Annotated in this window: 15 protein-coding genes and 1 pseudogene (2 of these 16 cut by a window edge); 5 read left to right on the top strand and 11 right to left on the bottom strand. The window is 41.8% G+C overall.

Annotated elements, in window-relative coordinates; all coding sequences use genetic code 11:
* The 3 genes in view from J8L98_RS10910 to J8L98_RS10920 are tightly spaced (at most 22 nt apart) and all read left to right on the top strand, a layout consistent with a single transcriptional unit that may run on beyond the window.
* Positions 1-929, top strand: partial view of a sulfotransferase domain-containing protein gene (locus tag J8L98_RS10910; RefSeq protein WP_210996432.1) — the 3' portion only. It extends 28 nt beyond the left edge of the window; the window shows 929 of its 957 coding nt (coding positions 29-957); its start codon lies beyond the left edge, outside the window; the stop codon is at positions 927-929.
* Between the two features lie 22 nt (positions 930-951).
* Positions 952-2,202, top strand: a complete 1,251-nt coding sequence (gene hemA / locus J8L98_RS10915) for a 5-aminolevulinate synthase (RefSeq protein ID WP_210996433.1) — start codon at positions 952-954, stop codon at positions 2,200-2,202.
* Positions 2,203-2,382: an MbtH family NRPS accessory protein gene (locus J8L98_RS10920; RefSeq protein ID WP_210996434.1), complete on the top strand. Its 180-nt coding sequence runs from the start codon at positions 2,203-2,205 to the stop codon at positions 2,380-2,382.
* Between the two features lie 126 nt (positions 2,383-2,508).
* On the opposite strand, the pseudogene J8L98_RS24850 reads toward J8L98_RS10920, so the two are convergent.
* A pseudogene (locus J8L98_RS24850) lies at positions 2,509-2,780 on the bottom strand (transposase); the annotation flags it as partial.
* A 496-nt stretch (positions 2,781-3,276) separates the two neighbouring features.
* Here J8L98_RS24850 and J8L98_RS10935 point away from each other — a divergent pair.
* Both J8L98_RS10935 and J8L98_RS10940 read left to right on the top strand, forming a co-directional pair.
* Positions 3,277-3,426 (top strand): hypothetical protein, encoded by a 150-nt coding sequence (locus tag J8L98_RS10935; protein WP_210996435.1) that lies wholly within the window; start codon positions 3,277-3,279, stop codon positions 3,424-3,426.
* A gap of 635 nt (positions 3,427-4,061) precedes the next feature.
* Positions 4,062-5,078: a site-specific integrase gene (locus J8L98_RS10940; RefSeq protein ID WP_210996436.1), complete on the top strand. Its 1,017-nt coding sequence runs from the start codon at positions 4,062-4,064 to the stop codon at positions 5,076-5,078.
* Positions 5,079-5,202: 124 nt separating this feature from the next.
* On the opposite strand, the gene J8L98_RS10945 is transcribed toward J8L98_RS10940, so the two are convergent.
* The 10 genes from J8L98_RS10945 to J8L98_RS10990 all read right to left on the bottom strand — a co-directional run.
* On the bottom strand, positions 5,203-6,456 hold the full coding sequence (locus J8L98_RS10945) for an efflux RND transporter periplasmic adaptor subunit (protein ID WP_210996437.1): 1,254 nt from the start codon (positions 6,454-6,456) through the stop codon (positions 5,203-5,205).
* A gap of 46 nt (positions 6,457-6,502) precedes the next feature.
* Positions 6,503-8,182 (bottom strand): cyclic peptide export ABC transporter, encoded by a 1,680-nt coding sequence (locus tag J8L98_RS10950; protein WP_210996438.1) that lies wholly within the window; start codon positions 8,180-8,182, stop codon positions 6,503-6,505.
* Positions 8,183-8,206: 24 nt separating this feature from the next.
* Entirely contained in the window at positions 8,207-10,648 is a 2,442-nt protein-coding gene (locus J8L98_RS10955; RefSeq protein ID WP_210996439.1) for a penicillin acylase family protein, read from the bottom strand.
* Between the two features lie 151 nt (positions 10,649-10,799).
* Positions 10,800-21,227, bottom strand: a complete 10,428-nt coding sequence (locus J8L98_RS10960) for a non-ribosomal peptide synthetase (protein ID WP_210996440.1) — start codon at positions 21,225-21,227, stop codon at positions 10,800-10,802.
* The gene (locus J8L98_RS25175) at positions 21,224-24,634 is read right to left on the bottom strand and encodes a non-ribosomal peptide synthetase (RefSeq protein WP_210996441.1); all 3,411 of its coding nucleotides are present in this window, start codon (positions 24,632-24,634) and stop codon (positions 21,224-21,226) included. The genes J8L98_RS10960 and J8L98_RS25175 overlap by 4 nt, the downstream gene beginning before the upstream one ends.
* Positions 24,634-28,125: a non-ribosomal peptide synthetase gene (locus J8L98_RS10970; RefSeq protein WP_210996442.1), complete on the bottom strand. Its 3,492-nt coding sequence runs from the start codon at positions 28,123-28,125 to the stop codon at positions 24,634-24,636. Before J8L98_RS10970 ends, J8L98_RS25175 begins: the two co-directional genes overlap by 1 nt.
* A complete protein-coding gene (locus J8L98_RS10975; RefSeq protein WP_210996443.1) occupies positions 28,126-31,557 on the bottom strand; it encodes a non-ribosomal peptide synthetase in 3,432 nt (1,143 codons plus the stop codon).
* An 86-nt stretch (positions 31,558-31,643) separates the two neighbouring features.
* Positions 31,644-34,097 (bottom strand): ABC transporter permease, encoded by a 2,454-nt coding sequence (locus tag J8L98_RS10980; RefSeq protein ID WP_210996444.1) that lies wholly within the window; start codon positions 34,095-34,097, stop codon positions 31,644-31,646.
* The gene (locus J8L98_RS10985) at positions 34,098-34,832 is read right to left on the bottom strand and encodes an ABC transporter ATP-binding protein (protein ID WP_210996445.1); all 735 of its coding nucleotides are present in this window, start codon (positions 34,830-34,832) and stop codon (positions 34,098-34,100) included. It lies immediately after the preceding gene.
* Positions 34,833-34,875: 43 nt separating this feature from the next.
* Positions 34,876-57,671 carry the 3' portion of a non-ribosomal peptide synthase/polyketide synthase gene (locus J8L98_RS10990; protein WP_210996446.1) on the bottom strand. The gene runs 199 nt beyond the window's last position, so only the last 22,796 of its 22,995 coding nucleotides appear in the window; its start codon lies beyond the right edge, outside the window; its stop codon occupies positions 34,876-34,878.

A 57,671-nucleotide genomic window follows, 5' to 3' on the forward strand; every position in this document is an offset into this window, starting at 1 on the left:
AAGCAATAGAGCAAGGTGTTGTTATCGATCAAGCGATGCTTACTGCCAAAAATAAAACGGTTAGAACTTGGTATTCCCTAAGAAGACAGTTTTTACCTTTCTACTTTTTGGCTCCACCAAAGTGGCGCTTGAAGCTTCGAGCAGCATCTAAACAGGAGAGAATGCAGGCCAACTTCTCTCTATTAGGTGCTGTCAGAAGTGGTACAACTTCACTATCTGAATATATTATTCAGCACCCTTGTGTCGCTCTACCACTGACAAAGGAAGTGAAAATAGGTGGACTGTTTAGCAAGCGCCTCGTTGAGGCGCAACTTCCCACAGTTTCACAACAACGTAAAATAGAAGATAAGTATGGGAAGGCAATTACTGGTTATTGTACACCCTCAATGCCGCATATGTTGTTGCCCTACTTGCTCAAATCTTTGAATAAGAATATGAAAGTATTCGTGATGTTGCGTGATCCTGTGGATAGGGCATTTGCCCACTGGCGTTGGGATCAGGAAATATCTCATAGGTTTTTCCAAGACCCTCTTTTTGAACATGTTCCGAACTTCTCCACTTTGATTGAATTGGAAATGCAGGGCATGTTAAATCACGCCAATACACAAACAGTACAGATAAGTGGCGTAGGTGGAGGTTATTTACAGCATAGTAATTACCTCCCTTTTGTGGTCAAGCTTATCGAAACTTTTGGTCGTGAAAATATCATGTTTATTAATTCTTCTGATTTCTTCGAAGATCCCCTCAAAGTCGTTAATGACATATATCAAGTGTTGGAATTACCTGAATATATACCTCAGGTAGTGTCAATTAAAAACGCTGGAAGAAAAGCAAACCTGGACCCGGAAGTTGAGGAAAAGTTAAGAAATTTCTTTCAACCTATCAATGAAAAACTTTTTGATTTAATAGGTGAGAAATACGATTGGTAAATAAGGTAAGGAGACGTTGAATATGTCGTTTTATGACGAGTCACTAAAGCACCAGTTGGAAGAGTTAAAGCAGAACTCAAACTATAGACACTTTATTGAATTGAGCAAAGAGTCTGACCACTTTCCACACGCGATAACTGCTCAAGAACATATCCCAGAGAATGTCATGGTATGCTGTAGTTTAGATTATTTGGGTATGGGTCATCACCCTAAAGTTGTATCCGCTGCAATAGAAACTGTGAAGAAAGCAGGTGTAAGCTCTGGCGGGTCGAGGAATCTAAGTGGTACTTGCTATCAGCATGTTGAGTTAGAAAAAGAGCTGGCCGACTTTCACCAACGTGACTCTGCACTTGTTTTGAATTCTGGTTATCTGGCAAATCAGGTAGCAGTATCAGTATTAGGTAGTCGCTTTGAAGATTGTATTATTTTCTCAGATGAGCTGAATCATGCATCAATCATTGAAGGTGTTAGAGCATCTCGCTCTGATAAAGTGATTTATAAGCACAATGATGTCTCTGACTTAGAGCTTAAATTAAGCGCTGTTGAACATGAGCGACCAAAGATAGTTATTTTTGAATCCATCTATTCAATGGAAGGTGATATAGCCCCTGTACGAGAACTGCTAATTTGTGCAAAGAAGTATGGCGCTTTGACCATCTTAAATGAAGTTCATGCAATCGGAATTTTTGGTGAAGGTGGACGTGGTATAGCCAATGATATTGAGTCACAATATCAACCCGATTTAATCATTGGTAGTTTATCAAAGGGAATTGGTGCTTTTGGTGGCTATTTGACTGGCTCTAAAACACTTGTTGATAGTATTCGAAGCTTCGGATACGGTTTGATTTTTACAAGTTCATTACCGCCATCAGTGTGTGCTGCCGCATTAGCTAGCATTAGGCATATAAGAAGTAGTAATGAAGAGCGAGAAAGGTTGCTTAGTAATGCTGCGTTTCTTACACAGCGATTGAACGAAGAAAACTTGCGTGTCATGCCATCGGATACGCACATTGTCCCTGTGATTGTCGGCAATAGTAAATTATGTAACGCAATTAGCAAGCGTTTGTTGAGTGAGTTTGGTATATATGCCGTGGCAGTTAACTTCCCTACAGTTCCTTGGGGAACTGAGCGGCTTAGGTTAGTGGCAACCGCAAGGCATACCAAAGAAATGATAGAGGAACTAGTCGCTGCATTGAAAATTTGTTTCGCTGAAGCAAGTTTAGGCTATAGTGAAGCGCTACATTCTGAAGATTTACAGTTAGGGGAAGCATAAATGTTTGATGTAGTTATTAATTCTGAACAGCAATACTCTATATGGCCTGCACATAAAGAATTGCCAATAGGCTGGAAAAAGGCTGGAATCAATGGCACTGAAACGGAGTGTCTCGCATACATCAAAGAAAATTGGGTGGATATGCGACCACTTAGTCTACGTCAAGTGTTAGATAGCTAACACAGAGCAATTAATCTTTCGGTACTTTTGGCTTTTTCATTTCAATGAATTAATAGCTAAAAGTACACACACCTTTTGATATATACATTTTTCATTATACCTCAGTAAGCGTGCAGCGAATCACACCTAGAGATTAACCTTCCAGGGCTGTAAGCCGTCAATATCGGCCAGTTCGTTGAGGCAGTGCATCACGTAGTCGAATGGCGTCAGGCCGTTTTCTCTGGCTGTTTCGATTAGGCTTTAGAGGATTGTGCTACTCTAGACGCCGCTTGTGGTGCCAGTTCTTACGGCCTATTGAGAGCGGTTTGATGGCGCGCTCGGCTCGATTGTTGTCTATCATCTAGGTAGCGAATGAGCTTCGGCCACTGCCTTAACGTGTAATGGACTGCTTCACCTAGCTTAAATTTTTTGGTGTTCTAAAACCGCTGTTATGATCATACGTTAGAATCATAACTGAGCGGCTTATCGGCAATCACCGATAAGCCAGATAAGAGCCATTGCCACTGCTCAGCATGTTGCTAAGATATTTCACACCTTCTCGCTTTTATCGTCTTAAGCTCATGTGCGATTTTACATCAGCTTTAAGTATATCCACCGCATTGTGGTGAGATTTTACCTTTTCTGGGAGTAGCTAATACCGGCAACCGGACAATATTTAACTATTACGTAGTGTCATTAAGAGTATTATAAAGCATATAGCGTGCTGTTATTATTCTCTCACTAACTCCTTTATCGAAGAAGCATGATTGCGTACTTTGACTCGTACAATTAAACAACTAATAGAATGTATCTTCAGCCTGAAGCCATGCATTTTTGCGACGAGGTCAAAGAAGGGGGTTATGAAAAGCAAGTTAAAACATCAACAGGAGAAATGATGGCTCCCATAAGAAGGGTGTGCCTTTTAGACTGAATAGCACAACAGACAGAGTAATAGATGTAACTTTACTTGCACATCTTGATAGATTGAATGCACCAACAGCGGGTCAATTTGCTTTACAAATGGTTGAAGGAGTTAATAAAGTCAGCTTTATCACCAGTCAATAATAGGTAAAGGGTTTAGAGACCAATGGTAGTTGTTATAGCCATAATATGCTTAAGTCGAGCGACGGGATAATACAAGGAAGTTACCGCAAAGAGAAATGTAAGGGCGTGGCCATCATTAGGCCCATAATGTATTACCGATTGTTACTTCTTTTGTATCCTATCAGTGAAGGAGGAAGAACATTACTGTGCAGCTACACCAAAATATCCGATAATATATCTTATGTTAAGTTGACTGTTAGTGTGGATTCCAATACAAATACCCTCATTCAATGGCGATTTTTTATATTTTCACTAATGTGAAAGTGAGTTAGTAAAATTTAGTTCTACCATTCAGAATGAACATTTCGAGGAAATGTGCGCGGATATCCCTTCATCGGCTAGGTGTGGTTTAGATGACGCTGACATATGCTTGACGTGAAAACTAGCGTTATTATGAGTAATATAATGTTTGTAACGTGAAATAATCTTGAATTTAACATAAAACAATTACCACCATAAATAAACATTTATGGTGGTAATTGTTTTAACTTCCCGTTATATTTAGTTTGGGTATTAGTTTGCGCGTTACTCCTTCACATTGTTTTTGCTAAGCGCACCTGTCGGTTCATCTCGCTCATTTTCTGTGGAGTTTTATTATGCGTGACCGGTTATCACATTTGTTGAAAATTTCAGCATCAAAAACATCAGGTAGTCAGTTGGCTGTTCAGCAGCAAGTAGTCATGACTGATTTGATAGTCCAAGATGACGATTGCCCTATGTACGCATACATAAACGGGTTAAGTAGTGATACTTCAAAAGCCACAGCACGTAGAGTGTTGATGGCCATATGTAAAAGCATTGGGTTTGAATCAATCTATAATATTGATTGGGCAAAAATTAATAAAAATGATATAAATCAAATGCTTTACATTTGGAAAATGAAAAACCTCTCGCCCGATACCGTGTCGCTGTATTGTTCGGTCATTAAAAGTGTGATGAAAGAAACGTTTCTACTAGAGAAAATTACGACATTGCAATATGAATCAATTAAGAGCATCAAAAAGCCCCAAGGTTCTAGAATTAAGCAACATCATATCCTAGCAATGGAAAATTTTACGCAATTGCTCGGATTAATAGAGAGTTTTGAACAACCAATGATAACAACGGTGCGGGATCAAGCCATTATTCATATTTTGGTTGGGGCTGGGTTACGTCGCTTTGAGGTGGTAGGCTTACGGTGTGAGGATATTGACCATGAGAATAAACGGATTAAATTTATCGGAAAAGGAAACAAAGAGCGAGTTGTAAAGTTGCACGACCTGACCTATCATGCTTTGAATGATTGGCTAAAACTTCACCCTACGGGTATAGGCTCGCTATTTATTCGCCTCACAAAAAGTGGTCGTATTTACTACAAAATGTCCGATATTCAGGGGCTATCTGGACATGCTATCTATGATGTGTGTAAAAAATATGGTTTGCTTAGTGGAGTGAAGCCGACCCCTCCGCATTCTCTACGCCGTTCATATGCGACCTGGCTCTACACGAATGGAGCTGACTTAAAGCACATTTCGTTGTTATTAGGACATGCTTCTATTAAAACAACGGAGCGTTACATTCAAACAACACAGTCACAAATTGATGACACGGTCACTGAAAACTTGTTCAAATGAGCACTATTTTTCTAATATGATGTATTGAAAAAAAATTAAATCAGAAGGTTAAAATCTGATTGGTCATGATAAAAAACAGCTTAACTCCCCCGACATTGAAATATACAACTCGGGGGATAAAGCGTTACCTTGTGATTGTAACTCGTTCTACATCCTGCATAGAGGCGTAGTTTGATGTGACGACTCTCTCGCCCTCTTTTAAACCTTCTAGTACTTCTACAACAGAAGTATTTCTGCGGCCAAGTCTAATTTCGCGCTTAATTGCGTGTTCTCCAGATTCATCCAGAACGAATGCCCAGTTCCCGCCAGTTGTTTTTAGGAACCCGCCATTTGTTAGCAGTAATGACTCACTTTTTTGGCCTAAAGATAGAGCGAGCTGGATTGTTTGACCACGTCTAACCCCCTCTGGAGCTCCACCAACGATGGTTAGATCGACTTCAAACATCCCATTCTTTACTTCCGGGTAGATGCTTTCAATGACCGACTCATACTCTTCTCCATTGAGCTTGAAAGAAGCCGTCTGACCTACTCTTACTCTGTTAATATAGAATTCATCGATCTGGGCAACTATTTTACTGGCTCCCATCTCATCTATTTGTCCAAGCCTTTCACCTTTACTTTTACTTTCACCAATTTCAACCGAAAATGATGTTAAATGACCGGCAACAGGCGCTTTAATTAAAAGGTTACTCAAGCTCTTTGTTGATATTGCTAGATTGCTTTCTAGCTTTCGTATCTGATCTTCTATTTGGACGATCCTTTTTTCCCTAATGGTTTCTTCCAGTTCTTGCTTGGCAAATAGGTTAGCGAGTAGGTCCTTGCGGTATTGAAGTTCATCTAATATCGCTTGGTATTGATGATCAGAAACTAAAGCATCGTCTGCCAGCACTTGATAGCGCTTTTTATCGAGTTTTAGTGTTTTGATACGGTATTTAATATCAATGATTTCTTTTTCTGTCACTAATTTTTTTGTTTCCAAATTATTGGCGATATTACTTAAGTTATTCAACTGTTCGGTAATAGACGTGTTGTTTCTAGAAACATTCAAATATAAATCCGAGTTTTGTAACTTAAGGATCGGTTGACCTTTTTTTATCATAGTACCGTTGTCAACATAGATTTCTTCAACAACACCACCTGCAACGGCATCTAGAAAAACCGTACTGGCAGGCTCGATTTCCCCTCTTACGGGCACTACATCCTCAAAAACTCCTTGTTTAACAGTAGAAATAATGACTTGTTCTTTTTTAACTTTATAAGTGCTAATCGCTGCATCGCTTACACCAACATAAAATAGATATATGGCACAAAGCGACACGGCCGCGATGATGCCATATTTTAAATTGAACTTACTTTTCTTTTCTATTATTCGATCCATAATTTAAATCTATAAAACCTTAATAATCATTGTTGATAGTTATTATCTATGCGTATTTTTTAGTAGATAGGTTATGACTTCTTTCTATTTTAGAAATGCTCCCTTCTTCCATGATGATCAACTGATCACAATAGCTATAATATCTATCGTCGTGAGTAATGGCTACAATTGCTTTACCTTTTTCTTTCAATTCAGGCAATAACTGTTTATAAAATACATCTTTGTAGTGTGGATCTTGGTCTGCAGCCCATTCATCAAATAAATACAGGTCTGTATCGTCTAGGTAGGCCACTATCAGTGCTAATCTTCTCTTTTGCCCATCGGATAAGGAAAGTGTTGAAAAAACGCCATTCTTAAATTCGACTTTACCTTCAAGGTCAAACAGTTTTAGATAGTTATTCACTTTTTCTTCAGCTTCTTTATCTTTAATACCGTATAGGCGTTCAAACAAAAAATAATCTGAGTAAATGGCAGTAATATACTGACGCGCCGAGTTCATATTCTCTAAGTTAATTTGCGTTTCACCAAAATAAACTGAGCCATTACTCGGTAGGTAATGATGCGTAATCAGTTTACTTAGCGTTGACTTGCCAGAGCCATTACCACCAACAATGAAAGTGATCTCACCCTTTTTAATTGAGAAATCAACAGGTCCCAATGCAAAGCTGCTGTTAGCATGTTCATAACATACTCCTTTGAAAGAGATGTCGTGCCAGTTAGCCAGCGCTTGAACATGAGGGTTAGCGTTTTCTAGCGGAATATCTTTGAGTAACTTTTCTACCTTTCTAATTGACACACCCGCTAGGGTTATTTGCGGTAATAGGTTTAACAGCAGACCAATTGGGCCTGCAATATAGAGCAATGCCATGATGACACCAATCAGCTCCTGAGTGGATATTGTGTGATAATTAATAAAAATAAAACTCACCGCACCGATAACAAAAAAGCTGATTAAGTCTCCATAGTTTGCAGCTAGCTTCAGTGCGGTATTTGCCTTTTTATCTAGAGCGACGACATCTTTCTCCCACTTTAACAGCTCTTCATTTAGGAAAGCTTCGCGCTTAGCTTTATTCAGTTTTAGCTCTTTAATGCCAAAAATCAATCCGTGCATGGATTTTTGCAGATTGTCTACACACTTTCTAGAGCGGTCGAAGTATCGTTTGCCAATGAGCACGGGTATTTGATACGTAATTGCACCGAAGAAAATACATTTAATAACAAATACAAAGGCATTGTTGCTTAAGTACAGTAAAAAGGCGAGCATGCCAATCATAGTGACACCACTAATCAGTATGTCAGGGATCACCCGAGCCCCTTGTACAATGCGTGGTACATCCGTTGTTAAGGTGGCGATAAGCCTCGCCTCACCAATGGATTCAACATTATTTAACGGAGCGTTTATAATTCGCTGGTAAACTTTCTGCCGTAAGTTCGATGTAATGTCCATTGAGATCCGAGATAGGATGACTTGGGATAAGCTTCTCGATATGAGTATAAATAGGCTGATACAGAAAAACAGCTGAGCAATGGGATAGTTGCTCACTTCTAAACCAAAAAACATATCAATATCGCTTTCAGCCGATTGTAATAAAGTCGATTCGGCTTCTAATGTAGTGAGCACTAGCGGAATAAGTAACGCATAACTTGCGCCCGCAAGTCCACCTAATAACATAGATAAAAAGACTCTGTTCGGCGCATAATTAGTGAAAATAGAAAATAGTTTCAAGAGGTAACCTTTTGCTTATTTTTATTATTGCTTTTGTTTATTTACAGCTTTCAACACAAGTGTCTTTTCAGGGGATGTGTTGTGAGTAAACGAAGTAAATTCTACATCTCGGAATTTCAACAGCATATCGTCATAATGTGGGCTTATCACATTACCCGATTGGCCGGTCGAGTTCATAAAGTAGTGTTCAGTGTTTGCCTTATTGAGCATGAAAATCTGCCGGAAACTCGCTCCTAACGTTTGAAGGTACCCCTTAGACTGTTCGAAATGGGAAATGGCAACATTGATTGAGTCACTAGAGCCGCCATTTGGAATCTGCCTGCTAAAAATCAATTCTAAGAACTTAGACTCATTTAAGGGAAAGTGGCCGTATGAAGCACTATTCACATGACCCCATTGCCAATCACCCATGTCGCTTCCTTTAAGTTTACTCAAGCGTTTAAGAGTGCCGTCTAATGCGTTAGATAACATATCGTGGCAATTCTCTAACGCATTGGTAGACACATCATCACACCACGTTAGTTGTTCTGACACTAGGACATGGTGTAAACGCTCCAATGTCACCTGGTTGGCAAGCCCTTTCAAGAAATTCTCTTCGGTCGGGTTTCCCCAACTATTCGCTAATTCATCATGAAATATTTCAGCGCGTAACAGCTCCATCCACACGATGAAAATAGTGGCAGCTTGGCTATCACTGCTCATGTCCGCATTCCACTTTGCCATAAAATCTAAAGCTTGTTGCTGGCGCTCGTTACGCGGTTTAAATTCTTTTAGATATTCCAATATTGCACGACTTGGCAAATTGATTGTGTCAGCTTGCATCTTGGCGATATCTTCAAACGATAAATTACCATTTGAGCTGACTATTTTATTTTTTAATAACTGCTCGATACGATCAGCTCGGCCAGGTGGAGCCCAATCTTGAGAGATGTAATAAGGGTAATTTGGCACATCAATCTTGTTGTTTGCGTTAATAATATAGCCCTTTTCTGGGTTATATATTTGTGGCCACTCAGCAGCGGGCACATAACCTTCCCATTCATGCTGATTGCTCCAGCCTGGTTGTGGTAAAGCGCTTTCACCTCCTTTGCGCATTGGGATTGCTCCCACACCAAGGTATCCTATGTTTCCACTGGTATCTGCATAAAACATGTTTAGGTTGGGTGATATCATGTCGCTCAGTGCAGCTTTATATTCGTGCCAATTAGTTGCGTAGTTAAGGGCGAAAAACGCATTGTATGTAGTGTCTTGATCCTCAAGCGCGGTCCATTTTAGTGCAATCGGTTGATCAGAAACACGAAATATATCACTGATAATAGGACCGTTTTGGCTTTCCCTCACTTCTATCTCAACTGGTTTGATAGGCTTGCGTAAATGGTGTGGAAAGTCAGCGCGCACTGATATGGTTTCTTTTCTAGTGGTAAACTCTAGCCATTTCTCATCAAAGCGGTAGATGCTTTTGTTTGTGTGATGTGGACGTTCTATGAATAAGTCTTGGTTGTCGGTCATCATTGCGGTACCACCCCACGCAATATCATTGTTCTTGCCAAAAACTATAATGGGTAATCCAACCAGGGTCATACCGGTTGCTGCAAGTGTATCTCCCTTTAAGCTCGCAGCAAACCATAAGGATGGCGTTTGTAAGCCAAGGTGAGGGTCATTAGCTAAAATAGTGTGCGCACCCTTCGTATGCTGCGGGCCTACCACCCAAGCATTACTGCCTGAGTACTCCAGTCCTATACGTAAATCCCGTTCAATGTCAGTTTGTAATTGCGCAATGTCATGCAGCCCATTAACGCTGCTTTTACTCAATGTCAGTTCTGTCTTTGCAACATGAGGTATGATGCTCTTTAACATTTCATCATCTAGTAATTGATGTGCTAAGAGCGTCGAAATCTCTTTTCGAAAGTTGCCACTTAAGTTAAGTGCAAACAACTTGATCCATGCAATTGAGTCTTTGGCTACCCATAAACTAGGGGTCACATCAAGAATGTGAAATTCAGCTGGGAGTTTTGGATTGCTATTAATCCAAGCATTGATACCGGACACATAAGAATCTAACGACGCTTTGGCTTGAGGGGTCAATGAGGCTATTGCTTTTTCAGCGCTGGCACTTAACCCTAACGTTCTAAACCAAATATCCCTTTGCAGATATTCTTTGCCAAGCACTTCACTCAAGCGCCCCTGCGTCATACGCTTTTGCATCTCCAACTGCCACATGCGCTCCTTTGCATGGATATAACCTAAGCTGAAAAATACGTCTTGGTCACTGGTAGCCTCAATGTACGGTACACCATAATCGTCACGTGTAATTTTTACTTGCGCATTCAACCCTTCAACATTCAGTGTGCCTGTTTCTTCAGGCAGGGTTTCTTGTAAGTATCCCCATACAAAAGTGAATAGCATGGCGATAGGTAGTAGGACTATTAAAAAAAGCCTCAAAAACATCGGGTGTTTATTAAGCATAATCTCATCTTGAATTAGTATTAAATAATTATTAATGGATTTATATCAAATGCATAGCGCCATTAATTTCTGTTTCTAAATGGTGTGCTAACAATTTGACTATGGTGTCAAATTGTTAGCAGCTTATCGTGTGCAAAGCTTTAATGTTCCATTATAAGTTGCCTTGATTTTTTATTATTTTTGCAATTTCTTTGGCACCTTTACCTTTTAAGATGGAGAAGTGATTACCAACTACAGACTTATATTGTAATGTGTGATCCGAAAGTACTTGGCTGAGATATGACTGATACTCAACTGCTGAATAGGGGCTTTCAGTCGCCAATATCATAGACATAGGTACTTGTGGTTGAGGCACAATTCGGTACTCAGAAAATAGCTTAGCTTGATGCTGCCACGTTTTAAGTGCAAATTCAGGGACTCCAGCTGTGGCGGTGTCAGTGAATGCCTTTTTTGCAGGAGAATGTCGTAACTTATGCTGTTCAAAATACGTATCGAGCATAACAATATTGACATTATACCCCAGAGAATGCAGGTGCTTGGCCAACTCTAACGCTAATACGCCACCATAAGAATGACCCACGATGGTTAAGCTACTGTAATCCACACTTTCTAAACATGCTGCGAATGCGGTCACGTTCTGTTCAATTGAAGAGAAAGGCGACTCACCCGTAATGAGACCTTGGTGGCGGAAAACAGCCATTGCGACATTTTCATAGGTCAGATTATCGGTGATCTCCACAAAGTCTTTTGCTGTTCCAGCTGCGCCAGGAATGAAGAAAACGCCATGACTTGCTCCTTGCGGTGTACTTACCTCTCCTAACAAACTGGATTGATGTAACCCTGTTTGCATTGAATCAAGACTTAACGCCTGAGCGTGTATTGTATTATCACGAAATAGCGTCTGTAGTTCATATGCTTTTTCAAATTGGCTTTGGATTGCGTAAAGCAACTTAACCAACAGCAAAGAATGGCCGCCCAACTGATAGAAGTCCGCTTCGACACTGATTTTCTCTACCTCTAGATTCAATAGATTTGCCCATATCTGTACGAGCGATTTTTCAGTCTCTGTGTGTGGTGCTACATATTTACCATGCAACAAGCTTATGTCAGGTTTAGGAAGCGCCTGTTTATCTATCTTACCGTTTGGTGTAAGCGGTAATGACTCCATAGCAATAATAGTGGTTGGAACCATATAACTCGGTAGCTTTTCTTGTAATTGGCTGTGTATTGATGACGTAAGCTGGTTAACCTGGGCTTCATCTCTTACTGATGTTGCGATATAGCCGATCAGACCTTGAATACCACCTTCACCACCGAAGGTTGTTACTGTGCTGTGCGTGCCACTACATTGAGTCAGTGCCCTGTCGACTTCGTCAAGCTCGATTCTAAAGCCACGTAATTTGACCTGTTCATCATTGCGACCAATGAATTCGATGTTACCATCGGCTAGATAACGCACCAGATCACCCGTACGGTATAACCTGCTCTGTGTATTACTATCAAATGGATTTTGAATAAATCGCTCTTTGGTTAACTCTGGGCGATTTAAATAACCTCTTGCTAACCCATCTCCACCGATATACAGCTCTCCAATAGTTCCTTTTGGAACGAGGTGACAGCACTCGTCTAAGACAAAATATTGTACGTTAGTATTTGGCTTACCTATATGCACAGCAGAGTTACTACTTAGCTTACCAATTGAGCTACAAATGGATATTTCCGTAGGCCCATAGCCGTTGAAGAAAGCCTTGCCCTGTCGGGTCCATTTTGCCACTAGCTCGTTCGAACAATGTTCACCACCGACAATTACCACATCAATAAATGGACAAGACTCAGCGTCTAAACTTTCGAGCATTGAGGGCGTCATAAATAGGTGCGTCACATCAGCGTATTGAGACAACTCCGTTTGGAATGACAAAGTGCTGGCAAGTCGCACTTGAGCACCAGATATTAAGGCCGTCCACATCGCCCATATGGCGGCATCAAAAGCGGTAGAAGTTGCCTGATAAACTGATGAATTAGCGTTGATGTTTATTCTAGATGCGTTATCTACAACCGTATTGATCAAACCTCTGTGTTCAACCATAACCCCTTTTGGCTGGCCTGTAGATCCGGACGTGTAAATAACATATGCCAGTGGGCTAGATTGATGCAACTTAGCTACCGCTAAGTTATGCGCACTGTAGCGCGCTATTTCCGATTGCACTTGGCCATCATCTAAACACAATATATTCAGTTCACTAAGCGCGCCTATCTGCTGGGCAACTTCAGTTTGGCTAACAACGTAGCGGATCTGAGAGTCTGCGAGCATATACTGGATTCGGTCTTGTGGATAGTTAGGGTCTAATGGAACATAAGCCCCTCCAGCTTTCATCACAGCAAGTATCCCGACAACCATGTCCAATGAGCGCTCTAGATAAATACCAACGAGTGTCTCTTTAGTAATCCCTTGTTCACGCAGATAATGCGCTAGCCGATTTGCTGCACTATTGAGTTCCTGGTAAGACATTGATTTATCTTTAAATGCTAGCGCGATACTGTCAGGCGATTTTTCCACGCCTGATTCAAACAGTTGATGAATGAGCTTATTTGATGGGTAGTTGGCTTTGGTATCATTGAGGCTATGCGTCAAATAATGTGCTTCTTGTTTTGATAGCATGGGAAGATCTTTTATCATCTCAACACTATCATCTACTAAAGCGCTTAGTGCGTTCACCAAATGCTCAGCCAAAGCAGCCATATTTTGCTGACTAAATATTGACTCATCATAAACCCAATTAAAGCTTATCCCTTGCTCTGATATTGCTGCATTAATGTCTAAATCAAACTTACAAGAGAGACCATTTCTTTCGTATGCGCTAAAGTTCACGCCAGGTAAAGTTAATGCCTCTTGTTCATTAGTATTCATACTGAACATGATTTGGAACAACGGGGTATATTGTCTGCAGCGCAACACATTGCAGTGCTCTACCAGCTGCTCAAATGGAATGTCTTGGTGTGCTTGTGCCTCGATATTAACTTGGCGTACATGGGCTAAATACTCACTCACGCTCTGGTTATGTGTGTTGACGCGCAAAACAAGTGTGTTGACGAAAAAGCCAATCAATGGCTCCAAATCCACATGCTTTCGGTTAGCAACAGGTGTACCGATGACGATATCTTGGCTGTTTGAATGTCTAGATAGAACGAGTGACAATACAGCATGGAACAACATAAATGGTGTCAGTTGCTGTTGCTTTGCAAAATGCTCTAAGCGGTTTGCTGTAGTTTTATCTATCTGGCGGCTAACAACTTGACCTATATGCTTTTTAACGGGAGGCCTAGGCTTATCGAGGGGCAGACCATGTACGGCAGGTACATCTTCAAGTTGCTTGAGCCAGTAGTGCAACTGTGTTTTTAATACTTCCCCTTGCAGCCATTGTCTTTGCCAGAGCGCATAATCAGCATATTGAATTTTCAGATCTGGCACAGGGCTAGGCTGGGCGGCAATTGCGGCTTCATACTCTAAAGCAAATTCCTTTATCAACAAGCCCATAGACCATCCATCGGAAGCGATGTGATGCATATTGAATATTAACACGCCGTTATCTTCGAACTCTGACAACTGTATGAAAGTTGCACGCAACATAATATCTTGACGTAAGTTGAAAGGCCTTGCGATATCCTGCTGCACAATGGCAGCGACCTGTTCGTGTTGAGTTAGTTTATCTACCTTAGTGAGATCATGTTTGACTAAATTAAATTCCACGTCGTCACGAACAACTTGGACGGGGTCATCAACTTGGGTATTGAATACCGTTCTGAGTACGTGGTGGCGTGTAATGATATTAGACATCGCCAACTGCGCCGCTGCTAAGTCAAACAGCCCTGAGACTCGTGCAACCATTGGCATATGGTACTCGGGGCTAGCTCCTTGTAACTGATTAATCATCCACAGACGTTGTTGGGCAAAGGATAGCGCAACTGGCGTGCCAGGCTCTTTTACTGTCGCTTTGAGTTCTGGGACGGACAAGCTTGCACTATTGTGTGCATCCAAAGTGCTTGCCATTGTCCTAATCGTTGAGTGCTCAAATAGTTGCTGAACACTGAGATCTTTATCTAGCGTGTGTTTGATCTCTGATATTAGGCGAATAGCCAGTAACGAGTGTCCGCCAATATCGAAAAAGTTAGCGGCTACGCTTATGGACTGGGCCTCTTGCTTCAGAAGGTTAGAACAAATTTGCACGAGTGAGTGTTCGGTGTCGGTTGTCGGTGCAACGTACTCACCTTGACTCAGCATGGTATCGCAGCTTGGCACTGGTAACGCTTGCCTATTTACTTTTCCATTGGGTGTCAGTGGTAACGAATCTAACACCATGATGGTAGATGGAACCATATGGTTAGGTAATTGCTCTTGTAGTTGCGCTTTTAAAGCACTCGTAAACTGACTGTCATCTGCATGGTCATGTTTGTCTACTGTAACATATCCCGCTAACCGCTGTGAGTCAGCTTCACCGACAATGGTAATTGTACAAGCATTCACATGTTCGCATCGACTTAGGACATGCTCAATTTCACCAAGCTCAATACGAAAACCTCTGACCTTTACCTGGTCATCGTTTCGACCGATAAACGCTACATTTCCATCTTCAAGATAACGTACTAAGTCACCTGTTTTATAAAGTTTGCTGTTTGGATCGTCACACAACGGATGTGCTATAAATCGCTCGCGTGTCAGCTCTGGTAAATTCAGATACCCTCTTGCTAACCCATCCCCCCCGATATAGAGCTCACCAATCGTGCCAATAGGTACGATTTGGAGCTGGTCATTTAAGACGAGGTACTGAACATTGCCGCTTGGTTTTCCTATGTGGGGCTGCGTGTGTTGGGCCAGTTTACTCATTGAGCTGACGATCGAGACTTCAGTAGGACCGTATGCGTTTAAAAATACTTTCCCTTGTTGCGTCCATCTGTTCACCAAGTCTGGTGAACAATTTTCGCCACCCACGATGACCACTTTGATAAATGGACAGGCATCTACATCTACACTCTCTAGCATCGATGGAGTCATAAATAAATGCGTTACATCAGCATATTGAGTGAGTTCAGCCTGAAAAGATAACGTACTTGCTAACCTGACTGTCGCGCCCGCGATTAAGGTATTCCAAATAAGCCATACTGACGCATCAAATGCTATAGAAGTGGCCTGATATGATATAGAACCAGGTTCCATTTCAATACGACGTACATTGTCCATAATTGTATTGACTAGGCTTCTGTGCTCAACCATGACCCCTTTAGGCGCACCTGTCGAGCCAGACGTATAAATCACGTAAGCCAAGTTTCTACTGTGTTGGTGAGCCGATGGTATGGGGTTTTCTGTCGGGTATTGGTTAAGCTCTTTTTGCATCCATACATCGTCTAGCCTCACTACATCTATTTCATTGGTAAAAGTGAACTGTTCCGCCACCTTTGACTGGGTCAGCACATGCTTTATTTGAGTATCCTCTAACATATACTCAAGTCTTGATTTCGGGTATTTGGGATCTAACGGCACATATGCTGCACCGGCTTTTAGAATTGCGAATATACCCACCACCATTTCCAAAGAACGTTCGACATAGATCCCCACAAGCGTTTCAGTGCTCACACCTTGGGCTTGCAGGTAATGTGCTAACCTGTTCGCGCTTGCGTTTAGTTCGTGGTAGGTCATGGTATGGTCTGTGAATAGCAATGCTAAATCATCCGGTTGACTGGCCGCCTTTTCCTCAAATAGCTGATGGAATAACGCTTCTTTTGGATAATCTGCTTGCGTGCTGTTAAGTGTATGCGTTTGGTAAAATGCCTCTTGCTCCGATAACATAGGCAATTGTGCTAACTCGGTCATTCTCGGATTTGAAAATTCACTCAATAACCTAGTAAGATGCTCTGCCATTGATGTGATATGCGCGTGAGTAAACAGTGACTCATCATAGACCCAGTTGAATGTAATCCCATCATCGCTGATAGCAGCATTGATATCCAAGTCGAATTTACAAGCAATACCTGAACGCTCATATGGCGTGAAACTTACACCAGACAAGCTTAAGGCTTCACGACTAATCGTATTCATGCTGAACATGATTTGAAACAATGGTGTATATTGACTGCTGCGAGGAGTATTACATACCTCCAACAGCTGCTCAAATGGTAACTCTTGATTGGCTTGAGCATCAATATTGACCTGTCTAATATGAGCCAAATACTCGCTCAATGACGTATCGCTAGTATCGACCCGTAGTACTAATGTATTGACAAAAAAACCAATTAATGACTCTAGATCAGCGTGCATACGATTTGCAACAGGTGTCCCAATCACAACGTCTTGACTATTTGCATGCCTTGAAAGCACCAAGGCTAATGCTGCGTGAAATAACATAAAGTTAGTCAACTGATGCTCTTTTGCTATTTGATAAAGTCGCTCAGAGGTGGTTTTATTTATCTGGCTACTGACGACTTGGCCCTTGTGTTTTTTAATTTGCGGGCGCGCTTTATCAAGTGGTATGCCATGCAGAGCGGGAACATTATCAAGCTGTTTCTGCCAGTAAGTTAACTGTCGATTTAGTACATCACCTTGTAGCCAGTTTCGCTGCCAATGAGCATAGTCAGCGTATTGAATTTGCAAGACTGGAAGCGGGTCTGCTTGACCTGTCAATGCAGCCTCATATTGTACTTTAAATTCCTTAACTAATAGCCCCATTGACCAGCCGTCCGATGCGATATGGTGCATATTAAATAATATGATGCCCTTATCTCCTTGTGTCGAAAGCTGTATAAATGCCACTCGCACCATAATGTCTTTAATCAGATCAAAAGGTTGAGAAATGTCCTGATTGACTAAGCTGGCTATTTTTTGTTGCTGTTCCGACAGGCTAAGTTGACTAAGATCATGCTGAATGATTTGAAACGTTACATCATCGCGAACGACTTGCGCTAACGTGTTGTTGTGGTTTGAGAATACAGTTCTAAGCACTTGATGACGCTCAATAATGTTTTGCATAGATTGCTGTGCTGCGGCTAAGTCGAACTGTCCAGTGACATGAAAAGCCATTGGCATATTGTATTCTGGGCTACCGTTTTGTAGTTGATCAATTGTCCAAAGTCGTTGTTGTGAAAACGACGGTGCAATGACGGAGTTGTATTGTCTAGCAATAGGCTTAAGCGCAGGCATTGCTGTATTTTGAGCAGTTTCTTGGTCTAATACGCTTGCAAGAGACTCAATGGTTGGGCGCTCGAACAGTTGATGGATGCCCAACTCTTGTTGTAGTTCGCTACGAATCTCAGAAATTAAACGAATCGCCAGTAAAGAATGGCCACCAATCGAGAAAAAATCTGCATTTGTACTGATGTTTTCTGCTTCCAGGTTGAGTAGTTTAGCCCAAACGTTAACCAATGCTTCTTCCGTAGCGGTTTTTGGTGCAATATACTGTATGTATTGCATATTATTCTTAGGCTCAGGAAGCGCCTTTTTATCAATTTTTCCGTTTAGAGTAAGAGGTAGTTTTTCTAACACGACAAGCGATGATGGTATCATATACTCAGGAAGCTTTTCTCTCAGCTGCGCGATTAGTGACACTATCAGCTGACTGGTGTCGTTTGAGTGGTCAGTATCATCGGTTGTAACATAGCCTACAATGCTTTGTGCTGCGCCTTCGCCCCTTATCATAACAATGCTAGATGTCACGCCATGGCACTGGCTTAATGCGTGTTCAATTTCGCCCAGTTCAATTCTAAAACCACGTATTTTTACTTGGTCATCATTACGACCTACAAACACTAAATTGCCGTCCATCGAATAACGTACAAGATCACCTGTTTTATAAAGTCGATTGCCTGATCCATTGCTAAATGGATTGTTAATAAAACGCTCTTCAGTTAATTGAGGCTGATTTAGATAGCCTCGTGCTAACCCTGATCCAGCGATGTATAGCTCGCCTACGGCCCCAAATGGCACAAGCCGTAAATGCTTATCGAGTATGTACGCTTGCGTATTTGCAATACATTTACCTATGGCTTTAACGCCGTGAGAAAGTAACTGATAGCTGCTATTTACACAGGTTTCAGTCGGACCATATGCGTTGATTGCGCGCTGCTGTTTGTCATCACAATAGGCCATTACCTTATTTAGTTGGGCATATGTGAGTTCTTCACCACTTACAATCAGGCTAGGGAAATGCTGGTTTTGCGAATACAATTCGGACATAACCTCTAGCACCATGCTTGGTGTAGAGTTGTAGACGGGAATTTGGTGTTGATTAAGCAATTGCGCAATGTCTTGTGGTGATTTTTGTTGCTTTTTGCTTAGTACAAATACCGTCGCACCTAACCACAATGACACGATGCTTTTTAGCGACGCATCAAAACTATAAGATGCAGACCAGAGCCACTTTGTTGGCTCTACATTTAGGTCTGTCATTTGAGATGTAAACGACAAGCCGAAGTTGATAAGGTTGCGATGCGCTATCAATACACCTTTAGGTTGCCCAGTCGAACCCGAAGTATATATTATATAGGCTAGATTATTGCTGTTTTGTAGGTGCAACTTCTGCGGATTGGTCACAGGGTATTGACAGACTGCTTGTTGCTGTTGTGGCTCGTCCAAAAGAATAATTTGCGCGTCATGAAGACTGCCTAATTTTGATACGACACTCACTTGGCTTAGCACATATTTTACTTGAGTATCATCAAGTATGTGCTGCAATCTGGCCTGCGGATAATTTGGGTTTAGCGGAACATATGCTCCTCCTGCCTTCAGTACCGCGAGGATCCCAATAACCATTTCCAAACAGTGATCTACACATAGACCTACCAGTGTTTCAGTTGTCACCCCTTGTTGACGTAGGTAATGCGCTAGTTGATTGGACGCAGAATTTAGTTCTTGGAATGATAGCTGCTTACCTTCAAACACCAAAGCTGTTTTATGAGGGTGCTTGGCAACCTGTTCTTCGAATAACGCGTGAATAAGGGTGCTGTCTGAGCATGTGATAGACGTTTCATTAAGAGAGTGTGTTAAGCGATACTTCTCTTGTTCTGACAGAATAGAAATATCTTTGAGCATTTTCATACTGTTATCTGCCAGTGCACTCAATACACGAGCTAAATGAGACCCCAAAGAACAAATATATTCGTGGCTGAATAATGATACATCGTATACCCAGTTAAAGGTGACCCCTGTCTCAGATATTGATGCTTTAACATCAAGGTCGAACTTGTTGAGAATATTTCCACGATCGTAGGCACTGAAACTTACCTCAGGTAGGTTCAACGACGCTCGATCATTGGTATTCATACTGAACATGATCTGAAAAAGAGGGTTGTGTTGGCTACTACGCTGAACCTGACAATGCTCTATGAGTTGTTCAAAAGGAATATCTTGGTTTGCTTGCGCATCAATATTCACTTGTCGTACATGGGTTAAGTAATCATTAATATTTTGGTGATCGGTATTGACGCGCAAGACTAAGGTGTTAACAAAAAAACCAATTAATGCTTCCAATTCCGCCTGCATTCTATTCGCAACTGGTGTGCCTATTACAATATCGTGGTTATGCGAATGCTTCGACAACACGAAAGCAAGCGCCGCATGAAACAGCATAAATGGTGTGAGTTTATACGCTGAAGCCACCTGTTGTAGGCGATCAGACGTCGCTTTATCTATCTTAATGCTCACTGCCTGGCCAATGTGTTGTTGGGTAGTTGGACGCTCTCCACTTAATGGAAGACTATGTACCCTAGGTAGTGATTCAAGCTGTTTGGCCCAATAACTAAGTTGCTTATCCAGCTCCTCTCCTTGTAACCAAGTACGTTGCCAATGTGCATAATCTGCATATTGAATCGGCAGCTTTGATAGCCCACTACAATCGCCTGATATTGCAGCACTGTATTCAGCAGCAAACTCTTTAATGAGAATTCCCATCGACCAGCCATCAGAAGCGATATGGTGCATATTGAATAGCAGCACCCCTTCACTTTCTTCTGATGAAAGTTGTATATGGGTTGCTCGAATCATAATATCATTAGTTAAATCAAATGGTTGAGACGCGTCTTGCTGGATCAGTTTTGAAACGCGATTTTGCTGTTGTTGTGTGTTGTATTCACTGAGATCATAGCGACTGACGCAAAATTCGAAGTCATCATGGATGAGTTGAGTAGGCTCTTGATCTCGATTAGAAAAAGTCGTACGCAACACTTCATGGCGTTCGATGATATTGCACAGCGCTTTTTCGGCTGCATCAACATCAAAGCGGCCACTTAATTTAAAGGCCATTGGCAAGTTATATTCTGGGCTGCCACTTCGCAGCTGCTCAATCAGCCATAACCTTTGCTGTGCAAAAGAAAGCTTTTGTGATTTGGCACCTATTCTGGATATTGCAGGCCGAGTACTTTTACTGAAGTTATCTTTTGACAAGTATTCAATGATTTCGTGCTTGTGCTCTAAAACTACTAGTTTGATACTTTCAGGGAAGCTTTCAACCGTTAAACGATATTTTAAATTCTGCTCTTCAACATACAAGATAACGCCTTGTAATGCGGCATTTTCAATGATTTTCCTTATGCTCATAGTGTCCCTTCAGATTTAACTTCAGCACTTTCTTTAAGAGCACTTAGCATTTTTCTCAATAGCAGATCGTCAATTAATCCAGCCAACTTGCTAATTGTTTCAAATTCATAGAGTTGGTTAACTGTAACTTCTAAGTCAAATAGCTCTCTAATTGCAGCTAAGAGTTTGATAGTTAGTAATGAGTGACCGCCTACTTCATAAAAGTTGGCTGTAACACTTAACTTACTACTTTCAATTTTCAGTAACTTAGACCATATTTGCAGTAGCGATTTTTCTGTTTCTGACTGTGGTGCAACGTAGTTTTGCTGACCCAAGCTTGCATCGGGATCCGGTAATGCTTTTTTATCTATTTTTCCGTTTGTGGTCAGTGGCAGTTGGTCCAGTAACATAAATATCGATGGTACCATGTAGTTTGGTAGCATAGTGTGTAGCTCAGCACGCAGGTTATTTATCAAAATACTTTCGTTTCCAGCAATATCGCCTTCTACAGCCACGTATCCCACTAGGCTATTTTGTTCTTCCGTGCCTTTGACCAGAACCACACTATTTTTCACGCCATTACATTGATTTAAAACACTTTCTACTTCGCCTAATTCAATTCGATAACCACGAATTTTCACTTGTGTGTCATTGCGACCGATAAATTCAATGTTGCCCTCTTCGAGGTAACGAACTAAGTCTCCGGTTTTGTATAGCTTGCTATCTGGGTTATCACTAAATGGGTTTTTAATAAAGCGCTCAGCCGTTTGTACTTGGCGATTAAAGTACCCTCTGGCAACGCCTGCACCACCAACACATAACTCCCCTACACTTCCTTTAGGTACTAGTTGCTCTAAAGGGCTTAAGATATAAACATTGACATTGGAAATCGGCTGACCGATGTTGATATGAGCGTTTGGTGAAAGTTTTCCTGCAGTCACACAAATAGATGCTTCTGTAGGCCCATAAGCATTAATTAATGTAAAACGCTCAGAGAACTTATCGATCAGCGCTGCACACGCCTTGTCACCCGCTACAATTAATGTTTGGATAGCGCAATTGTCCAATGCCATGCTGTTCAGTAGCGTAGGTGGAAGCGTAATATGTGTAATGCTTTGTTGTTGGATCATTGCTTCAAGTTGTGCCGTATCACTCACGGCTTTGGCATGGCATAGATGCAGCTGTGCGCCGCTCAAAATAGCCATGAATATTTCTGATACCGATGCATCGAAGCACATTGACGCAAACTGTAGCACTTTGCTTTGAGGCGAAATCGAAAAGGTGTCTATTTGAGATAGTATGGTATTAAGCACGCCGTGATGCTCGACCATAACTCCCTTCGGAACGCCAGTAGAGCCCGACGTGTAGATGATATAAGCCAAACTATGGGAATGATGCTCCGTTGAGGCAATTAGGTTGCCTGTTGGATAGTTGTCAAACTGCAGCTTATCTAAGAGCATAACATTTAGGGCATCGGGTAGAGAAACTTGCTCAATTACTGAAGTGTTACTAAGTAAATGCTTTATTTGAGTATCTGCAAAGATGTGCTGTAGCCGCGCACGAGGATAATGAGGGTCAAGTGGTACATAAGCGCCTCCCGCTTTAAGCACAGCCAATATGCCAATTATCATATCGAAAGAACGTTCGACACAAATACCAACCAGAGTTTCAGTTGTTATGCCTTGCTCACACAGGTGTTGTGCGAGTTGATTCGCTTTCTCATTTAACGTGTTATACGTCATTGTAGCGTCATCGAACACCAGAGCGATATTATCTGGCGTCTTAGCTACTTGTACTTCAAATAGTTCATGGAGCAGCTTATCAGGATAGGGGGTTCGGTTATTGTTCAAAGTGGATGTCAATTGAGACACTTCATGCTCTGAGAGCATGGGTAAATCTTTTAAATGGGTTACATGGTTATCAGCAAGCCCCTTTAACAGCTGTGCTAGGTGTCTACTGAGTGTTTCAATATGAGCATGATGAAATAGCGACTCGTCATAAACCCACTGAAATGAGATACCTTCTTCGGTAATATTCGCTTTAATATCAAGGTCAAATTTGCAGTTGATGGTCAAATGTTCATAAGAACTAAAACTAATACCAGGTAGCGATACTGCAGCCTGCTCATTGGTGTTCATGCTAAACATTATTTGGAACAATGGGTTGTGTTGGCTGCTACGCGGTATGTTGCAATGCTCTACCAGCTGCTCAAAGGATGTGTCTTGATTTACCTGAGCGTCAATATTTACCTGGCGAATGTGGGCAAAATACTCATCTAGCGTATTGTGGCTTGTATTGGCGCGCAGTACCAGAGTATTGACAAAAAAGCCAATGAGCGTTTCAAGTTCGACCTGCATGCGATTCGCAATTGGTGTGCCGATAACAATATCTTGGTTATTTGAATGTCTAGATAAAACCAGTGCTAGACTTGCGTGAAGCAACATAAAAGGCGTGAGTCGATGTGCATTTGCAACTTCCAATAAACGCGCTGAGGTTGCTTTATCAACGTTGAGAGAAACCGCTTTCCCTCTATGGAGTTTAACTTTTGGACGAGCCTTATCAAGGGGTAAACTATGGACTACTGGCACACCTTCTAATTGTTTTTGCCAATAACTTAGTTGCTTATCTAATACGTCACCTTGCAACCACGTTCTCTGCCAGTAGGCATAGTCAGCATATTGTATTGGTAATTCTGAAAATGCGCTGTTTTTACCACTTACGGCAGCGTCATATTCTGCAGCAAATTCTTTGAACATGAGCCCCATAGACCAACCGTCAGAGGCGATGTGATGCATGTTGAACAGTAACATGCCTTTGTCTTTTTGAGGTGAAAGAAATAGGTACGCGGCACGCACCATAATGTCCTTGCTTAGGTCAAAAGGTTTAGCGATTTCTTGTTTCATGAAGCTGGCAATATGAGTGTCTTGCTCATGCTTATCCAATTCACTTAAATCGTGTTGTTGCAAGCAAAAATCAACCTGTGGCTTTACCACTTGAACGGGGTCACTGTCATGTGTGCTGAACACGGTTTTCAGCACTTCGTGGCGGTTTATAATATTCAGCATGGCAGTTTCTGCTGCTGCTAAGTCAAACTTGCCTACTACTTTAAGCGCCAGTGGCATATTGTACTGTGGGCTTCCACCTTGCAATTGATCCAATACCCATAATCTTTGCTGGGCGAAAGAAAGTGGTGCAGAATCAGAGGGGGGACGTTTTGAAATTCTCGTTTCTACGGCTGAGCTAATCTCGTTTTCTACAACCTGATTTTTTAGATAAGCGATTATTTCTTCTTTATTTTCAGAAATACTCTGTTTTAACTCATCTGATAGGCTACCTTTTTTGGCCTTATATGCAAGTCGATTTTTGCTAAGGTATAGATGAACCTGACTCGAGACAGCTTTATCTAATATCTTTTCAACTTTATTCACTAAAATATACCTTCTTCCATCGACTCATCATCCAAATCAAGGTCGATATTTTCATTATTATTATATTGAGTAAGTTCATCAACAAGCGCGCTAAGCTGATAAACCGTAGGTTTATTAAATGCAGACTTTAACTCAATTGATACAGCAAATGCTAAATTAATTCGTGTAACGAGCTTGGTGAGTGATAAAGAATGGCCACCCAGTTCAAAAAAGTTGTCTTCAATACCCACTTTGGGTAATGTCAATATATCGCACCAGATATCACACATTTTTTTCTGTGTTTCTGTGCTTGGTGGTTTATGTTCAGTCTCAACAGCTTTATTTGTATGTTTTGGAAATGCCTTTTTATCAATTTTTCCATTTGGTGTTAATGGGAAAGACTCCATTACTATAACTTCTTTTGGCACCATATATTCAGGTAGATTATCAATTAGAGCCTGCTTGAGTGTAGCCACTAGCTGCTCAGTTGAGCTGTGCTGTTGTAGTTGACTATGTTCAGTGATGTACGCGACAAGTTGCTTTTGACCATTTTCAAGTTCAGGCGCCATCACTAAGGCTTCATTCACTTGCTCATTTGCGGCTAACACCTTTTCGATTTCGCCTAATTCAATTCGAAACCCTCGAATCTTTACCTGGTTATCTTGTCTACCTAAAAACTGTAAGTTTCCATTCTCATCCCAACGGCCAAAGTCCCCTGTTTTGTACATTTTTACGTCGGTTTGTGATGAAAATCTATCATGTACAAAGTGGGCATGTGTTTGCTCAGATAAGCCAAAATAACCATCACTGACCCCTGAACCGCCGATGTATACCTCGCCTACTTCACCGGGGAAAGCAAGTTGTTTATCTTTGTTTAGTATATAAATCTTAACGCCTGGAAGAGGTTTACCCACGGGAATACTGATGCCTGATAATTCTTCACCATTGAGCGTATTTAAAACGGTTGCACAGACGGTCGCTTCAGTTGGCCCATAATGATTGAATAATTGAACGCGGTGCCCGGTCAGTTCAGCGAATTTTTTCACTTGCTCAACCGTTACCGCCTCTCCGCCAAACATCACCATTTTTAAGCCGGCTAAGTTTGCCTCAGGATCATTAAGCAACATCAGATCTTCGGTCCAACGTACCCATAGTGACGCTGGGGCGTCAATGGCAGTTATGCTGTGCTTATTACAATAGGCTATCAATTCTTTAGCGCCTAGCTCAGCTGGGTTTGAATGCAGAACGAGTGTAGAGCCGGTGCTCAAAGCGGGGAATATATCCCCCACTGAAGCATCAAAAAATAGCGGTGGGATCATTAATAAATGCTGGTCATCGAAATGATGACTATGTTTAAAGCCCGCCACAAAATTAGATAGGTTCTGGTGGTTAACCTGTACGGCTTTAGGCTCACCCGTTGAGCCTGAAGTATAAATCGCGTAGGCTGGCTGAGCCCCAGATACCTTTGTATTGGCTTTATGTGCTGCGTTTTCGATTTCTTCAGTGATAAATTGAGCAATGTTATTGCCCATCAATTGCGCTTTTGAAATATAAGCTTTAGGTGTTAACAAGGCTTTTGCTTTAACGTTATCAACCATAAACTCAAGGCGTTTTTCAGGCTGATTAGCATCTAGCGGAACATATGCTGCTCCTGAGGCCATTACACCTAATATGGAAACTACTGACTCTACATTTAGCCCAGTCAGCACAGCGACATAATCATTATTGCCAATGCCATTTTTTTGTAGTGTCACCGCGATGTCATTCGCTTTGACAACAAGATCTTTATAGCTTATCTGTGTTGTCGCATCTTTAATCGCGATATGATCGGAGAATTGCTTCTCACTGTCTAATATTTGTTCGTATACAGATGTATTACTTACGTCAATAGGATCAGTTTGCAGTGTTTCGAGTAAATAGTGTTTTTGTTCTGATGAAATACTCAACAAAGAAGAAATCGGATTTGTATTAATATCGTCTGGTGTTATTCCAGCGATAGATGACAATATACGTTCAAGTTGCTGGTTATATACCGCAATTCTCTCTTTGTTAAAAATGCTGCCATCATAAATCCACTGAATATCCATACCATTTTCAGATAAATTCACCGCAAGGTTGATATCATATTTTGCAGGTAAGTCTTGATCTGGCACTGATGAAAACGTTACATCTGATAACTTATTGGCAGCTTGGATTTTGCTTTCCGTCTCATTTTCAAGGCTGCTTTCAACATTTAAAATAATTTGAAAAAGAGGAGTATAAGCACTATCTCGCGGTACATTAAGAAAGTCTACTAGCTCATCAAATGGTACTTCTTGATTATGCAAAGCATCAATGTTTACCTGTCTAATATGATGTAGATAGTCAACAATACTCTGCTCACTGGTATTGGCGCGAAGGATCAGAATGTTAATGAAAAAGCCAACCAGCGGCTTCAACTCTGCCTGCATTCTGTTTGCTACAGGTGTGCCAATAACAATATCACTGCTTTCGCTGTTGCGAGACAGAACCAGTGATAACGCCGCATGCACTAACATGAACGGCGTCATTCTAAACTGCTTTGCAACTTTACCAAGTCGTTCGACTATATTTGATGATAGGTGTCCACTGTACAATGAGCCTATATTTTTCTTAACCAAGGGGCGAGCATTATCGAGTTCTAGGCTGTGTACTACAGGTAAATTCTTTAACTGTTCTTGCCAATACTCATATTGGGCAGTTATTTTGTCTTTGCCCTGCATCCCTTCATGCTGCCAAAAAGCGTAGTCGCTGTACTGTAATGCTAGGTGCGGTAATTGAGCTTCAACTCCCTGGCTGTCGGCTAGGTATAATTGACAAAATTCACTGATTAATATGTTCATTGACCAGCCATCTGAGGCGATATGGTGAGTCGTGAAAATTAAAACGCCATCAAGCTCTGAACCTGTTTTATCAAGGTAGATAAAACTGGCTCGCATCATCAAGTCATTTTTTAAATCGAAGATTTTATACCTATCTTGGCGCAGTATATCTGCTAGCTCGCGCTCTTTATCATCTTGCGCAAGAGCCGACAAGTCATAACGTGATAGTTTAAACTCCACATTATCTCTGATCACTTGTGATGGGCCTGTGCCTTTGTCTTCAAGCACTGTTCGCAATGTAGTATGTCGTTTAACAAGCTGTGAAATCGCCTTTTCGGCAGCATCAACATCAAACCGTCCTTTGACACGCAGTGGCCTAACCATATTGTATTCAGGCGTACCGCCATTTATCTGGTCTATGATCCAAAGCCGCTTTTGTGCATATGACGCGGGGATTGAACCCTCCTGAGCATGAGCGGTTACAGCTGGGCGTGTTATCCGTGGTTCCTGTTTACTGAGCCACGCGATGATTTCAGGCTTGTGCTCTCTCATCTCTTGCAATAGATCTGCATTTAATAAGTGTGTTTTACCTATCACTTTAATTTCAGAGTTATCATCAAGGTAAAGCTTGATGCCAAGCGCTTGGATTTTTTTAAGTAATTTTGAGAGCATTTATAAAGACACCTCTGTTTCATCACTTTCGAGTGCATGTTGACCCTTTGAGCTCACTTTAAGCGTCATCTTTGCGTTGTCTATGTGTTCAGCTAACAGTTCGATGTCTTGGAAGTTGAAAATGTCACGAATACTGATTTCTACCTCTAAGTGGCTGTTAATTGAGTTAATTAGGGTTACTGCCAAAAGAGAGTTCCCTCCTAATTCGAAGAAGCCCATTTTGACGCTAATATCAGGTGCATTTTTCCCCAATAATGACGAAAAGATAGAAATAAGAGTTTTTTCAGTGTCTGTTGAAGGTGCAACATAACCTGTGCCTGTCACTTTGGTGTCTGGCTCAGGCAGTGCTTTTCTGTCTAATTTTCCACTGCTGGTGTACGTCAGTTGCTCAACAATCATATAAGCGGATGGCATCATATACTCAGGTAAAACCGTTGCTAAGTGGGACTTAGCCTGGCTTATCATGTCTTGCTCTGCGACGTCATTTGTAACAAGGTAGGCAACTAAGTTTGCACTGGCCCCCTCTCCTTTCATCGCCACAGCAACTTCTTCTATATTTTCCAAGTGTTTCAAATGTGCTTCAATTTCTCCAAGCTCAATTCTGAAACCACGTACCTTGACCTGATCATCAATACGACCTAGATACTCTAAATTCCCATTTTTATCAAAACGAACAAGGTCACCAGTTTTATACAAGCGAGCATTATTTTCTTTACTAAACGGATTAGCAATAAAACGCTCAGTTGTCAGTTGAGGCTGGTTGACGTAGCAGCGAGCAAGACCTACACCACCAATGTAGAGCTCACCGCAGGCGCCCACTGGCACTCTGTTAAAATGCGCATCCAAAACATAGAACTGAATGTTATTGATTGGCTTGCCGATGGGCACGATGGCTGCTTGAGCATCACGCTCTGTTGCCCAATAACTAACATCAATTGTTGCTTCTGTAGGGCCGTATAAGTTGTGTAGCTCTGCCGGATGTAATGTGTGGAACCGTTTAACCAAGTCTGCAGATAATGCTTCTCCGCCGCAAAAAACTCGCTTAACCGATAAGCATTTCGACCATTGGTCTTGCTGTAACATAATAGCGAGCATTGATGGCACAAAATGCAATGTGGTCACTTGTTGCGCCGCAATTAAATCACAAAGATAACTTGGGTCTTTATGTCCCTCTGCTCTGGCAACTATCAGTGTTGCGCCGGCAATGAGTGGCCACATAAACTCCTCAACTGAAATGTCGAAGGTAAATGGTGCTTTTTGCAACATTCGGTCTTCACTGGTGAGCGCATAGTCATACTGTTGCATCCAATCTATTCTATTGACGAGTGCTTGATGCTCAACCATTACCCCTTTAGGCTGCCCCGTCGAACCTGATGTATATATGACATAAGCTAAATTCTTTGATGTAAGGCCCAGCTTGATAGCGTCTGGATTATCGTTTGAGTAGCGCATTAGCTGCGTGTCTGAAGATGGATCATCCAAAGCAAAAAATGCACTGCCCTGATAATCGGTGATGTCCGTAAAACGCTTTTGCCCGATAATGATGCTTGGTTTGGCGTCTTGAACAATATAAGACAGACGTTGTTGCGGAAGTGTAGGATCCAAAGGAACATAAGCGCCACCGGCTTTTAAAGTCGCCAGTATTGCCACTACCATCTCTACGGAACGCTCCGCACAGATACCCACTAAGCTGTCTGGCTTTACCCCTTGTTCAATCAGGTAAGCAGCCAGTTGGTTGGCGCGTTGATTAAGTGTTGAGTAACTCACTTGTTGGGATTCAAATACAACGGCTATAGATTCAGGTGTGCGTGCTGCTTGAGCTTCAATTTGGCTATGAATACACAGATCGTGAGGGTAATCGACAGCGGTATTATTCCACTGTTTTAACAATGATTGATTTGCCAAAGATAGCACAGGGAGCTCTGAAACAGGTTTTTCAGAGTCATTTGCAATACCTTGTAATAAAACCGCAAAGCTTGCATTGATTTGTTCGATCTCTTCTTGAGTAAATAGATCCTTAGCATAGAGCCATGAAAACTCGAGGCCCTGGTTACTTTCTTTGGCCGTTAATGTAAGATCAAATTTGGAGTAAACCTCTGGCAATTCGATAGCTTCAACCTCAATGCCGTTTAGCGTTTCACGTTGAGCACTTTCATGAATCAATGAAAAAGTAATCTGAAAGAGAGGATTGTAACTGTCACTTCGTTCTGGATTTAGTTTATCCACCAGCATATCAAATGACACGCCGTCATTTGCGTAGGCATCTAACACATTTTTTTTAGTTTGTTCTAGTAGTTGCTTAAACCCATGGTTTGTATCTATCTGAGTTCTAAGCACTAATGTGTTAACAAAAAAGCCAATCAAAGGCTCGATATCTTTAACGTTACGCCCTGCTGCAGGACTACCAATTACAATATCATTTTCGCTACTCCACCTGCTTAATAGCAAAGAAAATGCACTTTGCAGTACCATGAACAAGCTGGCGTTATTTTCTTTTGCAAGCAGGCTTAGTTTATCTTTTAGTCCTTTATCAATCTGATATTTTGATACTTCACCAACATACGTCGGTCTGGCTGGTCTAGCGCGTCCCTTAGTCAATTGATGTACATTGGGAATATCATGTAATTGTGTTTGCCAATACTCTAACTGTTTTTCAAGCTCGCCACTTTGAGATAACTCATGCTGCCAGTATGTAAAATCAACATACTGAATCGGTAAGTCCGACAATGTGTTACCATTTCCAGCACTGATAGACTGATAGAGTTGCGTAAATTCTTTTACTAGTACACCCATAGACCAACCATCAGATGCGATATGGTGGACTGTCAGCGCCAATACATATTCATTTTCAGACAGCGTGATAAGCATTACTCTGATTGGCCATTGTGTATCCAATGCAAATGATGAGTTTACTTCTTGTTGCACTATTTTCTTCATTTCATGATCACGAGTAGCTGGCTCGAGATCAGTTAGACTGTGATGTTGGATTGTCACACTCTGTGCTGGATGAATCTTTTGATGTGCTGTATCACCCATTAATACGTAAGTCGTTCTCAGTACCTCATGGCGCTCGACGATAGTGTCTAATGTCTGCTGCAAAACGTGTTTGTCCAAGCTGCCAGTAAGCCTCAAAATTGCGGGTATATTGTACTGTGGGCTACCACCACTAATTTGGTCTGTCAGCCACAGCCTTTGCTGTGCGAAGGACAGTTTGGCAAACTGAGAGTCGATAGAGCACTTAGCTATCTTTTGACTACGTTGCGTTTGGTTTTTGTTAAGCTGGTCAATTAATTGCACTTTATTTTCTCGGATCAGCTCAAGTAGCGATGGTTCAACTGCTTTGCCTTTGGACTGTATTTTTAATTTATTGTCATTAACGCCAAGGGTAATGTTGTTATTTTCTAGCAATTGAATCAATTCACAGGTTGTCATACTTAATTCCTATTTTTAAGTAACTATTTCGTGGCACTGACCTACATCCGTAAGGCAGTGCCAACATAGATTATTTTTATGTGACTTTACTCATACTTCAATGATTTAACCGGCTCTGAGTTAGCAGCTTTAAAACACTGCAACGCGACAGTGATACATGCCACTATCACAATGCTGATGCTGACTGAAGCATACATAAAGAATGAAAAATCAACTTGAGATGAGAAGGTTGTCATAAACGAATTAATGGCCAAATATCCAAGTACGCAAGATGCTAAACATGCAAAAATGATGGGTTTGATGAAATCCCACGCTAATAGCGCGACGATTGACCCCGAGGTAGCACCTAACACTTTACGTACACCAATCTCTTTGGTGCGTCTTTGTGTTGCATAAAACGCTAGCGCATACAGGCCCAGTACCGCCATACCAATTGTAATAATGCTTGCAAAAAACGCAGCTTTACTAATACCGGCTGTTTTGGCGTTAATAACATCATTAAAGAGCTGTTCGTAGAACACGCGATCTACAGGGACGCCCGGGTGGTGTTTTGCCCACACAGCATCAATATGATCTAACGCCAACGCGACTTTACTAGGGTCGATTCTGATAATAAGACCACGTAAACTCGAGTTACTTGCTTTTAAGATGCCCGTCGAACGGCTGGTGTTTTCCACGCCACCACTCATTCTAAAGTCATCAATAACACCAATAATGCGATATTTGTAACCATCCTGAGCCAAAATTTCGTCTATGGCCTGCTCTGGTGTAGAGAACCCAAAACGATCAGCGGTTGATTTTGTAATGACCACGCTGTAGGTCGGTGATTTGTCTACTGCACCTTCCATAAATGGCATGAAATCGGCTGGGTAGTCTTGAGAGAACCCGCGACCAGCTAATAGGTTTAAATCAAAAGTTTCAATGTACCTATCATCAACAAAGATAGTGCTCGCTTGTACGGACTCCTCGTTACTTTTTCCTTCAATTTTCCATGAGCTATACACACCCGTTCTAAGTGGTGGCGCCGCAGATTTAGCAACATTGAGTACGACAGGATCACTTAAGAAATCATTGATCATTGCTTGATAGTTAAACTGATTTGGATTGAGTCTGTTATATTTGCTGTCTAATGTGACGACGTTGAAGCGGTCAAAGCCTACGTCCATCGTTTTTAAATGTGAAATTTGTAAGTAAATAGCCAAAGCCAGTAATATCAATGTACCTGAAAATGCAAATTGGATAACTGTTACAATCGTTTTGCCACGACCATTGCCGTTACGCAGTAAGTTGCCGCTGAGTACTTTGGCTGTCTCGGCGCGTGATAGGAATACGGCCGGAATACTACCAGCAATAAAACCAATTAAAGCAATAAACAAAACTAAGATAACAAGAAAATCAACTTGGAAAAGGTTTCCTGCTGTTAATGCTGTATTTGTCAGGTTAGCGTACGCAGGCAGCACGAGGTAGACGACTGGGATAGAAATTAAAAATGCAATGAAAGTTAACAGATATGACTCCGTTAAAAATTGCACGTAAAGCTGCCCAGTTTTAGCACCAAGGGATTTTCTGACGCCAATCTCTTTCATTCTCGTTGGTAATTGAGAAATAGATAGGTTGACAAAATTAATAGCAGCGCTGACTAAAATAAGCACAGAGAATAAAGATAAGCCCCACAAAACGACCTTGCGGTTATTACTTCTTGATTCGTTATTTACCTGACGTTCACTCAAATAAATATCGGCCAATGGTTCTAACATAAGAGTCAGATCCATTTTTTTTGCTCTTGCTTGTTGTTGTTCAGGAATATTGCGTGAAATAAAGCTCTTTAGGTCTTGGCTGATTTCTTGTGCAGCAACATCATTTTCGACTGTCAGGTAGGTGGCCGTTCTTCCGAACCTAAACCACGATGGATTGTGCATAAAGTTTTTGCCATAGCGTTGTTGGCCACTCAATGCTGAAACGATTATGCCTAGATCAATATGTGTGCTTTTTGGCAGGTCTTTAAAAACGGCTGTGACCTTTAATGATACTTTATCGTCCAGTAGAAGCGTTTCACCGATTGCCGGTTTGTCGCCAAAATATTGTTCAGCAACCGATTCGCTTATAATAACAGCATTAGGTGCATTGAGTACATCTGTACTGTGCCCACCAATAAAGTCCAGAGCAAATATGTTTAAAATATCTGACTCGGCCCAGTAATAGTTATGCTCCATAGACTTCATGCCTAACGCAAATTCGCCAAAGCCGCCAGTTACCCTCGCAATGTGCTTTATCTGTGGGTAATCCAGCGCCATTTTGGGAGCAATGGGCTCGGCCGTTCTAGCAGAGTTAACTCGGTGGTCTGTCGTATAACTTGTGCCTACGCGATAGATGTTTTGCCAATTAGAAAAGTGCTTATCATAGCTATTTACAAAATGCACATGCATCAAAACTAGGATGCTACATATTAAACCAATCGCTAAGCTAAGTATTTTAATAAACGATAAAAAAGCCGATGTTTTTATGCTTAAAAGTGACGAATGTAGATAATGCCCGAACATCTAATTCACCTCTTGTGCAGCAACAGCTTTATCTTTGACGGCGTCTATAGCACTTTCTGGCACTAATGTGCCATCAAGGATGCGTACGATACGAGATGCAAAGTTAGCATGCTCACTAGAGTGCGTTACCATTATGACTGTTGTGCCTTCGCTATTTAGCTCTTTGAGTAGATGCATCACTTGGTCGCCATTGGTTGAATCTAAGTTACCAGTGGGCTCATCCGCAAGTAAAACCTTAGGCTCTCCAACGATAGCGCGTGCAATAGCAACTCGCTGTTGCTGACCCCCTGATAGCTGCTTCGGGTAGTGGCTTGCACGATGATCCAAAGCAACTCTTTTTAGTACGGTCTCTACTTTGTCTTTTCGCTGTGCTGCAGGGACGCCTTGATACCGTAAGGCCAGTTCAATATTTTGGAAAACAGTGAGTTCATCAATCAAGTTAAAGCTCTGAAATATAACGCCTATATTTGATCTTCTGATGTCTGCACGTTGGTTCTCTGACCAGCCTGCTAATTCTTTTCCATTGAAAAAATATTGCCCTGTTGAGGGACTATCTAATAGTCCAAGCATATTTAGTAATGTTGACTTACCACCACCAGAAGGGCCCATGATCGAGACAAAGTCTCCTTCATTAATTTCAAGATCGATGTTATTTAAAGCTGTAGTTTCAATGTTAGAAGTTTGATGGACTTTAGTTATGCCCTTTAACTGAATTAGGGTTTTTGTTGTTTTCATTTTGTTCTCTCTACGTAGTATTAAAGGGGGAGCCACCCCCTTATTAAATTTCAATTTCGAAAATTTCTTCGCTGTTTGCCGGATCGCTGTCTATCTTCTGATAGCCAAAACGTGAAGCAACTTCACTGGCAGGCTCACCCAAGAAGTCCTCAGTGATAAACTCTCGCCAACGTTCGGCAACATTGTTGTCTATCTGCTTGTGATCATGAAACTTTACATCTCCGAGCATTTTTGAAAGGGGATGAATGGCATCGGTCATTTTTCCTTTTGCGTCTTTTGTTGGTTCCAGCATCTGCGGTGTGAACTCAATATTCAAAAACTCGCATAGTTCTTTCGTTACTCGCTCAGGTTCATTTACTAGTTCTTCAAACGTAACAAGGTGATGTCTATCACTCGAAACATGCTCTAAAAACTTGAGAATATTCTGATGACACAGCGTCCAAACCAACTCACCTAGCTCTGCCTCTGAGTAATCATGGTCATAAGGAAATAGAAGCTGCGAAATCTTCACTTCCTTAAAGGAATTAATCATGCCGTAAGGGTGGCGAACCAAATGAATATACTTTGCACCTTCAAAGTCGTCTTCAGCTCGCTTTAGAGTTTCTAGATCTAAAGCATAGCTCGCTGTCTTATCGACTAAGATCTTTCCTTCAATGCTGTTTTGTAAGAAACCATAGAAATCCTTGGTAGACATATTTTGTGCCTCTAATGCTCCCATTGTAGAGACAGCTTCTTCCATTGAACAGTTGTTAATTGCCATTAGGAAACGGATCACGCCTTCAAGTCTGAATTCTCCTTTGAGTGATGCAAAATGTTGCTTTCTTTCTTGCAATGAATTGAAAGACAAAAGCTCTAGTTCTGGTGGGGAAGATAGTTCTGGGCTACCTGCAAGCATCGCACGCAGTAGGGTTGAGCCTGATCTGGGCGGAGATAATACAAAAACAGCTGGGCTATTTTTGTTTTTATCATTTGTCTGCTTGGCTTCAAGGCTCGGGATAACCAGCTTTAAGCTCTCTAAATCAGCGTTATTCAGCAGTGTACCTGAAGCGCGTTTTCTGTCCTCACTGATGTCTTGCATCGTTAATATACCGCACTCTACTATGGCTTCGCCATAATGCTTCTTCAAGTACTTAGCTAAATCAACCACGGTGGGGGCTTCGAATACAGCAACCACATAAATGATTTGATTTAGCTTGTCCTGAAGCAGATTCACCATAGTCGCAGCAAGTAAAGAGTGACCGCCTAAGCTAAAGAAGTTGTCATTTCTTCCAACGCGCTCAACACCTAGAATATCTTCCCATAATTCGCATAACATAGCTTCTACGGGATTCTCGGCGGGGGTATATTGCTCCTGCTGTCGATTAGTTTCATTTGGCGCTGGTAGCTTCTTTCTGTCTACTTTGCCATTTGCCGCTTTTGGCAAATCAGCTAAGAAAACAATGAAGGCAGGTATCATGAACTCTGGTAACTTCGTTTTTAGGTACGCTTTTAACTGCGTGGTTTTAGTTTGATGCTCAGCCTCTGAAAGTTCAACGCCCGATGCAGAAATATATGCAACCAAATGATCCACTCCGTTGTTATCGTTCCACACAGCAACCACCACTTCTTCTGTATTGTTAAGCTGTGCAATGTGCATTTCTATTTCAGGTAGTTCGATACGGTATCCATTGACCTTAACCTGTAGATCCGTTCTGCCAATAAAGTCAATATTACCATCTGGCATCCAACGAGCATAATCACCTGTTTTATATAAACGTTTTGGCACTGTACCATCGAATTGACACTGTATAAAGCGCTCATTAGTCAATGCTGGTTTGTTGAGGTATTCTCTCGCCAATCCTTGACCTGCGATATATAGCTCGCCTTGAACACCAACTGGGCTTGGTTGCATTTGCTCATTTAAGATGTACAACTGTGCGTGTGGTACAGCTTTACCTATTGGGACGGACGTTCCACTATGGTTTTGTTCACAGTTATAAACACTACTCCAAACAGCCGCTTCGGTCGGCCCATATTCGTTGCTTAAAATACACGTATCGCTGTTGTGTTGTTCATGGTGCTGATGCACCAACGTTGGCGGACATTCCTCACCTGCAACTATGACTCTTTGTAATGATGCTGGCATTGGCATCTTTGCATTAAGCATACTGCGGTATACACTAGGTAGTGTCAGTAAGTGACTGATTTCTTCACTATTGATTACACCATTGACCTTTGCAAGGTCAAAACCTTCGTCCATATCGATGATAACTAGTTTCGAGCCACTAACTAACGCCCAAAATATCCCAGCAACAGAGCTATCAAACGCATAGGATGAAAATAGTGCAAAGCTACTTGGCGTTTCTGGATACACAAACAACCTTGACTCTGTTGAGCTGGCTAAGTTGCGGTGTTCAACGGCTACCCCTTTAGGTTGGCCAGTGGAGCCTGAGGTATAGATTATGTAAGCCAGATCAGTGGATGCAACACTCACTTCTTTAGGTAATAGGTCTGAATCTGAGTATTTAGATAGTAACTGTCGAGACTGTGTGCGTCGAATATCAAACAGTTCACAGTCAAAAGCACTAAACTTACTACTTAAGGACTCTTCAGTCAGAATTATCTGGACATTAGAGTCTTCAACCATATAGCTCAAACGCGTATCTGGGTATGAGGGGTCAAGTGGCACGTATGCACCACCGGCTTTTAAAACCCCTAAAATGCCTGCAACTATTTCAACGGAACGTTTAACACACAAGCCTACTAAGGTGTCAGCTTTGACGCCTTGCTCGATTAACAAGCGTGCTATTTGGTTAGACCATTCATTTAGCTCTTGATAAGTAACAGATGTATCCTTACAAGACACCGCGACACTTTCAGCGTGTAAATAGCACTGCTGCGTAAACTTATCTAGAATGGTTTCACATGATGGTTGCGTGCTTGCAATACCACTCCAGTTTTGCAGCTGTGTCACTTCTGCTTGACAGAGCATGTTACATTGATAGATATCGCTACAAGCTTCATCCATCATAGCAATAAGAATATTGCGTAAATGCCCAAGTACTTGAGTGATAGTTTTATGTGAGTATTCGTTAGGTCGGTATCCCAATTTGACAGTCAAGGTTTCTTGTAACCCTATCGACAGGGTCAATTCATAGTTAGTCTTCCCTTCAACACTCATACTTTCGACGTCAAAACCTGCAGCGTTGGCTTGCGATGAAAGAGATTTATCCATTGGGTAGTTTTCAAATACAATCAATGAGTTAAATAGGTTTTCTCCTTCAACGCCAGAGAGCCTTTGAATCTCTACTAATGGCAAATATGCGTATTGGTTGCTTTGCTGGAACTCTTGTTGTAACTGTGCAATTAGCGCATCAACCTGCTGTATTCCCTTAAAGGAAACTTTCACAGGAATCGTATTAATAAATAGCCCTAACATGGTATCAACGTCTTTGACTTCAGCTGGACGCCCTGACACTGTAGCACCGAATACAACCTCATCTTCACCATTATATTGATGCAGCAAATAACTCCAGGCTAATTGCACGAGTGTATTTACAGTTGTTTGTTTGGTTTTCGCCAGCTGTTTGAGCTTGTTAGTCTCATACTCGTCAAGCACTAACGATTGCTTGCTATAGCTTGACTCATTATCAGGTTGCTCAAAGCTCTTCACTGCTAATGTAGTTGGCGAGTCAATATGTTTAAGTAATGAGTGCCAATATTCACGTGCTTTTTCATTATCTTGCTGACCCAGCCAAGCAATGTAATTTTCGTAAGACGCAGGTAACTCAATCGGTTGCTGTTCTCCAGAGCATAGGGCGCGATAAGCAGCCAGTACTTCTTTGAAAATAATTGGGAAACACCAACCATCGGTTAATACATGGTGCTGGCTCCAAAGGACTTGATAACGGTTGTTACCTAAATTGAAAAATGCTAATCGGATCAATCCACCGGCTTCAAAATCAAACCCTTTGTTTGCGTCTTGTGACAAGTAGGCATTAAATCTATCTTGCTGCTCAGCTTTGGGGAGTTGTGACCAGTCCTCTTCATACCATGATAATTCTGACGCTTTCAAAACAAGTTGCAATAGTTCGCCATGCTCATTCACAAACGCAGTTCTAAATATATCATTGCGATCTAATAACTTTTGCCAAGCTGCATGAAACTTCTCCTTGTTAACATGTCCTTTCAACTCAAAGTGGATCTGGTTGGTATAAGCCCCTTTCTCCATCACACTGTGGAACCATAGCCCTTTTTGCATAGGGGCTGCAGGGTATATGCGCTGTAAACTTGGGTAACTATCATACCACTTATCAACTTGCTGTTGTGATAGGTCCACTAACGGGAAGTCAGATGGAGTAAACCCACCATGCTCCGTTTTGACACAATGATCAATGACATCAATCAGTGCTGTTTGAATACTCACACTTAGGGCGTCTATGGTTGCTGCGTAATACTGTTCTTCACTGTAGTCCAATTCGAGTAGTAGCTTGCCTGAGAGGATTTTACCTGTGAGTGCTAGCTGCTGGTCTCGTGCTTTAGCTTCACTAATACTGCTTCCGATATTCTCCTTTGCTAACTGGAAAGCACTTGCATTACCAACACTTTGGTCCAGTTGTCCTAGGTAGTTGAACAACAGTTGTGGTGCATTTTCTTGTGCCTTTGCTAGTAGCTCACTATCTTGTCGATGTGAAAGCAGCAACCCATAGCCGATTCCGTTGTGCTGCGTTTGACGGTTTAGCTCTTTGATTGATTTGATAACGTGACCAATATCATCACTTGGGCTAGACAGGACCAATGGATACATGCTTGTAAACCATCCTACTGTTTCACTGAGATCCCAGTCTGTGTTATCCATCTCACGACCATGGCTCTCTAATGTGATTCTATGCTTAGTATTACCACTCCAATTACGTAATCCAATATACACCGATGAAAGTAGTAAATCATTGATTTTAGTCTGGTAAGCCCCATTACATTGATGTAAAAGTTTATCAGTATATTCGACATCAAGATGTACAGGAGATGCGTTTGAAGTCGCTAGTTCAGGTCTATTTTTGCTGACGCTATCAATTGGTAAAGGTGGCACATCATCTTGCAATTGAGATAGCCAATATGATTTTTCTTGCTCGATTCCATCGCTGTGCGCAAACTCATTTAACACCATGCCCCATTGCTGCAATGATGCAGTTTTGGTATAGCTGTTTATGGCTGAGTTATCACGCAATTGTAAGTAGAACTGTTCCAGATCGCGAAGCATTACGCGCCAAGAGACCCCATCCACAATTAAGTGATGTACCACAATAAATATGCGTTGTGCATCGAGCTGCTCAATATCATCAGCGTAGAAGCGAACGACTTTGATAAGGTTTCCTTTTTCTAAATCAAAGCTCTCTTGCCAATGTTGACACCGTTTGTGAATGAACTCAGCTCTTTGTTCTGGCTGTGAAGGTAGCATTTCACTGGCACAGATAGTGTCGACTTGGCTTGTGCTCAGCGCAAGATGCTCGGCTTCCCATTGACCTTGTTCGTCTTTTGAAAATGCGAGTCTCAGTGCATCATGTTTTTCCAATAATGCTTCAACCACTGAGCGCAGCATGTCATGAGATATCTCCTCGCGAGGCGTCAACAATACCGCTTGATTGTAATGATGAACTGCAACACTTTCGCCACTGAGATATTGCTTTTGAATTGGCAGCATGTCCAATTTGCCACTAACAACTTGTGCTGGCGCATTATTTGGCTCAGATTGCTGCGGTTCAGTTGCAAGGTGTGCAGTTAAACGCTCGATAGTTTGGTATTCAAACATTTGTTTCACAGTGATGTCGATACCTAGCCCTTTAGCGCGACTAACAACTTGTAATGATAAGATAGAATCACCACCGACCGCAAAGAAATTGTCGGTAATACCCACTCTTTTGAGTCCAAGTAAATCTTGCCAAACCCCACATAAGCAGTTTTGCATCGTCGTGGTTGGTGCAACGTACTTTTGTGTGCGCTGCAGATTGACATCCACACTTGGTAAGCGTTTTTTATCAACCTTGCCGTTTAAAGTAAGTGGAATAGAATCAAGCAGCATAAATGCACTTGGGATCATATATTCAGGGACTTGCAAACTCAGTTCCTGTCTCACTTTCTCAATTAGAGTGTGTTCATCTTCTGTTATGCCGCTTGATGCCACTAGATAAGACACCAATCGCTTATTATTACCTTCACCAGTCGCGACAACGATGGCCTGTTGAAGATACTCGCTGGCATTTAATTTGGCTTCAATCTCTGCGGGCTCTACGCGGAATCCTTTGAGATTAATTTGTTCATCGGTTCTGCCTATATACTCAAGTTCGCCACAGGCTAGATAGCGAACTAAATCTCCAGTGCGATAAAGTGTTTTGCAAGTACCAATTGTTGTTGGATTGGCCACAAACTTTTCTGCACTCAGCTGTGGATTGTTTAAATAGCCCTGAGCTAACCCATCACCGCCGATAAATAACTCACCTATCGCACCGATAGGCTGCATGGTCATACTATTGTTGAGCACTAACAACTGAGTATTATGAATTGGTGTACCAATAGGAATATTGTGTGATAAGTCATTTACATCAGAGATTTTTTCAATGCTGTATGTGCTACAACCTACTACCGTTTCAGTCGGGCCATACTCATTGATATACAAGCTGTTTGAGGAAATACGTGATTTCCAAGGTGAAAGCACTTTTTGTGTCAACTGCTCACCACCAACGACAAATACATGCTCAACGTCATGACGTGTTTGTTCAACAATCTGCGTACTCAATACATCTAGGTGTGCAGGTGTTATTTTAAACAACCAAGCATGTGCGTCATTCACTATGATGCTTTTCAATTCGTCTATAACATCAACAGACTCAGGTAGTAATCTTACTCTTTTACCGATAGCCAATGGTGCGAACAAAGACGTGAGTGTTGCATCAAATGATAGTGACGAGCTTACGATTGAGCCTATGAGGTGTTCAGCCAAGTAATGCTCACAGGCATAAGTAAGATAGTTGACTGCGCTTTGATGGCTTATCATTACGCCTTTGGGGTTACCTGTCGAGCCAGATGTATAAATGACATAAGCCAAATCTTTAGATGGCTGATCTAAAGGCGCCGTCATAATATTCTCTGCGCTATAAGTATGTAGCTTATTGTCAGAGCTATGATCAAAAATAAATTGCTGACTCTGTACACCATTCAAGGCGGACGTGTAATCCATTTTCGTCAATACAAAAGCTGCTTGCGAATCCGCTAGAATGTGTTTCACTCTAGCTGTTGGTAGTCCAACATCGATAGGTAAGTATACCGCCCCTGCTTTCAATATCCCAAGTACCGACACAACCATTTCAAACGATCTGTCTAGGTAGATAGCAATCGTGGCATTACTCGGTAGCTGCTGTGCAATAATATGAGCTGCCAAACGATTACTGGCCTCATTCAGTGCTTGATAACTCCATTGTTGATCGCCTATTTGTAGTGCAACCTGTTGAGTGTTTCGGGCAACTTGCGCCTCAAATAAATGATGTAGATGAATATCATCTTGGTAGGCCACCTCGGTTTGATTCCAACGAGACAATTGCTCAATATCAGCGTTAGGGACGATCGGTAGCTGCTCAATACATGAATGAGGTTGTTTGACAATAGCCGTTAACAAGGTTTCAAAACTTTCACTGAGCCTTGTGATGGTCTCTTGAGTGAAGATATCGGTCGCAAAAATCCAATTTATGTCTAACCCGTGTTCTGTTTCGTATATTAAAAGATCTAAGTCAAATTTCGCATAGACTTGTTCACTTTCCAACCTTGTTACTTCTATATGATCTAGTTCAAACTCAACTTGCTCATTATTTTGCAATGTCATTGACACTTGGAATATTGGCGAGTGGCTCAAGCTTCTTTGTGGCTGTAATTCATCTACCAGCATTTCAAAGGGTACAGATTGATTATCGTAGCCGGCCAAGATATGCACTTTGTTATTTTGCAGTAACGTCAGAAAGTCTGGGTTGCCAGATAAATCCGTACGATAAACTAGCGTATTCACAAAAAAGCCAATCAATCCTTCAAGGTCCTGATGCGTTCTTCCTGCAATTGGGCCACCTACTACAATGTCATTTTCACCACTCCAACGACCTAATAGAACAGCAAATGCGCTTTGTAACACCATAAATAAACTAGCACTTTGGTCTTTAGCTAAGTCATTTAACTGGTCTGATAATGCCTTATTGATCCTCTGGTTGATTTGCTGCCCATTAAAGCTTTGTGATGCCGGGCGAGGTTTATCAAGAGGCAGGCTATGTATCAAAGGTAGGCCTTCGAGATACGTTAACCAATATTGTAATTGTGATTCCGCTTGTTCACTTTGCAGTTGCGATCGTTGCCAATTTGCATAATCTGCGTACTGAATTGTAAGTGTGGGTAAGGTAGCTTCTTTTGCACTGTTATAAGCAGAATATAGATGCATAAACTCTTTAATAAGCACATTAACAGACCAACCATCAGAGGCGATATGATGCATTGTAAATAGCAATACATGCTCCCGTTTACTGATACGTATTAGACTGACGCGTAAAGGCCACTGTAGCGTTAAGTCAAAGGCTTGTTGCGCATCCTGAGCTATAATTTCATTTAACTTAGGTACTTGGTCATCACAAGCAAGTTCGCTTAGATCAACCTTTGTAATTTCGATACTTGCAACGGGCTCAATGACTTGAACTGCACCGTTAGTTTGTTCAACAAATACCGTTCTTAGGCTTTCATGTCTTGCAACGATTGAATCTAACGATTTTTGAAGTGCTAGGTGGTCCAGTTCACCCTTTAATCTTAAGGCTGAAGGCATATTGTATTGCGCACTCCCACCTTCAAGCTGATCAATAAACCACAGTCTTTGTTGTGCAAATGAAAGCGCTAGCGGCTGCGTTCTTGAAACGGGTGCAATTTGAATGGTTCCTTGGGTATCCAAAGAATCAATATACTGTGCTAAAACTTTGATACAGCTGTGTTCAAACAATACACGTACATTGATGGCTTTACCAAACGTCTTGTTACACTCACTCACAACTCGAGTGGCAAGCAACGAGTGACCACCAAGCGCAAAGAAATTGTCATTTACACCGACTTGTTCTAGTTCTAAAAGGTGCTGCCATTGCTCACAAAGCAGTTGCTCTGTGTATGTCTGTGGCGCCACATACTCGGCTTGCTGTAGATCATCTACGCTCAAAATTGGCAAGGCTTTTTTATCTACTTTACCATTGCTGGTTAATGGCAACTGCTCCAAAGCAATAAATACATCTGGCACCATATATTCTGGTAGTGAGTTACCCAGATCTGTTTTCAGTTCTGAACTGAGCGTTTTATTCACTTCATTTAGCTGCGGGAAGTTGGCTTCATACGACTGTCGATAAGCACTTCTGGCTTGAATTAAAGCGCCCTCTTGACGACTAAAAATAATGTCTAGTTGATCGCGTTCGTCTTGTGACCAAGTTAAGCCAACATAGTATCCACACTGCTCTGCATACGTTAACAGTGCTTCGAATTCAGTTACTTTTTGTTGGGCTGACTCAGTTAATGACCCAGGCTTCGCAGCGGGTTTTATCACTCGCTGGCTTTGCCATTGGCTTAACCCTTCAGACAAAATAACGTCATCTTGAATACGGTAATTCTCTACGCCTGAAACACCAAAACATGTTGAGCTTTGTTCATCTAACAAGGTTTTGATTTGCGCCAGCGAGGTGAAATCATACCAAGCTTGCGGTGAAACGGGGCTTTCTGACTCGTTTGCACCTATGTGTAACGTCACATCATAGCGATAACGCAACATTTCGTTGTCGCCGTGTCCGCGTTTTACTTGAATATCAATACGGGTGATCTCAGGGTAATGTATCTGTAGTTGAGCAAAGTAAGAAGGGCTTAGTAAAAGTTCCTGTTCCTGTAGTAAACGACGTTGTACTCGATTCGACAGTGTCCCCACTGTGGTATTCGTTTGCAAGAAACTATGTTCAACCGCAGTATGGTGAGCTAAAACTAAATCTAAGTTACGAATATCACCTAACATCACCTTACCGCCGCTGCACACTTTAGGTAGGAGGCTCTCAATAACTTGGTTTAAGTACTGGTAGTTAGGGAAGTATTGTATTACAGAGTTAATCACTACCGTGTCAAAGTATGAATTAGGCAAATGTGATATTGCCAACGCATCTCCGTGGGCTAACTCAACATGAGACCAGCCTTTTTTCGCAACGCCCGCTTTAACAAGAGACAGAGCTTGAGTTGATAAGTCAATGGCTGTAACAGATTCACAATGTTGAGCATAGCGGTAAAGTAATAAACCTGTACCACAACCGATTTCAAGCAAACTCTTAGGTTTGAGTGCTTGAATACGCTCGACTGTGCCATCAAGCCACTCACGCATTTGTGGGGTAGCGATAGCATCACCGGTGTAACTGTTATTCCAACCAATAAAGTTAGATTCGGTGTCAAAGTCATTTTCAGACTCGGTATATTGTTCCTCGAATACATCTTGCCATTGGCTTACAATGCTTTGGTTTGAAAGCCTTGCAGCTTCATCAAGATAGCTTCGTGCAGGACAAACGTGAGCAACAAGCTGTTTATCACCATTAGATTTTTCATTAATAGTTACGATGGCATTGCTAAGGCGCGCATTTGCAGCCAAAGTATGCTCAATTTCTCCAAGTTCAACCCTAAAACCACGCAATTTAACCTGATCATCACTTCTACCAACATACTCTAAGTTGCCATCATTACGATAACGCACTAAATCACCGGTTTTATACAAGCGAGCACCGGAGCGTGTGCTAAATGGGTTGTTAATAAAGCGCTCGGATGTTAAATCTGGTCTATTGATATAACCGGCAGAAACCCCCTCTCCTCCAACATACAGCTCACCGATGGCGCCCACATGAACCTGTTGTCTATGCTTGTCCAATACATAAGCGCTTAGGTCTGGAAGCGGCTTGCCTATCACATTGACGTCACTACTTTGTATGCCATTTGCATAAATAGGATTGAATGTAACATGCACTGTAGTTTCGGTAATACCGTACATATTGATCAATTGTGTGTGTGTGTTGGCATAGCCTTGATGCCATAAACCGACGGTATCTTGGCTTAGCGCCTCACCACCGAATATCACGTACTTTAATTCATTTAAACCAGCGTAATTGTCATTCGTTGTCACCGTGAGTAGGTGTTTAAATGCTGAAGGAGTCTGGTTTAAGACCGTAACATTGTGTTGCTCTATCAATTTTAAGAACTGGTTTGCATCTCTAGATACCCAGTAAGGCACTATTAGCAAACGAGCGCCGTTAAATAACGCTCCCCAGATTTCCCATACAGAAAAGTCAAAAGCATACGAATGAAATAGAGTCCAAGTATCGGTGTCATCAAAGTTAAACAACGAAGAGGTGTTCGTAAACAGACGTACAACATTATGATGCGTTACACCCACACCTTTAGGTTTACCTGTTGAGCCTGAGGTATAGATCACATAGGCTAAGCTTTGCGCATTATTATGTGCCACAATTGGCTGTTGAGATGGGTATTTATCGAGTAAATAGCGTGTCTCTTCACTGTCAATACAAACGAGTGCCACATTGAATTGCTCTGCCTTTTCTAGCAACTTAGACTGAGTTAACAGCAACTTAATCTCGCTGTCCTCGACAATATATTGGGCTCTACTTTGTGGGGAGTTTGGATCAATAGGCACATAGGCTGCACCCGATTTAAGTACCGCTAAGATTGCTATCAGCATGTCGATAGAACGTTCTACAAAAACCCCGACCAACGCTTGAGGCTCTAAACCTTGCTCAGTTAAATAATTGCAAAGCTGATTGGCTTTGTCATCTAATTGCTGATAGGTGAGTTGTGTATCTTCACATAATACCGCAATGGCATGTGGCGTTTGTTTAACTTGCGACTCAAAAACAGTGTGGATACTTTGGCTTTCAAAGCGCTCTACACGACCTTGCTTAGCCCAAGCGAGTAACTTACTTGTATCGTGAGGTGTTAAGTAATTAATGTTCTCGACTAAACAATTTGGATTCTCAGTGATACTGGTTAGTAATACCTCAAAACTCTGACCTAAGCGGGTAATTGTGTCTGTGTTGAAAATATCAGTTGCATACAACCAATCAACTGCTAATCCTTCTTCTGTTTCTTTTAAAAACAGCGAAAGGTCAAATAGCGTAAGTGAATCATGCGGGTCAGATATTTCAACCTCAAGGTCTGGCAGAACTAACTCAACATCCTCGTTGTTTTGTAACGTAATCGACACTTGGAAGATAGGAGAGTAACTTAAGCTACGCTCTGGCTGTAACTCATCAACAAGCATTTCAAATGGAATAAGCTGATTATCATACGCTTCTAAATTGTTGACTTTATTATGTTCCAAGACGGTTAAGAAATCTGGATTACCTGTGAGATCGGTTCTATAAACAAGTGTGTTAACAAAGAAGCCGATCAGGCTTTCAAGATCTTGGTGTGTACGTCCAGCAATAGGGCTCCCCATTACGATATCGCTTTCACCACTCCAACGACCTAACAAAACAGCAAAGGCACTTTGCAACACCATAAATAAACTCGCATTGTGGTCATTTGCCAAACGATTGAGTTTGTTTAACAACTCCTTGCTAAATACTTGTTGGATCTTATGGCCTGCAAAGCTTTGCTTGGCAGAACGAGGTCTATCTAAAGGCAAGCCATGCACTAATGGCAACCCTTCTAAGCGCGCCAGCCAATAATCTAGCTGTGCGTTTGCTCCTTCACTGGCCAAGTGCGTTCGTTGCCACTGTGCATAGTCCGCATACTGAACCTTTAGCTGCGGCAATATAGCTGTTTTGCCTTGACAATGTGCTGAGTATAAATCTCTGAACTCTTTAATAAGTACACTTACAGACCAACCATCTGACACGATGTGGTGCATCGTAAATAGCAACATATATTCATCGGATGCTAAGTGGACCAAGCTGACACGCACAGGCCACTGTTGGCTGAGATCAAAAGCGCGTTGTGACTGTTCGGTAACAAACCTATTGAGATAGGTAGACGCATACACTTCATCTTTCGTACGCAAATCTACCTCAGTGATCGGAAGTTGTGAGACAGGTTCGATAACTTGAACAGGCTGGCCGTCACTTTCTTTGAAAATAGTTCGCAGACTTTCGTGTCTTGCGATGATGTCATCCAAAGATGCTTGTAGCGCAGCAAAATTCAAAGAGCCTTTTAATTTCAATACCGCCGGCACGTTGTACTGAGCACTCCCTCCTTCGAGTTGGTCAATAAACCAAAGTCTCTGCTGTGCAAAAGAAAGTGGTAAAGGCTGAGCTCTTGATGCGCGCACAATATGAGTCGCTTGCTCAGACGCTAGAGAGTCAATATACAAAGCTAGTTCGCGAATGTGACTGTATTCAAACAGTGCACGTACGCTGATGGTCTTACCAAATACAGCACTGCAAGCACTGACGACTCTAGTTGCCAGTAGTGAGTGACCACCTAAGGCAAAGAAATTATCATTTACACCCACTTGCTCTAGATCTAAGAATTGCTGCCACTGTTCACACAAAATATGCTCAGTAGGAGTAGTTGGTGCCACATACTCTGTCTTTTGCAAATCAAACACATTTATGTTCGGCAGTGCTTTTTTATCTACTTTACCGTTTGCAGTTAATGGTAAGTGCTCTAAAGCAATAAATGCGTCTGGAAGCATATACTCTGGGAGTGTTTTACTTAGCTCATTTCTAAGCTCTGCACTGAGCGCTTTATTCACTTCATTAAGCTGTGGGAAGTTGGCTTTGTACGTTTGGCAATACTCCCCTCTTGCCTGAATAAGGGCTCCTGCATCTTGGCTAAAGATAATATCTAGTTTTGTACTATGCTCTTGTGACCAAGTGACACCACAGTGATAGCCGCATTGCTGAGCATAAGTGAGTAATGATTCTAGCGCTTCTACCTGTTGTTGTGCATGGGTAGTCAACGAGCCAGGTTGTGAAACCGGTTTTATCATTCTCGTGCTTTGCCATTGGCTTAAACCTTCTGACAACGTGACATCATCAACAATTCTATGGTTATCTACTCCTGATACACCAAAACATGTTGCACTTTGTTCTGTTAAGAGGATCTCAAGCTCAGAGATAGACGTAAAGTCATACCAAGTTTCAGGCATGATAATGGCGCTTTCGCTATTGTCACCTTTGTGTAAAACAACATCGTAGCGATAACGCAACATTTCGTTATCGCCGATACCACGCTTTACGAGTATATCAACATGCGTTATTTGCGGATAACGCGTCTGTAGTTGGGTAAAGTATGATGGGCTTAAAAGTAGCTCTTGCTCTTGTAATAATCGACGTTGCACACTACTGGAGAATGTTTTGACTGACGTACTCTTATTCAGCATGCTTCGTTCAACGGCACTATGGTGCGCCAGCATTAAGTCTAGATTGCGAATATCACCGAGCATTATCTTGCCGCCAGAACGAATAGCAGACAAGGCGCCAACAATTACCTGTTCGAGGTATTGGCTATTAGGAAAATATTGTACAACGGAGTTAATCACAACCGTATCAAAGTGAGATTTAGGTAGCTGCTCCAGCGCTAAAGCGTCGCCTTGCGCTAGTTTGACATGCGACCAGTCTCTTGCATCGATACCGGTTTGTACCAAAGAAAGTGCCTGTGCAGAAATATCAAGGGCGGTAACAGAATCGCACTGCTGGGCATAACGGTATAGCAATAAGCCAGTACCACAACCAATCTCAAGCAAATTCTTAGGACGAAGCTTTTGAATACTCTTTACTGTCCCATCTAGCCATTCTTGCATCTGTGGGAGAGGGATAGCTTCACCAGTGTAACTGTTGTTCCAGCCGACAAAGTTTGACTCAGTATCATAGTCTTGCTCAGGCTCAGTATATTGTTGCTCAAATACATCTTGCCATTGATTTACGATCTCTTTATTAGAACGTTTAGCCGCATCATCTAGATAGCTGCGTACTGGACAAACATGGGCAATTAACTGTTTATCACCATTACTCTTTTCATTTAATGTAACGACTGCGGCACTTAGTTGTTCTGTTGCTATCAGTGATTGCTCAATCTCACCGAGTTCAATCCTAAAGCCGCGCACCTTGACCTGATCATCAATTCGGCCAAGGTACTCTAAGTTGCCATCAAGGCGGTATCTGGCAAGGTCACCTGTTTTGTATAGTCTCGCTGCTTTATCGTCATTAAATGGATGTTGAATAAAGCGTTCCGCTGTCAATTGTGGCTTATTAATGTAGCCTCTAGCGAGTCCAACGCCACCAATGTGAAGCTCTCCCACCACGCCCAGTGGTACCTGACGGTGTGACTTATCAAGAATATATAGTTGTATGTTACTGATTGGCTTTCCTATAGGGACTACTTTTAGCGCTTGATCACGTGGCGCATGCCAGTAACTAACATCAATAGCTGCCTCAGTGGGTCCATATAGATTGTGTAATTGTGCTGGGTGCGCCTCATGGAACAGTGCAACTATTTCTGCAGGCAATGCTTCACCACTACAGAAAACTTGCTTGACTGAATGACACAGTGACCAAGTTGAATGTTGCAGCATTGCAGCTAACATTGATGGCACAAAGTGCAGTGTCGTGACCCCCTGTTCATTAATTAAATCACATAGGTAGTTAGGATCTTTATGGCCTTCAGGCTTGGCAACCACTAACGTAGCGCCTGTGATCAGTGGCCAAGTAAATTCCCAGACCGATACATCAAAACTAAACGGTGTTTTTTGTAGTACGGTGTCTTCATCACTGAGTGAATATTCACGCTGCATCCATTGAACACGGTTCACGAGCGCTTGATGCTCTATCATTACCCCTTTTGGCTGGCCTGTAGAACCTGATGTATAAATCACATAGGCCAAATTATTTGCCGCTACTTCCAATTCTGCTAGGATCGGGTTGTGCGTTGGATGGTTTTCGAGTTTTGCTTTGCATTCATTGTTATCAAGTGAGAAAAATTGAGTGTCATAGGGTGTAAATTTATCAGCAAATGCTGCCTGACCTAGGATAAGCTTAGGCTGAGCATCATCAAGAATATAAGCAATACGTTGTGCTGGATAAGTGGGCTCAAGCGGCAAATATGCACCACCTGCTTTTAAAATAGCGTAGATTGCAACGATCATCTCTAAAGAGCGCTCGGCACATATACCAACCAAACTATCTGGCTTGACACCTTGTTCAATCAAATAAGCAGCAAGTTGATTCGCTTTTTCATTGAGCTGCTGATATGACACGCCATCATTTTCAAAGACAACTGCAATTGCATCTGGTGTTTGCTTCACTTGCGCTTCAAACAGCTCATGTATTGTGAGTGTACCTGAAAATGCTGATGTATTTTGCGTATGCCACTGCGTCAATTGACGTGTATCAGCCTGGGTAATGTAATTTAAGCTTTCAACCTCGATATGAGGGTTGGCAACAATACTGTTTAAGAGCGCCTCAAAGCTTTCGCCTAAACGTGTAATGGTTTGTTCAGTAAAAATATCTGTTGCGAATAACCATTCAACATCAAGCCCTTGCTCTGTCTCTTTTAAGAAAAGTGACAAATCAAATAAACTCTTTGCGCTATAATGCTCTGCCACTTCAACGTCAAGCTCTGGTAACTCTAACGCCACATCTTCATTGTTTTGCAATGTAATGGAAACTTGGAATATCGGCGAATGGCTTAAGCTACGCTCTGGTTGTAGCTCATCAACCAACATTTCAAAAGGCACAAGTTGATTTTCATAACCAGCTAAAATATGCGCTTTATTGGTATTTAACAAAGTAATAAAGTCAGGATTGTCAGACAGATCGGTTCTATAAACAAGAGTGTTCACAAAGAAGCCCATTAGCCCTTCAAGTGCTTGGTGATTACGACCAGCGATTGGGCTACCAACAACGATGTCCTTTTGTGAACTCCACAACCCTAATAGTACAGAGAATGCACTTTGTAAGATCATAAACAAGCTTGCATCATTGTCACGCGCAAGTTGGCTTAATTGCTCCATTAAGTTTGCATCAATTGTTTGGTAAATCTTTTGTCCTGCAAAGCTCTGCGTGGCGGGACGCGGATTATCTAATGGTAAATTATGCACCAATGGCAAACCAGCTAAACGCTCTTGCCAGTAGGCGAGCTGTCGTTTTGTTTGTTCACTTGCTAATAACTCACGCTGCCACTGTGCATAGTCTGCATACTGGATAGGAAGTGCTGGTAAAGTACTCTCTCTGCCAGTTGAAAATGATTGATATAAAGCACTTAGTTCTTTTATAAACAAGTGGATAGACCAACCATCAAAAGCAATGTGGTGCATCGTCACTAGAACCATATGCTCTGACTTAGCAAGTTTCAGCAGAGAAACTCTGATAGGCCAATCTGTATGAAGCATAAACGCTCTAGCGGCTTCAGTTTGGATCACATGCTTCAACTCACTTTCACGCGCTTCACTTGGCTTTGCACTGATATCTAGACGTGCTATTTTCAAAGTGTCGTGTGGCTCAATATTTTGAATTGGCTTACCCGAAATCTCTTTGAATGTCGTGCGCAAAATTTCATGACGTTGAATTATTGCATCTATGGATTGTTGTAACGCGAGTTCATTTAAGCTGCCAGACAATCTGATCGTTGCAGGCATATTATATTGAGCACTGCCACCTTCTAGTTGATCAATAAACCACAACCGCTGCTGTGAGAAAGATAAAGATAAAGGCTGTGCTCTAGAAACCGGTTCAATCGCATAATATTGGGTGGTGCAAGTTGTGTTTATCAGCTCTGCGAGCGCTTGAATTGTCTCATTTTGGAAAAATTCACGTACAGTGACTTCTTTACTAAATGTTTCACTACATGCACTCACGACTCGCATCGCTAATAGTGAATGCCCACCGATATCAAAAAAGCTTTCATCTGTTGATATAAGCTCTTTATCAAGTAGTCTTTGCCAAATTCCGAGTAATTTCAATTCAGTGTCATTACATGGCAGTTTGATTGCTCTTTTAGAAGCAGGTAGCTGTGTAATTTCAACAAGTGCTTTTCTATTGAGCTTTCCGTTGCTAGTCAATGGCAGCGCTTCGAGTAAAACCACCTCTGATGGTACTAAGTAATCCGGCAATAGTTTAGCTAAGTCAGACTTAATAGACGCCTTGTAATTTTCTACTTCATTGATAGACGTAATAGATGAAGTGACATAACTGACCAAACGTTTGTCATGCACAGAACCGACAGCAATAACAGCCGCTTCTCTTACTTGCGGCAAATGTCTCAAGTGATGTTCTATTTCGCCTAGTTCAACCCTAAAGCCACGGACTTTTACCTGATCGTCCGTTCGCCCTATATAAGCTAAATTGCCATCTTGACAATAGCGTACCAAATCCCCCGTTCTGTATAATCGCGTGTGAACATTGCCATCAAACGTGTGTTTTACAAATCGCTCTGTGGTCAGTTCCGGTTTATTCATGTAGCCACGGGCAAGGCCTACACCTGCAATATATAGCTCTCCGACTAGGCCTAATGGCACTTGGTTTCTATCTTTATCTAGAACATACAGCTGGATGTTGTTAATTGGTTTACCAATTGGTACGAGACTGACCTGCTGATCACGTTGTGCTGGCCAATAACTGACATCTATTGCAGCCTCAGTAGGTCCATACAAGTTGTGTAAAGCCGCGCAATGGGTCGCATGAAACTCAGCAACCAATTCACTCGATAGCGCTTCACCACTACAAAAAACTTGCCTAACTGACGAGCAACCTTTCCAGCTTGGGTGTTGTAGCATCGCTGCCAGCATAGAAGGGACGAAGTGTAAGGTGGTCACACCCTGTTCAACAATCAAATCACACAAGTAGCTTGGATCTTTATGGCCGTGAGCATTTGCCATAACAAGGGTTGCCCCACTGACCAGTGGCCAGATAAATTCCCAAACAGAGACATCAAAACTAAATGGCGTTTTTTGGAGCACCTTATCGCTTGAGGTCAGTTCATACTCATGTTGCATCCAATCTATGCGATTTACCAAGGCTTGATGTTCCAACATAACGCCTTTTGGTTGCCCCGTTGAGCCTGATGTATATATGACATATGCGAGATTGCGTGAAGTTAGACCCAGCTCACCTGGCGACGGGTTGGTCGCTGGGTAACCCGATACAATTTCAGAGCTCGTGTCACAATCAAGTGCCAAAAACGGCACACTGTCATCGGCAAACATATGTTCAAAGCGCAGTTGACCGAGTACCCACTCAGGTTTTGCATCGTCCAAGATATAGGTCAATCGCTGTGCGGGGTAATCAGGGTCCAATGGGACATATGCGGCCCCTGATTTTAGAATCGCCAGCAATGCGACTACCATCTCAATTGAACGCTCAGCACATAACCCAACTAAGCTATCAGGTTTGATTCCCTGTTCAATCAAGTAACCAGCTAATTGGTTAGCGCTATCATTAAGCGCTTTATATGTGAGCTTTTGGCTTTCGAAAACCAGTGCTGTAGCATTAGGTGTCAGTTTAACCTGCTCTTCTATTTGCGTATGAATACACATATCGACTGGAAAATCGGTTGCCGTTTTATTCCAATGAGTCAAACTAGTAATTTCAACACCAGTCAAAATATTATGTGACGATAAAGCCTGTTCAGGACTTGACATTACTTTTTCAAGCAAGAGGGTAAAATGTTGAATCATGCGTTGGGCGGTGTCACGTTCAAACAACTCAAGACAGTATTCTAGCTTTGCAATGGCCCCTTCTTGTGTTTCAAAGATATCAAGTGAGAGGTCGTATTTTGAAACCCCTCTATCACAGGCTTGCTCCTCTACTTGAAGGCCGATGAAATTCAACTGCTCAGCATGATTGCGCTGTAATGAGAAAGCCACTTGAAACAACGGTGAATAGCTCAAGCTACGTTCGGGTTTAATCGCCTCAACCACTGAGTCAAATGGTAAGTTCTGATGGGCTATTGCTTCTAAGCAATTTCCCTTCACGGTTTGCAATAAGTCAATAAAGCTCGCTTGAGATTCACAGTGAGTGCGGATCACAAGGTTGTTAACAAAATAGCCAACTAAATTGGCGACTTGATGACTTGCTCGATTCGCAACCGCTGAACCCACAGAAATATCAGCGCTGCCAGAATAAATAGACAGTAGCGCTTTATATGCAGATAGCATCACCATAAATGGCGTAGCGTCATGCGCTTTGGCTATCGCTTTCACATTTTTATACACAGAAGGCTTGATAACAAACTGCTCTGTTGCGCCTTTAAAAGACTGCTCTGCAGGTCTTTGATGATCATATGGCAAATGTAGTAAAGGCTGTGAGTCAGCCAGCTTATTTTGCCAATATTCACGCTCAGTTGTTAGTTTCTGTGGACTCAAATGCTCTTTTTGCCAGCGAGCATAATCATTGTATGAAATGGATAATGGGGTTAATATCGGTTGCTTGCCTTTAAGGGCTGCATTGTAGCTCTCACTGAGTTCTTTAAACAAAATAGACGCGGAGAGGCCGTCAGAAATAATGTGATGAATATTAAATATCACACAGTACTGTGCATTAGCTTTTTTTGCAATAATGACTCTGAACAAGCTTTCTTTATTTAAATCAAATTGATAGCTTTCTTCACTCGCGATCAGTTGCGCCTCTTTCTGCTGACTCGACTGTGCATCAAGTTGTTCAAAATCATAAGTGAGCAGAGGCAGTTCATTTGGTGCTTGTAGCCTAGCCACAACTGTTTCCTTAGACTCTTTAAAGCGTGTTCTAAGGCTTGCATGGCGCTCAATAAGCATTTGCAAACATTCAGAAATTACTTTTATGTCCAAATGGCCAGTAATATTAAACACCGACAGCAAATTATAAACAGGCAACTGGTCAACAAGCTTATCCATAAACCACAATGCTTCTTGCCCAAATGACAACGCATTATTTTCAGACCCTTCAAAGCGAGTGATCTGAGTTGTCTGATCAAGAGCAGATTGCGTGTTGTGGGTTGCTAACGTTTGTGACAGTGATTGCGCCATTTCTATAACGCTCACGCCACTGAATAGATCATTTAAGCTTAACTTAACTGCTAAGTCTTTTTCTATTTGGTGCGTCAATTCAATCGAGTTAAGAGATTCCAACCCTAGGGCTATCACCGCTTCTTCTAGCTCAGAATCTTTGATTAATCGCTTCGTTAACTGACACAGCAATACTTTTAAATACTGTGTGACCAGCTCAGTTAGATGTGTGTAATTGAATTGTGCGCTGTTGACGTCATGTGTTATATAATCAAGTATCTGTTCGCTAAGCTCGCCTTGTTTAGCATGTGCATCTTCTGGCACAGCTCGAACAACGTCATCTTCTGCAACAATGGCAAGAGCACCTTGTAAATAGGCTTCTTTAGTCGCTCTTCTTCGAATTTTACCACTTGATGTTTTTAAGCTTGCACCAGGTTTAAGTAAAACAACATTTTCGACACTTAATTCAAATTCGCTTGAAATTGCCTGCTTTATAGCATCAGTCATAGACTGGTACTGTTTATTTCGCACCGCCTTTCGACTCACCTCTGCGACCAAAGTCAATTTTTCTTGACCATGCTCATCAGAGAAAGAAATGGCGGCACACCCACCTTTTTGTAACTCTGGATGGCTACTTTGAGCACACCACTCTAAATCTTGAGGATAGAAGTTTTGGCCTCGAATTATTAGCAAGTCTTTTAGGCGACCGGCAATAAACAATTCATTGTTATGTGTAAAACCAAGGTCACCAGTGCGATACCACCCCTTTTTATGAGTGTTAGTTGTCTCTTGGTCGAACACTTGGCTGTTTAGTTCGTCCATTTTCCAATAACCACGAGAGAGGCTCGGCCCGCGCACCCAAATTTCACCTACTTGCCCTGCTGATAGTTCTTCATACGTGTCAGGATTAACAATGATTAACTCATGTTTAGACTGCATTTGGCCACACGCAACAAGCTCGATAACGTTATCTTCTGAATCAATCGAATCTGCAACGACTAAATTGTCCGCAAGTGCCTTTGCTGCAAATTTTTGTGTAACTGCTTGTGAGTTGACGCGACCACCGGTCAGAAACACCGTCGCCTCAGCCATACCGTAACTTGGGTAGGCTGCCTCTTTTTTAAAACCATACTTAGAGAATGCGTCATAGAACTTCACTAAGGTCTGTGCCTGAATGGGCTCTGCTGCGTTGAAAGCGACTTCCCAAGTGCTTAAATCTATTGAACTAAGATCAAGGTGTGCGAGCTTATCCACGCACAATTCAAAAGCAAAATTTGGTGCGCCGCATATCGTACCACCAAACTCAGTAATTGCTTCAAACCAACTCGATGGCTTCTGAATAAACTTCACAGGTGGCATTAGGACTGATTTTGCACCTAAATAAACAGGAAGCAATATCGTATTAACAAGACCCAAGTCGTGAAACATAGGTAACCAGTTTACAAATACATCGTTACGGTTACACCCTGTTGCTTCTACCAACGTTTCTAAGTTTGCTACGATATTGCCATGGGAGATCATGACACCTTTGGGTGCCCCTGTGGAGCCAGATGTATACTGCAAGAATGCAAGATTGTCTCGCTCAGCTTCAAAAAATGACAATTGCGTATCAACTTCAATGTTGTCCGTAAATAAAACCTGCTCAAATGAACGCTCTTCAGATGCGTATTTTGTTAAAAACGGCTCAACACTTTGGTTAGATAGAATAAGCTGTGCATCACAGTTAGAGAGTACATTCGTTACCCTCTCCACGTTTTTATACGTCCTGGGTGTATAAAGTGGAACTGCAACCACCCCAGCTCTTAAACAGGCATAAAATGCGAAAATGAAGTCTAGCCCAGGAG

This window comes from Pseudoalteromonas sp. MMG013, from assembly GCF_018100885.1.
In the GTDB taxonomy this organism is placed as follows: domain Bacteria; phylum Pseudomonadota; class Gammaproteobacteria; order Enterobacterales; family Alteromonadaceae; genus Pseudoalteromonas; species Pseudoalteromonas aurantia.

Bases quoted from the DNA above. Each gene is read 5' to 3' on its own strand.
- J8L98_RS10960 (WP_210996440.1), bottom strand. From the start codon at position 21,227: ATGAGCATAAGGAAAATCATTGAAAATGCCGCATTACAAGGCGTTATC.
- J8L98_RS10940 (WP_210996436.1), top strand. From the start codon at position 4,062: ATGCGTGACCGGTTATCACATTTGTTGAAAATTTCAGCATCAAAAACA.
- J8L98_RS10980 (WP_210996444.1), bottom strand. From the start codon at position 34,097: ATGTTCGGGCATTATCTACATTCGTCACTTTTAAGCATAAAAACATCG.
- hemA (WP_210996433.1), top strand. From the start codon at position 952: ATGTCGTTTTATGACGAGTCACTAAAGCACCAGTTGGAAGAGTTAAAG.
- J8L98_RS10945 (WP_210996437.1), bottom strand. From the start codon at position 6,456: ATGGATCGAATAATAGAAAAGAAAAGTAAGTTCAATTTAAAATATGGC.
- J8L98_RS10985 (WP_210996445.1), bottom strand. From the start codon at position 34,832: ATGAAAACAACAAAAACCCTAATTCAGTTAAAGGGCATAACTAAAGTC.
- J8L98_RS10975 (WP_210996443.1), bottom strand. From the start codon at position 31,557: ATGACAACCTGTGAATTGATTCAATTGCTAGAAAATAACAACATTACC.
- J8L98_RS10970 (WP_210996442.1), bottom strand. From the start codon at position 28,125: ATGCTCTCAAAATTACTTAAAAAAATCCAAGCGCTTGGCATCAAGCTT.
- J8L98_RS10955 (WP_210996439.1), bottom strand. From the start codon at position 10,648: ATGCTTAATAAACACCCGATGTTTTTGAGGCTTTTTTTAATAGTCCTA.
- J8L98_RS10920 (WP_210996434.1), top strand. From the start codon at position 2,203: ATGTTTGATGTAGTTATTAATTCTGAACAGCAATACTCTATATGGCCT.